At 63.7% G+C, this 56,671-nt stretch carries 52 protein-coding genes (2 of these 52 running past the window's edge); 40 read left to right on the top strand and 12 right to left on the bottom strand.

Annotated elements, in window-relative coordinates; translation table 11 throughout:
• From nuoF to DXH78_RS18710, 15 genes are all read left to right on the top strand, one after another.
• Positions 1-1,241, top strand: partial view of an NADH-quinone oxidoreductase subunit NuoF gene (gene nuoF / locus DXH78_RS18780; RefSeq protein WP_115518794.1) — the 3' portion only. The gene continues 61 nt to the left of window position 1, outside the view; the window shows 1,241 of its 1,302 coding nt (coding positions 62-1,302); its start codon lies beyond the left edge, outside the window; it ends in the stop codon at positions 1,239-1,241.
• A gap of 4 nt (positions 1,242-1,245) precedes the next feature.
• Positions 1,246-1,596, top strand: a complete 351-nt coding sequence (locus DXH78_RS18775) for a pentapeptide repeat-containing protein (RefSeq protein WP_115518793.1) — start codon at positions 1,246-1,248, stop codon at positions 1,594-1,596.
• Positions 1,593-2,114, top strand: a complete 522-nt coding sequence (locus DXH78_RS18770; protein ID WP_115518792.1) for a DUF3291 domain-containing protein — start codon at positions 1,593-1,595, stop codon at positions 2,112-2,114. The genes DXH78_RS18775 and DXH78_RS18770 overlap by 4 nt, the downstream gene beginning before the upstream one ends.
• A 1-nt stretch (position 2,115) precedes the next feature.
• Positions 2,116-4,191, top strand: a complete 2,076-nt coding sequence (gene nuoG, locus DXH78_RS18765) for an NADH-quinone oxidoreductase subunit NuoG (protein ID WP_115518791.1) — start codon at positions 2,116-2,118, stop codon at positions 4,189-4,191.
• A 10-nt stretch (positions 4,192-4,201) separates the two neighbouring features.
• On the top strand, positions 4,202-5,233 hold the full coding sequence (gene nuoH, locus DXH78_RS18760) for an NADH-quinone oxidoreductase subunit NuoH (RefSeq protein WP_115518790.1): 1,032 nt from the start codon (positions 4,202-4,204) through the stop codon (positions 5,231-5,233).
• Between the two features lie 7 nt (positions 5,234-5,240).
• Complete coding sequence (gene nuoI, locus DXH78_RS18755; RefSeq protein WP_115518789.1) at positions 5,241-5,729, top strand: NADH-quinone oxidoreductase subunit NuoI; 489 nt, start codon at positions 5,241-5,243, stop codon at positions 5,727-5,729.
• 5 nt (positions 5,730-5,734) lie between these two features.
• A complete protein-coding gene (locus DXH78_RS18750; RefSeq protein ID WP_115518788.1) occupies positions 5,735-6,385 on the top strand; it encodes an NADH-quinone oxidoreductase subunit J in 651 nt (216 codons plus the stop codon).
• Positions 6,382-6,690 (top strand): NADH-quinone oxidoreductase subunit NuoK, encoded by a 309-nt coding sequence (gene nuoK / locus DXH78_RS18745; protein ID WP_115518787.1) that lies wholly within the window; start codon positions 6,382-6,384, stop codon positions 6,688-6,690. Before DXH78_RS18750 ends, nuoK begins: the two co-directional genes overlap by 4 nt.
• Before the next feature lie 8 nt (positions 6,691-6,698).
• Positions 6,699-8,795, top strand: a complete 2,097-nt coding sequence (gene nuoL / locus DXH78_RS18740) for an NADH-quinone oxidoreductase subunit L (protein ID WP_115518786.1) — start codon at positions 6,699-6,701, stop codon at positions 8,793-8,795.
• A gap of 1 nt (position 8,796) precedes the next feature.
• On the top strand, positions 8,797-10,356 hold the full coding sequence (locus tag DXH78_RS18735) for an NADH-quinone oxidoreductase subunit M (protein ID WP_115518785.1): 1,560 nt from the start codon (positions 8,797-8,799) through the stop codon (positions 10,354-10,356).
• Positions 10,353-11,792: an NADH-quinone oxidoreductase subunit NuoN gene (gene nuoN, locus DXH78_RS18730; RefSeq protein WP_115518784.1), complete on the top strand. Its 1,440-nt coding sequence runs from the start codon at positions 10,353-10,355 to the stop codon at positions 11,790-11,792. Before DXH78_RS18735 ends, nuoN begins: the two co-directional genes overlap by 4 nt.
• Positions 11,793-11,853: 61 nt before the next feature.
• Positions 11,854-12,609: a biotin--[acetyl-CoA-carboxylase] ligase gene (locus tag DXH78_RS18725; protein WP_115518783.1), complete on the top strand. Its 756-nt coding sequence runs from the start codon at positions 11,854-11,856 to the stop codon at positions 12,607-12,609.
• The gene (locus DXH78_RS18720; RefSeq protein ID WP_115518782.1) at positions 12,606-14,288 is read left to right on the top strand and encodes a ribonuclease J; all 1,683 of its coding nucleotides are present in this window, start codon (positions 12,606-12,608) and stop codon (positions 14,286-14,288) included. Before DXH78_RS18725 ends, DXH78_RS18720 begins: the two co-directional genes overlap by 4 nt.
• A 39-nt stretch (positions 14,289-14,327) precedes the next feature.
• Positions 14,328-14,732 (top strand): methylmalonyl-CoA epimerase, encoded by a 405-nt coding sequence (mce, locus tag DXH78_RS18715; RefSeq protein ID WP_115518781.1) that lies wholly within the window; start codon positions 14,328-14,330, stop codon positions 14,730-14,732.
• A gap of 29 nt (positions 14,733-14,761) precedes the next feature.
• Positions 14,762-15,034, top strand: coding sequence for a DUF1467 family protein (locus DXH78_RS18710; protein ID WP_115518780.1), 273 nt, complete (start codon positions 14,762-14,764; stop codon positions 15,032-15,034).
• A gap of 237 nt (positions 15,035-15,271) precedes the next feature.
• On the opposite strand, the gene copD is transcribed toward DXH78_RS18710, so the two are convergent.
• The 6 genes from copD to DXH78_RS18680 are packed head-to-tail and all read right to left on the bottom strand — an operon-like array spanning position 15,272 to position 20,436.
• The gene (gene copD / locus DXH78_RS18705) at positions 15,272-16,537 is read right to left on the bottom strand and encodes a copper homeostasis membrane protein CopD (RefSeq protein WP_115518779.1); all 1,266 of its coding nucleotides are present in this window, start codon (positions 16,535-16,537) and stop codon (positions 15,272-15,274) included.
• Positions 16,538-16,551: 14 nt separating this feature from the next.
• Entirely contained in the window at positions 16,552-16,923 is a 372-nt protein-coding gene (copC, locus tag DXH78_RS18700; protein ID WP_115518778.1) for a copper homeostasis periplasmic binding protein CopC, read from the bottom strand.
• A 2-nt stretch (positions 16,924-16,925) separates the two neighbouring features.
• Positions 16,926-17,468: a YcnI family copper-binding membrane protein gene (locus tag DXH78_RS18695; RefSeq protein ID WP_115518777.1), complete on the bottom strand. Its 543-nt coding sequence runs from the start codon at positions 17,466-17,468 to the stop codon at positions 16,926-16,928.
• A 14-nt stretch (positions 17,469-17,482) separates the two neighbouring features.
• A complete protein-coding gene (locus tag DXH78_RS18690; RefSeq protein WP_115518776.1) occupies positions 17,483-17,938 on the bottom strand; it encodes a copper uptake system-associated protein in 456 nt (151 codons plus the stop codon).
• A gap of 8 nt (positions 17,939-17,946) precedes the next feature.
• On the bottom strand, positions 17,947-19,998 hold the full coding sequence (locus DXH78_RS18685; RefSeq protein WP_115518775.1) for a TonB-dependent receptor family protein: 2,052 nt from the start codon (positions 19,996-19,998) through the stop codon (positions 17,947-17,949).
• 54 nt (positions 19,999-20,052) lie between these two features.
• Complete coding sequence (locus DXH78_RS18680) at positions 20,053-20,436, bottom strand: DUF2946 family protein (RefSeq protein ID WP_115518774.1); 384 nt, start codon at positions 20,434-20,436, stop codon at positions 20,053-20,055.
• A 215-nt stretch (positions 20,437-20,651) separates the two neighbouring features.
• Here DXH78_RS18680 and DXH78_RS18675 point away from each other — a divergent pair, with 215 nt between their 5' ends.
• The 4 genes from DXH78_RS18675 (at position 20,652) to DXH78_RS18660 (ending at position 25,936) form a co-directional block, all read left to right on the top strand.
• Complete coding sequence (locus DXH78_RS18675; protein WP_115518773.1) at positions 20,652-22,244, top strand: asparagine synthetase B family protein; 1,593 nt, start codon at positions 20,652-20,654, stop codon at positions 22,242-22,244.
• Positions 22,245-22,422: 178 nt separating this feature from the next.
• Positions 22,423-23,745 carry a proline--tRNA ligase gene (gene proS, locus DXH78_RS18670; RefSeq protein ID WP_115518772.1) on the top strand — a complete coding sequence of 441 codons (1,323 nt, stop codon included), beginning with the start codon at positions 22,423-22,425 and terminating at the stop codon, positions 23,743-23,745.
• 195 nt (positions 23,746-23,940) lie between these two features.
• The gene (locus tag DXH78_RS18665) at positions 23,941-25,209 is read left to right on the top strand and encodes a lipoprotein-releasing ABC transporter permease subunit (protein ID WP_115518771.1); all 1,269 of its coding nucleotides are present in this window, start codon (positions 23,941-23,943) and stop codon (positions 25,207-25,209) included.
• Positions 25,202-25,936 (top strand): ABC transporter ATP-binding protein, encoded by a 735-nt coding sequence (locus tag DXH78_RS18660; RefSeq protein WP_115518770.1) that lies wholly within the window; start codon positions 25,202-25,204, stop codon positions 25,934-25,936. The genes DXH78_RS18665 and DXH78_RS18660 overlap by 8 nt, the downstream gene beginning before the upstream one ends.
• Positions 25,937-25,995: 59 nt before the next feature.
• Here the strand turns inward: DXH78_RS18660 and DXH78_RS18655 are convergent, their stop codons facing one another.
• From DXH78_RS18655 to DXH78_RS19970, 4 genes are all read right to left on the bottom strand, one after another.
• Entirely contained in the window at positions 25,996-26,160 is a 165-nt protein-coding gene (locus tag DXH78_RS18655) for a Flp family type IVb pilin (RefSeq protein ID WP_115518769.1), read from the bottom strand.
• A 208-nt stretch (positions 26,161-26,368) separates the two neighbouring features.
• Positions 26,369-26,530: a hypothetical protein gene (locus DXH78_RS19975; protein WP_168192887.1), complete on the bottom strand. Its 162-nt coding sequence runs from the start codon at positions 26,528-26,530 to the stop codon at positions 26,369-26,371.
• A complete protein-coding gene (locus tag DXH78_RS18650; RefSeq protein WP_115518768.1) occupies positions 26,527-26,724 on the bottom strand; it encodes a hypothetical protein in 198 nt (65 codons plus the stop codon). The genes DXH78_RS19975 and DXH78_RS18650 overlap by 4 nt, the downstream gene beginning before the upstream one ends.
• 77 nt (positions 26,725-26,801) lie before the next feature.
• Complete coding sequence (locus DXH78_RS19970; protein WP_168192886.1) at positions 26,802-26,939, bottom strand: hypothetical protein; 138 nt, start codon at positions 26,937-26,939, stop codon at positions 26,802-26,804.
• A gap of 755 nt (positions 26,940-27,694) precedes the next feature.
• On the opposite strand from DXH78_RS19970, the gene dnaE reads away from it, so the two are divergent.
• Entirely contained in the window at positions 27,695-31,171 is a 3,477-nt protein-coding gene (gene dnaE, locus DXH78_RS18645; RefSeq protein ID WP_115518767.1) for a DNA polymerase III subunit alpha, read from the top strand.
• A gap of 106 nt (positions 31,172-31,277) precedes the next feature.
• On the top strand, positions 31,278-33,110 hold the full coding sequence (gene nhaA, locus DXH78_RS18640; protein WP_115518766.1) for a Na+/H+ antiporter NhaA: 1,833 nt from the start codon (positions 31,278-31,280) through the stop codon (positions 33,108-33,110).
• Here the strand turns inward: nhaA and zigA are convergent.
• Entirely contained in the window at positions 33,107-34,309 is a 1,203-nt protein-coding gene (gene zigA / locus DXH78_RS18635; protein ID WP_115518765.1) for a zinc metallochaperone GTPase ZigA, read from the bottom strand. The genes nhaA and zigA overlap by 4 nt on opposite strands.
• Before the next feature lie 33 nt (positions 34,310-34,342).
• Entirely contained in the window at positions 34,343-34,618 is a 276-nt protein-coding gene (locus tag DXH78_RS18630) for a hypothetical protein (protein ID WP_115518764.1), read from the bottom strand.
• A 698-nt stretch (positions 34,619-35,316) separates the two neighbouring features.
• On the opposite strand from DXH78_RS18630, the gene DXH78_RS18625 reads away from it, so the two are divergent.
• The 19 genes from DXH78_RS18625 to DXH78_RS18535 form a co-directional block, all read left to right on the top strand.
• On the top strand, positions 35,317-36,321 hold the full coding sequence (locus tag DXH78_RS18625; protein WP_115518763.1) for a 30S ribosomal protein S2: 1,005 nt from the start codon (positions 35,317-35,319) through the stop codon (positions 36,319-36,321).
• Positions 36,322-36,432: 111 nt separating this feature from the next.
• Positions 36,433-37,362 carry a translation elongation factor Ts gene (gene tsf / locus DXH78_RS18620; protein WP_115518762.1) on the top strand — a complete coding sequence of 310 codons (930 nt, stop codon included), beginning with the start codon at positions 36,433-36,435 and terminating at the stop codon, positions 37,360-37,362.
• A 59-nt stretch (positions 37,363-37,421) separates the two neighbouring features.
• On the top strand, positions 37,422-38,135 hold the full coding sequence (gene pyrH, locus DXH78_RS18615; RefSeq protein ID WP_115518761.1) for a UMP kinase: 714 nt from the start codon (positions 37,422-37,424) through the stop codon (positions 38,133-38,135).
• A gap of 108 nt (positions 38,136-38,243) precedes the next feature.
• The gene (gene frr, locus DXH78_RS18610) at positions 38,244-38,801 is read left to right on the top strand and encodes a ribosome recycling factor (RefSeq protein WP_115518760.1); all 558 of its coding nucleotides are present in this window, start codon (positions 38,244-38,246) and stop codon (positions 38,799-38,801) included.
• Between the two features lie 12 nt (positions 38,802-38,813).
• Positions 38,814-39,566 carry an isoprenyl transferase gene (locus tag DXH78_RS18605; RefSeq protein ID WP_115518759.1) on the top strand — a complete coding sequence of 251 codons (753 nt, stop codon included), beginning with the start codon at positions 38,814-38,816 and terminating at the stop codon, positions 39,564-39,566.
• A complete protein-coding gene (locus DXH78_RS18600; protein ID WP_115518758.1) occupies positions 39,566-40,429 on the top strand; it encodes a phosphatidate cytidylyltransferase in 864 nt (287 codons plus the stop codon). The genes DXH78_RS18605 and DXH78_RS18600 overlap by 1 nt, the downstream gene beginning before the upstream one ends.
• 5 nt (positions 40,430-40,434) lie before the next feature.
• Entirely contained in the window at positions 40,435-41,679 is a 1,245-nt protein-coding gene (gene dxr / locus DXH78_RS18595; protein WP_115518757.1) for a 1-deoxy-D-xylulose-5-phosphate reductoisomerase, read from the top strand.
• 50 nt (positions 41,680-41,729) lie between these two features.
• Positions 41,730-42,875: an RIP metalloprotease RseP gene (gene rseP, locus DXH78_RS18590; RefSeq protein ID WP_115518756.1), complete on the top strand. Its 1,146-nt coding sequence runs from the start codon at positions 41,730-41,732 to the stop codon at positions 42,873-42,875.
• A 168-nt stretch (positions 42,876-43,043) separates the two neighbouring features.
• The gene (gene bamA, locus DXH78_RS18585) at positions 43,044-45,539 is read left to right on the top strand and encodes an outer membrane protein assembly factor BamA (protein ID WP_115518755.1); all 2,496 of its coding nucleotides are present in this window, start codon (positions 43,044-43,046) and stop codon (positions 45,537-45,539) included.
• A 52-nt stretch (positions 45,540-45,591) separates the two neighbouring features.
• A complete protein-coding gene (lpxD, locus tag DXH78_RS18580) occupies positions 45,592-46,644 on the top strand; it encodes a UDP-3-O-(3-hydroxymyristoyl)glucosamine N-acyltransferase (protein WP_115518754.1) in 1,053 nt (350 codons plus the stop codon).
• Between the two features lie 10 nt (positions 46,645-46,654).
• On the top strand, positions 46,655-47,113 hold the full coding sequence (fabZ, locus tag DXH78_RS18575; protein WP_430727509.1) for a 3-hydroxyacyl-ACP dehydratase FabZ: 459 nt from the start codon (positions 46,655-46,657) through the stop codon (positions 47,111-47,113).
• 21 nt (positions 47,114-47,134) lie between these two features.
• Complete coding sequence (gene lpxA, locus DXH78_RS18570; protein WP_115518753.1) at positions 47,135-47,950, top strand: acyl-ACP--UDP-N-acetylglucosamine O-acyltransferase; 816 nt, start codon at positions 47,135-47,137, stop codon at positions 47,948-47,950.
• The gene (locus DXH78_RS18565) at positions 47,947-48,816 is read left to right on the top strand and encodes an LpxI family protein (RefSeq protein WP_115518752.1); all 870 of its coding nucleotides are present in this window, start codon (positions 47,947-47,949) and stop codon (positions 48,814-48,816) included. The genes lpxA and DXH78_RS18565 overlap by 4 nt, the downstream gene beginning before the upstream one ends.
• The gene (lpxB, locus tag DXH78_RS18560) at positions 48,813-49,976 is read left to right on the top strand and encodes a lipid-A-disaccharide synthase (RefSeq protein WP_115518751.1); all 1,164 of its coding nucleotides are present in this window, start codon (positions 48,813-48,815) and stop codon (positions 49,974-49,976) included. Before DXH78_RS18565 ends, lpxB begins: the two co-directional genes overlap by 4 nt.
• Before the next feature lie 108 nt (positions 49,977-50,084).
• Positions 50,085-51,122, top strand: a complete 1,038-nt coding sequence (locus DXH78_RS18555; protein WP_245416944.1) for a beta-ketoacyl-ACP synthase III — start codon at positions 50,085-50,087, stop codon at positions 51,120-51,122.
• 75 nt (positions 51,123-51,197) lie between these two features.
• The gene (locus DXH78_RS18550; protein WP_115518749.1) at positions 51,198-52,220 is read left to right on the top strand and encodes a Gfo/Idh/MocA family protein; all 1,023 of its coding nucleotides are present in this window, start codon (positions 51,198-51,200) and stop codon (positions 52,218-52,220) included.
• Between the two features lie 89 nt (positions 52,221-52,309).
• Entirely contained in the window at positions 52,310-53,380 is a 1,071-nt protein-coding gene (locus tag DXH78_RS18545) for an HlyD family secretion protein (protein ID WP_115518748.1), read from the top strand.
• Entirely contained in the window at positions 53,377-56,088 is a 2,712-nt protein-coding gene (rbbA, locus tag DXH78_RS18540) for a ribosome-associated ATPase/putative transporter RbbA (RefSeq protein WP_115518747.1), read from the top strand. The genes DXH78_RS18545 and rbbA overlap by 4 nt, the downstream gene beginning before the upstream one ends.
• A 2-nt stretch (positions 56,089-56,090) precedes the next feature.
• Positions 56,091-56,671, top strand: partial view of an ABC transporter permease gene (locus DXH78_RS18535; RefSeq protein ID WP_115518746.1) — the 5' portion only. 541 nt of this gene lie beyond the right edge of the window; 581 of the gene's 1,122 nt are visible here — the first part of the coding sequence; it begins with the start codon at positions 56,091-56,093; the stop codon falls past the right edge of the window.

Raw genomic sequence — 56,671 nt, 5'->3', positions numbered from 1 at the left:
AGGGCGCGCGCGCGCGTGGCTCTTGGGACGGCACCAAGGCGATCATCGAGAAGGGCCGCGACGGCATCATCAATGAGATGAAGGCGTCCGGACTGCGCGGACGCGGCGGCGCCGGCTTCCCGACCGGGCTGAAGTGGTCTTTCATGCCAAAGGAGATCGGCGAGCGTCCGCACTATCTCGTCGTCAATGCCGACGAGTCCGAGCCCGGCACGTGCAAGGACCGCGAGATCATGCGGCACGATCCGCATCTGCTGGTCGAAGGCTGCCTGATCGCCGGCTTCGCCATGGGCGCCCATGCCGGCTACATCTATGTGCGCGGCGAGTTCATCCGCGAGCGCGAGCATCTGCAGGCTGCGATCGATCAGGCCTACGAGGCCAAGCTGATCGGCAAGAACAACATTCACGGCTGGGACTTCGACCTCTACGTCGCCCACGGCGCCGGCGCTTACATCTGCGGTGAAGAAACCGCGCTGCTCGAAAGCCTCGAAGGCAAGAAGGGCCAGCCGCGTCTTAAGCCGCCGTTCCCGGCCAATGTCGGCCTCTACGGCTGCCCGACCACGGTGAATAACGTGGAGTCGATCGCGGTTGCGCCGGATATCCTGCGCCGCGGCGCGGCGTGGTTCTCCTCGATCGGCAACCCGAACAATGTCGGCACCAAGCTGTTCTGCATTTCCGGTCACGTGAACAAGCCCTGCAACGTCGAAGAGGCGATGGGCATTCCGTTTCGGGAACTGATTGAGAAGCATTGCGGCGGCATTCGCGGTGGCTGGGACAATCTCAAGGCGGTGATCCCCGGCGGCTCGTCGGTGCGCATGGTGCCGGCCGCGCAGATCATCGACACGCCGATGGAATTCGACTCGTTGTCGAAGCTGCGCTCGGGCCTCGGCACCGCTGCTGTGATCGTGATGGATAAGTCGACCGACCTCATCAAGGCGATTGCGCGCATCTCGTATTTCTACAAGCACGAGAGCTGCGGCCAGTGCACGCCGTGCCGCGAGGGCACCGGCTGGATGTGGCGCGTGATGACGCGCATGGCCGAAGGCCGCGCGCAGAAGCGCGAGATCGACATGCTGCTCGAAGTGTCAAAGCAGATTGAAGGCCACACCATTTGCGCGCTCGGCGATGCCGCGGCTTGGCCAATCCAGGGCCTGATCGCGCATTTCCGTCATGAGATCGAAGAGCGGATCGACCAGTATTCGGCCAATCCGCATTCTGAACCTGTCATGGTCGCGGCGGAGTAGGGCGATGAGGATCGACGGTCAGAAATTGCGTCTCGCGGCTACGAAAAGCGACATCTCGGGTTCGCTGTTCGACGACGTCAATTTGTCCGGCGCGACCTACGAGAACGTCAACATGTCCGGCAGCCGTTTTCACAACATCAATCTCGCCGGCTGCAGGTTCGAAGATGCCTGCATGTCCGGATGGACCATATCTGACGTGAATCTGTCCGGCCTGCGCATCGACAATGTGAATCTTGTGGGCGCTTCGATCGCCAATAGCCGCATGGCTGGCATGACCATTGATGGCATCGAGGTGACGGAATTGCTGTCGTGCTGGCACGAACACCATCCGGCCGCTGAGGTGAAGACGGCATGAGCAGCGCCTGCCACCTCGCCCAGTTCAACATCGCGCGGATCAAGTATCCGCTCGACGATCCGCGCATGGCGGAGTTCGTCGGCAATGTTGCGCGGGTGAACGCGCTGGCGGACAAATTGCCGGGTTTTGTTTGGCGGCTGCAGGACGAGAGCGGGCACGCGATGGACATGCGCGTCTATGACGATGCGGCCGTTCTGCCGAATCTGTCGGTGTGGGAAGACGCCGAGGCGCTGGAACGCTTCGTGTTCAAGACCGTGCATGCGCGCTTTTTCGACAAGCGCGCAACATGGTTCGAACAGCCGGAGCCGACTTTGGTGATGTGGCATATCGCTGCCGGTCATCGCCCGACTCTGAACGAGGGCGTCGAGCGGCTCGATTATCTCAAGGCGCATGGCCCGAGCGACCATGCTTTCGGCTGGGATCATCTCCCGGCCGCGCAACACTGGAAAATGGCGCGCATTGGCGCGACGACGTACCCGAGCGAGCACGCGGCAAGATATTCGGCAAGGCTGAACTAAAATGACCAAAGTCGTTATCGACGGACAGGAAATCGACGTCCCGCCGGAATACACGCTGCTCCAGGCGTGCGAAGCGGCGGGTGCGGAAATTCCGCGTTTCTGCTTCCACGAACGGCTGTCGATCGCCGGCAATTGCCGCATGTGCCTCATCGAGGTGAAGGGCGGTCCGCCGAAGCCGGTCGCCTCCTGCGCCCAGAACGTCCGCGACCTGCGTCCCGGCCCCAATGGTGAGCCGCCGCAGATGTTCACCAAGTCGCCGATGGTGAAGAAGGCGCGCGAAGGCGTGATGGAGTTTCTGCTGATCAACCATCCGCTCGATTGCCCGATCTGCGATCAGGGCGGCGAGTGCGATCTGCAGGATCAGGCGATGGCCTACGGTGTCGATCACACGCGCTATCACGAGAATAAGCGCGCCGTGGAAGACAAGTATATCGGCGCGCTGGTCAAGACCTCGATGAACCGCTGCATCCAGTGCACGCGCTGCATCCGCTTCTCTGCGGAAGTCGCGGGCGTGTCGGAACTGGGCGCCATCGGCCGCGGCGAAGATATGGAGATCACGACTTATCTCGAAGCCGCGATGACCTCCGAGCTGCAGTCGAATGTCGTCGATCTGTGCCCGGTTGGCGCACTGACCTCGAAGCCTTACGCCTTTGCCGCGCGGCCGTGGGAATTGTCGAAGACGCCGTCGGTTGACGTCATGGACGCGCTTGGCTCGGCCATCCGCGTCGATGCGCGCGGCCGCGAAGTGATGCGCATCCTGCCGCGTACCAATGACGACATCAACGAAGAGTGGATTTCCGACAAGACGCGCCATGTCGTCGATGGCCTGCGCACGCAGCGCCTCGATCAGCCATACGTGCGCGAGAACGGTCGCCTGCGTCCGGCGACCTGGAAGGAAGCCTTCGCGACCATCGCGGCCAAGATGCGCGGCGCCTCGCCGTCGCGTGTCGGCGCGCTCGCCGGCCAATTGGCTGCGGTCGAAGACATGTTTGCGCTCAAGGGTATGATGACGACGCTCGGCGTCAAGAATATTGACGCGCGTTACCCGGGTTCGCCGCTGCATCCCAAGCACGGCCGCGGCAGCTACATCTTCAACTCGACGATTGCCGGCATCGAGCAGGCCGACGCGATCATGCTGATCGGCACCAACCCGCGTAAGGAAGCGCCGGTGCTGAACGCGCGCATCCGCAAGCGCTGGCGTCAGGGCAATCTGCTGGTCGGCCTTGTCGGCGAGCAGGCCGACCTGACCTATACCTACAACTATCTCGGCGCCGGGCCGGACAGCCTGGCTCAGTTTGTTGATCATGCGCCGGCCAAGGCGCAGAAACCGATGTTCATTGTCGGCCAGGGCGCGCTGAACCGCGCCGATGGCGCGGCGATCCTCGCGCAACTGGCGAAGGCGGCCAAGTCGCTCGGCGTCATCAAGGACGGCTGGAACGGCTTCAACATCCTGCACACCGAAGCAAGCCTCGTCGGCGCGCTCGATATCGGCTTCGTGCCGGGCGAGGGCGGCCTCGACACCGGTGCGATGCTGAAGGCCAATGCGCTCGACGTCCTGTTCCTGCTTGGCGTGGACGAAGTCGATGTCCCTGCCGGCGCCTTCGTCGTCTATGTCGGCACTCACGGCGATCGTGGCGCGCACCGCGCCGACGTCATCCTGCCCGGCGCGGCCTACACCGAAAAGTCGGCGACCTACGTCAACACGGAAGGCCGCGTGCAGCTGGCGACCCGCGCCGCGTTCCCGCCGGGCGATGCCCGTGAGGACTGGGCGATCCTGCGCGCGCTGTCGGAAGCGCTCGGCGCCAAGCTGCCTTATGACTCGCTGCCGGGGTTGCGCCAGGCGCTGTATGCCGCGCATCCGCATCTGGCCCGTATCGACCAGATCGCACCGGGCGCCGCGGCCGACGTTGAAAAGCTCTCGTCGCTCGGCGGCACGGTGGAGAAGTCCGCGTTGGTGTCGCCGGTTTCGGACTTCTATTTCACCAATCCGATCGCGCGCGCATCAGCCGTGATGGCCGAGTGCTCGGCGCTTGCCAAGGCGGCGGCGCAAAAGCTGACGCTGACGGCGGCGGAATAGGGGAGCGAAGATGGATTTCTTCTGGACCACGCTCTGGCCGCTGATCATCATCCTGGCGCAGTCGCTGCTGCTGCTGGTGCTGCTGCTCGTCGGCATCGCCTACATCCTGCTGGCCGACCGCAAGATCTGGGCGGCGGTGCAGATGCGCCGTGGCCCGAACGTCGTCGGCCCGTGGGGGCTGCTGCAGTCCTTCGCCGATCTTCTGAAGTTCATTGTCAAGGAGCCGGTGATTCCGGCCGGCTCGAACAAGGGCGTGTTCCTCTTGGCGCCGCTGGTCACCTGCGTGCTGGCGCTGGCCGGCTGGGCGGTGATCCCGGTCAATCTTGGTTGGGCGATCGCCGACATCAATGTCGGCGTGCTGTACATCTTCGCGATTTCCTCGCTTGGCGTGTACGGCATCATCATGGCCGGCTGGGCGTCGAACTCGAAATATCCGTTTCTCGCCGCGCTGCGCTCGGCGGCGCAGATGGTGTCCTACGAAGTCTCGATCGGTTTCGTCATCATCACCGTGCTGCTGTGCGCCGGCTCCCTCAACCTGACCAAGATCGTGGAAGCGCAGAACGGTCCTTACGGCCTGCTGTCGTGGTATTGGCTGCCGCTGTTCCCGATGTTCGTCATCTTCTTCATATCGGCGCTGGCGGAAACCAACCGTCCGCCGTTCGATCTCGTCGAAGCGGAATCCGAACTGGTCGCCGGCTTCATGGTCGAATACGGCTCATCGCCCTACATGATGTTCATGCTCGGCGAATACGTGGCCATCGCCACGATGTGCGCCATGGGCACCATCCTGTTCCTTGGCGGCTGGCTGCCGCCGGTGCCATACGCGCCGTTCACCTGGGTACCGGGCGTCATCTGGTTCGTGCTCAAGGCGCTGTTCCTGTTCTTCGGCTTTGCCATGGCGAAGGCGATCGTGCCGCGCTACCGCTACGACCAGTTGATGCGTCTGGGCTGGAAAGTGTTTCTGCCGCTGTCGCTGGCGATGGTCGTGATCGTCGCCGGCTTCCTGCAGTACGGCCATTTGGCCAAAGCTGCGATCAAGTGAGGGCGCGATGAGACTCGTCGGCGCAGCCAAAGCACTGTTTCTCTGGGAATTCGTCGTCGGCACCGTGCTGGCGATGCGCTACTTTTTTGCGCCCAAGGCGACGCTGAATTATCCTTTCGAGAAGGGACCCATTTCGCCGCGCTTCCGAGGCGAGCATGCGCTGCGCCGCTATCCGAACGGCGAGGAGCGCTGCATTGCCTGCAAGCTGTGCGAGGCGATTTGCCCCGCGCAGGCCATCACCATCGAGGCCGGCCCGCGCCGCAACGACGGCACCCGCCGCACCACGCGTTACGACATCGATATGGTGAAGTGCATCTATTGCGGCCTGTGCCAGGAGGCCTGCCCGGTGGATGCCATTGTCGAAGGTCCGAACTTCGAGTTCGCCACCGAGACCCGAGAAGAGCTGTACTACGACAAGGCGCGCCTGCTCGCCAACGGCGACCGCTGGGAACGCGAGATCGCCAAGAACATCGCGCTCGACGCGCCTTATAGGTAAGCCCGATGACCGCCGCCGCCGTCTTCTTTTATCTCTTTGCCTGCGTTCTGGTCGCGAGCGCCTTCATGGTGATCGCGTCGAAGAACCCGGTGCATTCGGTGCTCTATCTCATTCTGGCCTTCGTCAATGCGTCGGGCCTGTTCGTGATGATGGGTGCCGAATTTCTGGCGATGATCCTGGTCGTCGTCTATGTCGGCGCGGTCGCGGTGCTATTCCTGTTCGTCGTCATGATGCTCGACGTCGATTTCGCCGAGCTCAAGCAAGGTGTGCTGCAGTATCTGCCGGTTGGCATGGTGATCGGCGGCATCTTCCTTGCCGAGATTCTGCTGGTGGTCGGCACCTGGGCGATTGCGCCTGCGACCAAAGGTGCGATCACCGCGCCGATTCCGACCAACGTGACGAACACCGAGGCGATCGGCCTCGTGCTCTACACGAAGTATGTCTACTTCTTCCAGATTTCGGGGCTGATCCTGCTGGTCGCCATGATCGGCGCCATCGTGCTGACCCTGCGCCACAAGGAGCGCGTCAAGCGCCAGTCCATCGCCGATCAGGTCGCGCGCACGCCGGCCATGGCGATGAAGGTCGTCAAGGTCAAAACCGGGCAGGGGCTGGGCTCCAACGAAATCTCGAGCAAGGATGCGGGGAGCGCGGCATGACCATTGGGCTAGGTCACTATCTGTCGGTTGCCGCGATCCTGTTTACGCTCGGCATCTTCGGCATCTTCTTGAACCGCAAGAACGTCATCATCATCCTGATGTCGATCGAACTGATCCTGTTGTCGGTCAACATCAACCTTGTGGCGTTTTCGACGCATCTGGGCGACATCACCGGGCAGATTTTCGCGTTGCTGGTGCTCACTGTCGCCGCGGCCGAAGCCGCCATCGGCCTTGCCATTCTCGTCGTCTTCTTCCGCAACCGCGGCACCATCGCGGTTGAGGACATCAATATGATGAAGGGCTGAGCCTCCTCATGTATCAGGCTATTGTCTTTCTTCCGCTGCTCGGGGCCATTCTCGCCGGCCTGATCGCGCTTCTTGGCGCGCGCGCCCGTTTCCCCGGCGAAGCACCGCCGCCCGGTGATGAAGAGGGCGTGTCGTCGTCGACCCATCACGCGCATGCGCACGACCACGGGCACGGCGCCCACGGTCACGGCGATCATGGTCACGACGATCATGGTCATGGCCCGGTCGAACCGGCCGCGGCCGGCTCGCGCACGGCCGAACTGATCACCACGACGCTGCTGATGGTCTCTGCGATCCTGTCCTGGATCGCGCTGGTCCAGGTCGGATTCAACGGCCCGGACGTCCGCATTCCGATCATGGACTGGGTGGTGTCCGGCAATCTGCGCATCGAATGGGCGCTGCGCATCGACACGCTCACCGCTGTGATGCTGGTCGTCGTCAACACGGTGTCGGCGCTCGTGCATCTCTACTCGATCGGCTACATGCACGAAGAGCCTTACCGCCCGCGCTTCTTCGGCTACCTGTCGCTATTCACCTTCGCCATGCTGATGCTGGTGACCGCCGACAACCTGGTGCAGATGTTCTTCGGCTGGGAAGGCGTGGGTCTCGCCAGCTACCTGCTGATCGGCTTCTGGTATTACAAGCCTGAAGCCAATGCAGCGGCCATCAAGGCCTTTGTCGTCAATCGCGTCGGCGATTTCGGCTTCGCGCTCGGCATCTTCGCGCTGTTCGCTCTGACCGGGGCGGTCGACTTCGACACCATCTTTGCCCAGGCGCCGACGCTGACCGGCAAGATGATCAACTTCTTCGGCTGGCAGGCCGATGCGATGACCTTGATCTGCCTGTTCCTGTTCATGGGCGCGATGGGCAAGTCGGCGCAGTTCCTGCTGCACACCTGGCTACCGGATGCCATGGAAGGCCCGACGCCGGTTTCCGCGCTCATTCACGCTGCGACCATGGTGACCGCCGGTGTGTTCATGGTGGCGCGCCTGTCGCCTTTGTTCGAACTGGCGCCGAACGCGCAGACGTTTGTCACGTTCATCGGCGCCACCACGGCCATCTTTGCCGCCACGATCGGACTCGTTCAGAACGACATCAAGCGCATCGTCGCCTATTCGACCTGTTCGCAGCTCGGTTACATGTTCGTTGCGATGGGCTCAGGCGCCTATTCGATCGGCATGTTCCACCTGTTCACGCATGCCTTCTTCAAGGCGCTGCTGTTCTTGGGTGCCGGCTCGGTCATCCACGCGATGCACCATGAGCAGGATATCCGCAACATGGGCGGGCTCAAGGATCGCATCCCGTTCACCTATGTCGTGATGCTGATCGGCACGCTGGCGCTGACAGGCTTCCCGTTGACGGCCGGCTACTTCTCCAAGGACGCCATCATCGAATCCGCCTTCGTCGCCAAGAACCCGATGGCGCTCTATGCCTTCGTCTGCACCGTCACCGCGGCGCTCCTGACCTCGTTCTACTCATGGCGTCTGGTATTCAAGACCTTCCACGGCAAGCCGCATGACGTGAAGCACTGGAAGGAAGCGCACGAGAGCCCGATGGTGATGTTGATCCCGCTCGCCGTGCTGGCGGCGGGTTCGTTCCTCGCCGGCCTGCCGTTCAAGGAAATTTTCGCCGGCCACGGCGTCGAGCATTTCTTCCGTGAATCGCTCAAGTTCGGGCCGAACAATCACATCCTTGAGGAAATCCATCACATCCCGATGCACATCGCGCTGTTGCCGACGGTGATGATGGTCATCGGCTTCGCGATTGCCTGGCAGTTCTATATCCGCCGTCCGGATATCCCGGTCGAACTCGCGCGGCAGCACGAGGCGCTCTACAAGTTCCTGCTCAACAAGTGGTACTTCGACGAGCTGTACGATTTCATCTTCGTCCGTCCGGCCAAATGGCTAGGTCGCTCGCTGTGGAAGAAGGGTGATGGCTGGCTCATCGACGGCTTTGGCCCCGATGGCGTCTCGGCCCGCGTGCTTGACGTGACGCGCAACGTGGTGCGGCTGCAGAGCGGCTACCTTTACCACTACGCTTTCGCCATGCTGATCGGCGCGGCGCTGTTCATCACCTGGTTCATGTTCTCGGCGGGAGTGCACTGAGATGGCTTGGCCTGTGCTCTCCGTCGTCACCTTCTTGCCGATCCTCGGCGCGCTGCTCGTGCTGATCATGGCGCGCGGCAACGGACCGATTGCCAAGGGCACCGCGCGCTGGATCGCGCTGTGGACCACGTCGATCACCTTCGCAGTGTCGCTGGTGCTGGTGCGCCGCTTCGATCCGTCGTCGCCGGAGTTCCAGTTCACCGAGAAGCACGACTGGCTCGGGGTCGCTTCCTATCACATGGGCGTCGACGGCATTTCGCTGCCGTTTATCATCCTGACCACGGCGCTGATGCCGATCTGTATTCTCGCGAGCTGGACCTCGGTGCAGCGCCGGGTGAAGGAATACATGATCGCCTTCCTGGTTCTGGAGGCGCTGATGATCGGCACCTTCGCCGCGCTCGATCTGGTGCTGTTCTATTTGTTCTTCGAAGGCGGCCTGATCCCGATGTTCCTGATTATCGGCATCTGGGGCGGTCCGCGTCGCGTCTATGCCAGCTTCAAGTTCTTCCTCTACACTTTCGCCGGCTCGGTGCTGATGCTGCTCGCCATCATGGCGATGTACTGGCAGGCGGGCACGACCGATATCCCGACGCTGCTCCGCCACGGCTTCCCGGCGGGGATGCAATACTGGGCCTGGCTGGCGTTCTTTGCCTCTTTTGCGGTGAAAATGCCGATGTGGCCGGTCCACACCTGGCTGCCGGACGCTCACGTCGAGGCCCCAACCGCAGGCTCTGTCATTCTGGCGGCGATCCTCCTGAAGATGGGCGGCTACGGCTTCCTGCGCTTCTCGCTGCCGATGTTTCCGATCGCGAGCGACTACTTCGCGCCGCTGGTCTGGACCATGTCGGTCATCGCCATCGTCTACACCTCGCTGGTGGCGCTGATGCAGGAGGATATCAAGAAGCTGATCGCTTACTCCTCCGTCGCGCATATGGGCTACGTCACCATGGGCATCTTCGCCGCGACCCATCAGGGCGTGTCCGGCGCGGTGTTCCAGATGATCTCGCACGGCATCGTCTCCGGCGCTCTGTTCCTCTGCGTCGGCGTTATCTACGACCGCATGCACACCCGCGAGATCGCGTTCTACGGTGGTCTTGCGCACCGCATGCCGGTGTTCGCTTTCGTCTTCATGCTGTTCACCATGGCCAATGTCGGCCTGCCGGGCACCTCCGGTTTCGTCGGTGAATTCCTGACGCTGATCGGCACCTTCAAGGTCAACATTCCGGTCGCGACCTTCGCCACCATCGGCGTCATTCTGTCGGCGGCCTATGCGCTGTGGCTGTACCGGAAGATTGCCTTCGGCACGCTCAAGCCGGCGGTCGAGGGCATCCGCGACATGGGCCTGCGCGAAGCGTTGATTTTTGCGCCGCTGGTCGTACTGACCATCCTGTTCGGCGTTGCGCCGAAGCCTGTGCTCGACATGTCGTCGGCCTCGATCGCGCATTTGCTCGACGGCTACGGCAAGGCAGTGAAGACGGCCAAAGAAGAGGGCAGCAAGGCGGCGGCCGCGGCCGATGCGCGCCTTGAGGCCAGCGTTACCCCGGTGAGCGCCACGCGATGAATACCTTGACCTCGATAAACGCGCTGCAGCCGATCTTCCCGGAGATCGTGCTGGCGATCGGCGCCATGGCGCTGCTGATGCTGTCGGTGTTCGTCGGCGAGCGCTCGGCGCGCTTCGTCAATACCCTGTGTATCCTGCTGCTGATCGGCATCGGCGCGCTGATCGTCTGGCTGCCGGCCGGCCGCGTCACCTTGTTCGACGGCAGCTTCGTCGTCGACGACTTCGCGCGCTTCCTCAAGCTGCTGACGCTGGCCGGCTCCGCCGGCACGCTGATCCTGTCGCTGGACTATCTCACCAAAGAGAACCTGCAGAAGGCCGAATACGGCGTGCTGGTGCTGCTCGCCACGCTCGGCATGTTGGTGCTCATTTCGGCCAACGACCTGATCGCGCTTTATCTCGGCCTCGAGCTGATGAGCCTGCCGCTTTACGTCATCGCTTCGTCGAACCGCGACAACGCCAAATCGACCGAAGCGGGCCTCAAATATTTTGTGCTCGGTGCGCTGTCGTCCGGCATGCTGCTGTACGGCGCGTCGCTGATCTACGGCTTCACCGGCACCGTGAACTTCGCCGGTATCGCCAAAGCGGCGCAGGGCGGTGCGGGCACCGGGCTGATCTTCGGCATCGTGTTCCTGTTCGCCGGCTTCTGCTTCAAGATCTCGGCCGTGCCGTTCCACATGTGGACGCCGGACGTCTATGAGGGCGCGCCGACGCCGGTCACGGCGTTCTTCGCCGCAGCGCCAAAGGTTGCCGGCATCGCCATCTTCGTCCGCGCCACCATCGTTGCGTTTCCGGGTGTCACCCATTCCTGGCAGCAGATTGTCGTCTTCGTCGCCATCGCCTCGATGGCGCTCGGCGCTTTCGCTGCGATCGGCCAGAAGAACATCAAACGCCTGATGGCCTATTCGTCGATCGGCCATATGGGTTTTGCACTGGTCGGTCTTGCCGCCGGCACCGCCGAAGGCGTGCAGGGCGTGCTGATCTACATGACGATCTATGTCGGCATGACGCTCGGCACCTTCGCCTGCATCCTGTCGATGCGCCGCGACGGAGTGATGGTCGAGAATATCAGCGACCTGTCGGGCCTGTCGCGCACCAAGCCGACAATGGCTTTCATGCTGGCGATGCTGCTGTTTTCGCTCGCCGGCGTCCCGCCGCTCGCCGGCTTCTTCGGCAAGTTCTATGTCTTCCTTGCCGCCGTGAATGCCGGGCTGTTCACGCTCGCCGTGCTTGGGGTGCTGTCGAGCGTGGTGGGCGCATTCTACTATCTCGCCATCGTCAAGGTGATGTATTTCGACCAGCCGGCGCCGGCGTTCCAGCGCATACCGGTTCTGGTCGGGCTGATGCTCGCCGTGTTCGGTACGCTGAACATTGTCTTCTTCCTGTATCCCGCGCCGCTCATCGGCGCAGCAACGGCGGCGGCCAAATCGCTATTCTAGTGCGCGTATGACGCGCAGCGCGTGATCCTGAAATCGGATAAGACCACGCGCCGCTAACGAGATGAACCGCGAAGCCACGGACCTGGCGGGGGTCCGGCACATAGCTTTTGACAGTCTCGGCTCGACCAATGCCGAAGCGCTGGTGCGTGCGCGTACCGGCGAGCGCGGCCCGTTGTGGATCACCGCCGCGCAGCAGGAAATCGGTCGCGGCCGCCGCGGCAAGGAATGGGCCTCGCCAGTCGGCAATCTCTATTCGTCATTGCTGCTGACCGATCCCGCACCGCAGGCCATTGCCGCGCAACTGTCTTTCGTCGCCGCGCTGGCGCTGCATGACGCCGTTGCCGACCGCGCGCCGCACCTTGGACCATTGCTCACGGTGAAATGGCCCAATGACGTTCTGCTCGGTGGCGCCAAGATCGCGGGTATCCTGATCGAGGCCGAGAGCGGGCCGCCCTTCGCCGCCGTTATCGGCATGGGCGTCAACTGCGCCAGTCATCCGGCGGACACACCTTATCCGGCGACCGATCTGCGGACGGCGGGTGCGAATGTCATGCCGGAAATGCTGTTGCGCGCGCTGGCCGCGGCGATGCAGGCGCGGCTGGCGCAATGGGACCGCGGGCAAGGCTTTGCCGCGATCCGCAGCGCCTGGCTCAAGCGTGCCGCAGGTCTCGGGCAGGACATCAGGGTGCGCTTGCCGGAGCGGGAGTTCTCGGGAGTTTTCGACGGGCTGGACGAACAGGGCCGGCTTCTGGTGCGGAGCGAGGATGGCACCACCGCCGTCACCGCCGGTGAAGTATTTGGATTTGGACAAGCATGAACAACAACAGCAGCAATCGCACCGACCTCGTTTACGCGCCGCTTGGCGGCGTCGGTGAAATCGGCATGAACCTGTCGGTCTATGGCCTCGGCAATGACCACAAACGGACGTGGCTGGCGGTCGATCTTGGCGTCTCCTTTGCGCAGGAAGAACACTTGCCGGGTGTCGATCTGATCCTGCCGGATATCGGTTTCCTTGTCTCGGAGCGCAAGAATCTCGCCGGCATCGTTATCACCCACGCCCACGAGGACCACTTCGGCGCGCTGCTCGATCTGTGGCCGAAGCTGAAGGTGCCGGTCTATGCCACGCCGTTCACCGCGGCGCTGCTTGAATCGAAGCGCGCCGGCGAGGCGGGCGTGCCGGAAATTCCGGTGACCATCGTCCGTCCCGGCGATCGCTTCAATGTCGGCACCTTCGACATCGAGATGGTGGCGATGGCGCATTCGATCCCGGAGGCGACTGCGCTCATTATCCGCACGCCGGCCGGCACGGTGCTGCACACCGGTGACTGGAAGATCGACAAGACGCCGATGCTGGGGCCCGGTACTGACGAGGCCAGACTGCGGGCGCTTGGCGAGGAAGGTTGCCTTGCCGTGGTCGGCGATTCGACCAACGCGGTCCGTGACGGCATCTCGCCGTCGGAATCCGACGTCGAAAAAACCATCGCCGGTCTGATCAAAAATGCCAAGGGGCGGGTCGCCGTCACCACCTTTGCGTCCAACGTCGAGCGGCTTCGCAGTGTGGCGCTGGCGGCGGATGCAGCCGGTCGCGAGGTGGTCGTCGTCGGCCGTGCTATGGACCGTGTCGTCGCCATCTCGCGTGAACTCGGCCTGCTCGACGGTGTGAAGGCTTTCCGCTCGGTCGATGCCTATGGCTATCTGCCGCCGGACAAGGTGGTGGCGTTGTGCACCGGCAGCCAGGGCGAACCGCGCGCGGCGCTGGCGCGCATCGCCGAGGACCAGCACCCGGATGTCACCTTGTCGCGCGGCGACACCGTGATTTTTTCGGCGCGTACCATTCCCGGCAACGAGAAAGAGGTCGGCCGCATTATCAACGGTCTGATTGATCAGGGCATCGAGGTCATCACTGACCGCACCCATATGGTCCACGTTTCCGGCCATCCGCGCCGCGGTGAAGTCGAGCAGTTGCTCACTTGGGTGAAGCCGAAGATCCTCATTCCCGTCCATGGCGAGGCGCTGCATCTGTCCGAGCACGCCAAGCTCGGCCGCGCGCTGGGCATTCCCGAGGTCGTGCAGTGCCGCAACGGCGATCTGGTGCGGCTGGTCGAAGGCAAGGCCGCCATCATCGACGAGGTGCCGGCAGGCCGCACTTATAAAGATGGTTATCTGCTGGTGCAGGCGGATGCCCGCACCATCGCGGATCGCAAGCGGCTGGCTTTCGGCGGGGCCATTTCTGTCGCGCTGGCGCTGACCGAGCGCGGCGAGCTTGCCGCCGACCCGGAATTCGACATGATCGGCATTCCGGAGCGCGATGCCGGCGGCGAACTGATGCACGACATCGTGTTGGATGCGATCGAGACGACCTACGAAACCCTGCCGCGCAAGCGCCGCGGCGATCCGGACGCGTTGGCGGAGGCCGTTCGGCGCGCCGTGCGCTCAACGGTGTCGCAGCGCTGGGGCAAGAAGCCCATGTGCCATGTCCATGTGCTCGTCGTATGATGAATTCTGCCGGCCCCAAGTGAGAGGTAGGGAAGTGCCATGATCGGTCGTCTCAATCACGTTGCCATCGCCGTGCGCGATATCGCCAAGGCTTCCGCGGTCTATCGCGACACGCTCGGCGCCGACGTCACGGACAAGGTGGCGCAGCCGGACCACGGCGTCTTCACCGTGTTCATCAATCTGCCGAACACCAAGATCGAGCTGCTCGAGCCGATGAGCGAGGGATCGCCGATCGCCAAATTTCTCGACAAGAATCCGGACGGCGGCATTCATCACGTCTGTTACGAGGTCGATGACATCATCGCCGCCCGCGACAAGCTGAAGATTCAGGGCGCGCGCGTGCTCGGCGACGGCGAGCCAAAGATCGGCGCGCATGGCAAGCCGGTGCTGTTCCTGCATCCGAAGGATTTCTGCGGAACGCTGGTCGAGCTCGAGCAGGCCTGAAATTTGAAGTACCCGCGCAAGGAGCGGCCATGACCGTTACCACCATCATCGCGATCTACGTCCTCGTCTGGTGGGTGACGTTCTTCGCCGTTCTGCCCTTCGGCGTGCGCAGCCAGCACGAAAGCGGCGATTTCATCGAAGGCACCGATCCCGGCGCACCCGCCATTCATCGCGTCTGGATCAAGGTGCTCTATACGACCGTGATCTCGGCGGCGATTTTCGCGGCGATGTACTTTGCGTATGTCTACGACCTGCTGCCGCTCGAATTCCTCAAGCGAATCTCGCAGCCGCCGGTGTCGTGAGGGGCGTGCTCGGCGCCATTCGCGCCGGGCAAAAAAAAGAGCAGGGCTCCGTGCCCTGCTCGTCGTTGTATCTGTCTCTCAACCCCGAGCCTTATGCGGCTTTTTGATCGGGGCGGCTGCGCTTTCCGCGCCGGAGACTTTCCTCCCAAGACTTGGACCGTTTGTCGGAACGCCGGTCTTGCTGCCGGATATCCTGCCTCGCGGTAACAAGAATGCTAGTCGAAGGAATCAGGGGTGTCACCAGCAATCGTTGCTGCACTGCGCCAATACGACCGGAGCGTCGAGAACGACCGCCCTGCCGCCGCGCTCGATGCTGAGCCGCGCTATCCACTCGCCTCCGGATTGTATACGCAAGCTTCCCACCACCCAGGTTCCGTCAGGGCCTGCGGCCGCATCGCGGGTCACGGTCTCAAGCGCCTTGTTCTTGGGTTCGAGGGTTAAACGGACACGATCAGCGGCGTAGGACCGGTAATCTTCGTGCCAGAGCTGGACGGTTGCCGTGGAGACGCCGGCCCGTCCGGGGTTGATGGTCAGATCGGCCATTACCTGCGCGGTGTGGATATGGACGAAAGCTGCCTCACGATTAACCGCTGCTGAAGACGTATGCACATGTGCGGCCGGCGGCAGGGTGCCGAGTAGCCCCACAAGCAGCAGAACCCCGAGGCCGAGCCCCGTCTCCGCCAGCGCCGTGCCGGCCAACGCGCGCAACGCGCCCGGCCGCGGCAGCGCCGGTGTCAGCCGGAACCGGTTAAAGGCGGCCAGGGCCAGCATGGCGACAAACAGGCCGATCTTCAGCGCCAGCGCCCGGGCATAGGTGGTGGCTAATGGATCGGTCGGCCAGCCGACCAGAATGGCGGTATTGACGATGCCACTGGCGAGGAGCGCTGCCACGGCGATCAGCGCGACTGTGCCGAAGCGCCGGGTGACCTCCGCCGCGAGCGCGCCCTGGGCCGGCCCGGTTCGGCTCCGCCACAGCAGCCACGCCAGCGCCGGCAGGGCCCCGAGCCAAGCGCCGGCCGCAGCGAGATGAATAACGTCGGATGTCAGGTGGATTGCACCGGTCATCCCGGTCCCGGCCCCGGCATGGCCCATGATGGCGACGCTTGCGATCAGCGCCGTGGTTGCCGCCAAGGCCGTCCAGCCGTTTCCTTTCCACAGCAGCAACGCCGCCGCGATCAGGACCAGCGCCAGCCGCAGACAGCCGATCCGGCCGAAGCGTGTGTCCAGCGCGACTGTCGTGATTCCACCGTCGCCAAACACCTCGGGAAGGGGGACATCGAGAATGGTGGCGGCGATGAGAGCTAGCCACAGCGCGCCGGACACCGCCGCCACCGCGAGCGCGGCCAGGGCCAGCCCGCGGAAGCCTTGTTCGGCGCCCGCGCCGCCGGCCGGCCCGCTCCGCGCCCCCGCGCGCGCGGTCAGCAGCGCGAGCACGAGGGTGCCCATGGCCACCGTGCAGGCGGCGAAATGAGCGGCGCGGACGATGACCAGCGGTTCGAGCACCCGCGGGGCTCCGCTTACGGGCTCACGGTGAAGCTGAAAGTGCCCTGCGTTCGATGGGTATCGACCGAGAGAATCTTCCACGTCACCGAATAAACGCCGGGCGTCAGCGGCTTGACCTTGATCTTGAGGTTCGCGGCATTGTCCGCCGCGACCTCGGCCTTGCCGATCTGCATCGCCGTGCCTTTGGCGTCCTGCACCACGATCGAGGAGAACTTTGGCTCGACCGCTTCGGTGAACCACAGCGACACTTCCTTCGGCGCCGCGACAGTCGCGCCGACCGCCGGTTTCGCGTGATCGAGATGGCCATGCGCCAGCGCCGAGATTGGCGCCAGCGCCAATGCGCCGGCGATCAGAAGACCCTGGTGTTTCGTGAACACACGTCTCATGGTCAGTGCGCCTTCGTTGCGGCCGGCAGCAATTTCAGCGCCGGCGCCGGTTCGCCATGCCCGCTGCCGGTCTTGGGCGTCGATGGCGTTTCAATCCAGCGATGCTCGCCCTTTTCGCAGGTCTGAACCACCGGGAAATAGATGGTCGTGTTCGGCGCCAGTTCGCCGGCGATGAAGGCCTGCATTGTGAACTCGTCGTAATAGGCGTCCGGAATATTGCCGCCCGACCAGATGACTTCCTTAGGCCCTTGAGTCAGCTTGGCACCGTGCAGGTAGCTGTAGGGCTTGGCATAGTCGCCACGTTTCACCTCGAGCGTCCAGCCGGGCTTCACCATCGGCTTGACTGAAATGATGCCTTCGGGAATCTGCACCGAAACCTTTACGGTGGCGGCGCCGTCGCAGCCATGCGGGACGCTGAGCACCGCTTTGTAGAACGATCCGACCGGGGCTTCCTTCTTTTCCAGCGTGATGTGGGCGAGCGCCGGGCTGGCGCCGACGGCAGCGAACAGCGCGGTGGCGAGGGCGATGGTTGATTTGCGTTTCATGGCCGTTGTCCTTGTCAGTGCTTCTGATGAGGTTGAGGGTGGGAATGATCGTCCATCGAGACGAGACCCTCGAAGCGCGAGAACATCGCAACGCGCTCCGGTGGTGTTTGACGTCCGGCATCTTTGACGATGGCGACGAGCTGTTTGGCCGAAACCTCTGCGATGCCGGCGTGGATCAGTGCGTTCGGATCGAGCAGCTGATCGCCGGCACAGAGAATGATCGTCCAGGTGCCGCTCTTGAGCCGAAGCAGTGCGCGGCCGCCCATGTCGCCTTGCGTCCAACTGGCGACCGCGTGATCGCCAACGACGGCGACCGGCTCGACGGCAAGCCGCTGCTCCGGTTTGTCGAAGGCGGCCATCAAAGCGTGCCGGATGGCGCTCGCCTGGGGCGGATCGCGCCATTCGGCGTATGCGCCCGCCGCGGTCAGGACGACGGCCGCGGCAATCGTGAAGAGGCGCAAGAGTTTCATGCGGCCTCCTATAGTTTCAGGCGGAGGCCGGCATAGACGGCGCGGCCGTAACCCGGATTGAACAGGGCTGAGTTGGCCGTCGCGGTTCCGGCCGTCATCGTCGTCGAGATGTATCGCTTGTCGAACAGGTTGCGGCCTTCGACATAGCCGGACCAGCCCGTGCCGCGGTCATAGCCGACCTTGAAATTCAGCAAGGCGTAAGGATCGATCGTTAGCGTGTTGGCATTGTCGGCGTAGAAGGACTGCGGCATCCACTCGATATTGGGACCGGCATAGAACCCGTTCGGATTCTTGTAGAGAACCTCGGCCTTGAGCATATGCGGCGGCACGCCGGGCAGGCGGTTGTTGCCCCAGGTGGCGTCGCCGTCGAACCGGAAGTCGCTATAGGTGTAAGAGACGTTGAGCCAGACGCGGTCGTCCTGTGCGTGGATCGACTTCAGGAATGCGAAGCCAAAGCCCGCCTCGATGCCTTGATACACAGTGCGATCGGCATTGGTGACGGTGCAGAGCGCCCACGGTGCGGTCGTGAGGCACTGCAATTCGTTCTTGAGCCGCGCGTGGTAGACCGACAAATCCCAGGTGACATCCGGCCGGCGTCCGCGCGTGCCGATTTCGTAGGTAGTTGCGGTTTGCGCGTCGACATTGGTGCTGGCCGGCGCGGCAAAAGTATTGGTGTCGAAGGTCGGCACCTCGGCGCTGCGCGCGATGTTGCCGTAGACCTGCCAGCCCGGATCGACGTCCCACAGCAGGCCGACTTTCGGGCTGAAGATGTCGTAGGTGCGGCGGCCGGACTGGTCGCCGTCGGACAGGAACTTGTCCTGCCGGTCGCGTACGGCATGCAGGAACTGTCCGCCCAGCACAAAGGCGACGTTTTTCAGGAAGTAGAACGAGTTTTCCGCGTAGATGGAATAGTTCTGCGACTTGTCCAGCGTCGAGAACAGCAGCGCACCCTTGGTCGCGTTGGCGACATTCGTGTATTCTTGGTAGTCCATCGTGCCAACGAGCGCATTGACGCCCATGACGAGATGGTTGCGATAGCCGCCGATGTTGCGCTCGTCGGTGGCGCGGGCGAAGCCGCCGTAATCGGCCACGGTGAAGTCGAGATAGCGATAGATCGGATGATCGACATGTCGCTGGTGGGTGTAGATGCCGAGGTCGATGGTGGTCGCGTCAAGGCGCAGCGTCGTCTTGTTGGCGATGCGGATCGAGTCGATATTGCGTTGCTGGTCCTGCGCTACGAAGTCGGGATCGGCGGTGCGCGGCGCATTCAACGCGGTTGACTTGGTGAGTTCGCCCGGCAGGCGCTGGCGCCATGAATTGGCGTTCACATAGAAGCGCGTTTCGGCATTGGGCGAGAACCGATAGCCGAAGTTCGAGTTGAGGCGCTCGATATGGCCGTTGCTGTGGTCGCGATAGCCGTCTTCGCGCTGTGCCGAGGCGTTGATGAAGTAGTCGTGCTGGCCATAGACGCCGGCCGTACTGGCCGCGCCTTTCACATAACCGAAGCTGCCGGCATCGAAGCGCGCGTCGAATTTCGCGGCGTCGCGACCGGTCGGCATCACGAAATTGATGGCGCCGCCGAGGGCATTGGCGCCGTAGCGCAGCGCATTGGCGCCTTTGTAGACCTCGACATAGCGGTAGGCGGTCGGGTCGATCTCGAACACGTCGAACAGGCCGTCGGACGAATTGATCGGAATGCCGTCGATCGACAGGTTGATGCCGCGATTGCCGTAATTGCGTGTCAGGCCCGAGCCGCGGATCGACAGCCGGTTGTCGATGTTCGACTTCGGCTGCGCGATAACGCCGGGCACCCAGCCAACGACGTCTTTGACCGTATTCGCCGGGCCGTCCTTGAAGGCGGAGTCGGGCACGATCTCGACGCCGCCGGGCGTCTGTTCGATGTCGCGCTGCGCTCGTTCGATGGTTGGCGTCACCAGCGACGGGTTGGTGTCGCCTTGGACGACGACCTGAGGCAGTTGAACGGTCGATTGAGCATTTGCAGGCGATATCAGCGCGATCGCATAGAGCGATGCGCAGCCGAGCCAACGGCTGGTGGGCATAATTCCGGTCCTTTCCACAAACGATGAGCGCGCGACAAAACCGTCGCGTTACGTTCAGACGTTGTGGATCGGAGGACCGCGGGCGAGGCTGGGGGAGGCGTCGACGCTCGTGGTATGCGCCGCGTCGGACGGCTGCAGAACGCGCAGCAAACGGCCGGGCTCGAGAATGCCGGCGAGCACGCTGTCGATGCCGTTCGACGAAAACGGCGTCGCGCTGCACAGGCTGCAGTGGTCGCAGGCCTTGCTCGGCTTGGCGGGCTGTCCGTCGGGGGCTTGAGCAGTCTGGTCGGCGGTTTGCGCGACGTTATGGCAGATGGCGGAGAGGGGATCGAACGAGCCGGCGGCGGGGACGGGAGCCAGGGCGGCCCACAGAATCGTATTCAGCGCGATGACGTACATCGCGAGAACCGATACCCACTGACGCCAACCCAGACGCATTCCAATACCCCTTGACGATTCACCTACCATTAACTTTTGGCCGGTGCCAGCCCCTCAGGTGTTGCCGGTTCTGCGGAGCGCTGGGAGGTCATCGCCGAAATCGCATGGGTCCGTATTTAAGCAGCGGTTAACCGCGCGGTCGCTATCGTAAACGCATCCTGAACGGCGCCCCGATTCATGTGGGCGCGCAGGGCGATAGCGCGGAGTCATGACCGATGTGCGGGTTTGCGGTTGCGATCGGTTGGCCTGACGCCGAACTCACCGTCGCGCGTCTGATCGACGGCATTCTGCATCGCGGCGATATCACCGATCCGCTATTCACGCCGTTTCCGGATGTCGCGATGTGTACGCGGCGTTTGCGCATCGTCGATGCCGAACACGGCACCCAGCCGCAAGTCTCGTTCTTCGGCCGGCTCGCAGTGTCTTACAACGGCGAGATCTACAATCATGTCGAGTTGCGTCGCGAGCTTGAAGAGCTCGGCGTCGGCTTCCGCACCCATTCCGACACCGAAGTGCTGGCCAATGCCCTGCAGGTCTGGGGCCATCGTGCGCTCGAGCGGCTCAACGGCATGTACGCCTTCGTCGCCATTGATCTGGTCAGCGGGGAGTTTCTGGCCGCGCGCGACCCGTTCGGCGTCAAGCCGCTCTATGTCATGCAGCAGGGCGCGAGATTTCTATTCTGCTCGGAAATGAAGCCGCTGCTCGACGTCGTGCCGGTGGGCGATGTGATGCTGCTGCCGCCGGGCTATGCCATGTCGAAGAAGACCGTGGCGCGCTATCGCTCGCCGATTTATCCGCGCGTCGATCGGCCGGTGGAAAGTTCGGCCCGCGTGCTCGATGACATTCTGCGCGGCGCCGTCGAACGCCGTCTGCCGCCGGATCTGCCGGTCGCGACGTGGTTCTCGGGCGGCATCGATTCAACGCTGGTGGCGCATTACGCGCGGCAGCTCCGCCCCGAAGCGCCGGGCTATTTCGTCGGCGGACCGGACGCGCCGGATTATCGCTTCGCCGAAGCCTATGCCGCTAAGACTGGTTACGATCTGCGGGTCGTGCCCTTCGATACGCAGAGCCCTGAGGCATTCGCTTCGATCGACGATGTCATCACCGCCACTGAATCCTTCGAGCCCAATCTGATCCGCGGCGCGCTGGCTTCGCTCGAAGCCAGCAAGGCCATGCAGCGCGACGGTTTCCGCGTTGGGCTGTGCGGGGAGGGTGCCGACGAATTGTTCTGCGGTTACGCCCCCCTTGAAATCGCCTTTCATGAAAGCCCGGCCGATGGTGCGCAGTGTCGCGATGAGTGCCTGTCGCTGATGCATCGCGTCAGCCTGCAGCGCGTCGATCGCTGCTCGATGCGGCAATCGCTGGAAATGCGCGAGCCGTTCCTCGATCCGGCTGTCGTCAACTATGCGCTCGGGCTCGCTCCGGAGGCCCTGGTCCGCGCCGTCGACGGGCTGCCGACCGGCAAGATGCCGCTGCGCGATCTCTACGACCTGTACCCGGACGAATTGCCGGCCGTCATCCGCGACCGCGCCAAGGTCGCCTTCGGCGAGGGCGCCGGCCTCAACCCCGGCCGGGACGGCTGGATGAGCCGGTTCGAGGACGTCTATTCCGACAACGACCTGCGCGATGGTCAGCAAGAGTTCGCGGCTTTCAGCGTGCAGTCGAAGGAGGAGCTCTATTACCTGCGGCGGCTCGCCACGGTGATCGACGTGTCCCGTGTACCGCATTTGACCGACCGGGCCTGGATCTCCTTCCCCGTCGTGCAACACCTCGAAAAGCTCAAGGCCTACGCGCATTTCAGCCTTTAATACGCCTCATGGCGAGGAGGGCCGTAGGCCCGTCTCGAACCATGGGGCGGCCTCGTCCTTCGAGACCCGCGCCACAAAGCGTGCTCTCAGGATGGGGCCGAGTGGGGCCCTTGTCTTTTTGGGTCCGATCCGCTTTCACTAACCCCCTGTTTCACCCACGAAAAGCCGGCCTGACCCCATGCGCCTGTCCCGCTACTTTCTGCCCACGCTCCGCGAACCGCCCCGCGAGGCCGAGATTGTCTCGCACCGTCTGATGCTGCGCGCCGGCATGATGCGCCAGGAGGCGGCCGGCATTTATGCCTTCCTGCCGCTGGGGCTGCGGGTGCTGCGCAAGATCGAGCAGATCGTGCGCGAGGAGCAGAATCGCTCCGGCGCCATCGAACTGCTGATGCCGACCATCCAGTCGGCCGAACTGTGGCGCGAGAGCGGTCGCTATGACGCCTATGGCAAGGAGATGCTGCGCATCCAGGACCGTCACGAGCGCGAGATGCTCTACGGTCCGACCAACGAGGAAATGATCACGGAGATCTTCCGCGCCTCGGTGCGCTCTTACAAGGATCTGCCGCTCAACCTCTATCACATCCAGTGGAAGTTCCGCGACGAAGTGCGCCCGCGCTTCGGCCTGATGCGCGGCCGCGAATTCTTGATGAAGGATGCTTACTCGTTCGACGTCGACGAGGCTGGCGCGCGGCATTCCTACAACAAGATGTTCGTCGCCTATTTGCGCACCTTCAAGCGTCTTGGCCTGACGTCCATCCCGATGCGCGCCGACACCGGGCCGATCGGCGGCGACTTGTCACACGAATTCATCGTGCTGGCGGACACCGGCGAGTCCCAGGTGTTCTGCCACAAGGACTATCTCGGCATGGCCGTGCCGGACGAGAAGGTGAATTTCGACGACATCGCCGGTCTGCAGAAGACGGTCGATCAGTGGACTTCGCTCTATGCGGCGACGGAAGACATGCACGAGCCGGACAAATACGCCGCCGTTCCCGCCGATGCCCAGGTATCGGCGCGTGGTATCGAGGTCGGTCACATCTTTTACTTCGGCACCAAGTATTCCCTGCCGATGAAGGCGGTGGTCGCCACCGCCGATGGCAAGGAAGTGCCGGTGCATATGGGTTCCTACGGTATCGGCCCGTCGCGGCTCGCTGCGGCGATCATCGAGGCCTCGCATGACGAGGCCGGCATCGTCTGGCCGGAGCCGGTGGCGCCGTTCAAGGTCGCGCTTCTGAACCTCAAGCAGGGCGATGCCGCGACCGACGGTGCCTGCGACCAGCTTTACGCCGAACTCACCGCCAAGGGCGTCGATGTCCTCTACAACGACATCGACGAGCGCGCTGGCGCCAAGTTTGCCAATGCCGACCTGATCGGCCTGCCGTGGCAGGTCATGGTCGGCCCGCGCGGGCTCGCGGAAGGCAAGGTCGAGATCAAGAACCGCAAGACCGGCGAGAAGGAGCAGATGTCGCCGGCGGCGGCGGTGGATCTGCTGGGGCGGTGACCAGCGTCCGGGACGCGAGCCGGCCGGCAAATCCGGAACCCAGATGCGCATGAGGACCTTGCCGAATGCCGGGTTCGCGCTACGGCCGCGCCCCGGAAAGACGGATGAGAATAAACCTGTGGTCCGGCTCGGCTTTTCCGCCCACGAAACCGCCCGAATCGTGTGAAAACCCAACCCGGATGGGGTTCTTCACCAATGTCTGAGCCAAGCGGCACGCGACCGTTCTCGCGGTACGAATGGATGCTGTCGCTGCGCTATCTGCGCGCGCGTCGCAAAGAGGGATTCATCTCGGTCATTGCCGGGTTCTCCTTCCTCGGCATCATGCTGGGCGTGGCTACCCTGATCATCGTCATGGCAGTGATGAACGGCTTTCGCGCCGAACTGCTCGACAAGATCCTCGGCCTCAACGGCCATCTTCTGGTGCAGCCGCTGGAAAAGCCGCTGACCGACTGGGACGAGGTCGCCGCGCGCATCTCGCAGGCGCAGGGCGTGAGGCTCGCCGCGCCGATCGTCGAGGGGCAGGCGCTGGCGTCCTCGCCGTTCAATGCCGGCGGCGTGCTGATCCGCGGCATCCGCCTCAAGGACATGGAAGGCCTGCCGTCCATCGTCAACAACATCAAGCAGGGCTCGCTCGGCGGTTTTGACGACGGACAGGGCGTTGCCATCGGCCGGCGTCTGGCCGACCAGCTTTCGCTGCGCGCTGGCGACAACATCACGCTGGTGTCGCCGAAGGGCGCGGTGACGCCCATGGGTACGACGCCGCGCATCAAGGTCTACAAGATCGCCGCGGTGTTCGAGATTGGCATGTCGGAATACGACAGTGCCATGGTGTTCATGCCGCTGAAGGAGGCGCAGGCCTATTTCAACCGCGCCGGCGATGTCACCGCTATCGAGGTCTATACCGACAATCCCGACCGGGTCGATGTCTACCGCAAGGCGGTGCAGGACGCTGCCAAGCGGCCGATCTTCATCATCGACTGGCGCCAGCGCAACGCCACCTTCTTCAACGCGCTACAGGTCGAGCGCAACGTCATGTTCCTCATCCTGACCTTGATCGTGCTGGTGGCAGCGCTCAACATTGTCTCCGGCCTCATCATGCTGGTGAAGGACAAGGGCCAGGACATCGCCATTCTGCGCACCATGGGGGCGACGCAAGGGGCGATCATGCGCGTGTTCCTGATCACCGGCGCGGCGATCGGCGTGGTCGGCACCATTGTCGGCTTCCTGCTCGGCGTGGTGGTGTGCCTGAACATCGAAAGCATCCGCCGCTTCCTGTCATGGCTGACCAATACCGAACTGTTCTCGCCGGAGCTGTATTTCCTCTCGCATCTGCCGGCGCGTATGGACACCGGCGAGACCGTGGCTGTTGTGCTGATGGCGCTGGTCCTGTCGCTGCTCGCGACGCTGTACCCCTCCTGGCGCGCGGCGCGTCTCGATCCGGTGGAGGCGCTGCGTTATGAGTGAGATCATCGTCGAGACCGAGACCGTGGTCGAAGAGGGTGTGGCGCAGGACGTGCCGATCCTGTTCATGCACCAGGTCGAGCGCCATTACAGCCAGGGCGAAGCCACGCTGGATATCCTGCGCGGGGCCGAACTGGCGCTATGGCCGGGGCAGTCGGTCGCGCTGGTGGCGCCCTCCGGTGCCGGCAAATCGACGCTGCTGCATCTTGCCGGGCTGCTCGAACATCCCGATCACGGCGATGTCTATATCGGCGGCAAGGCGACCGCGAACCTGCCGGACGCCGAGCGCACGCGCATTCGCCGCGTCGAGATCGGCTTCGTCTATCAGTCGCACCATCTGCTGCCTGAATTCACGGCGCTGGAGAATGTGGTGCTGCCGCAGCTCATCCGCGGTCTCGGACGCGCCGAGGCGAAGAAGCGGGCGGCCGAACTGCTCGGTTATCTGGGCCTCAAGGCGCGCCTCAACCACCGCCCCGCCGAGTTGTCCGGCGGCGAACAGCAGCGCGTCGCGATTGCCCGCGCTGTGGCCAATGCGCCGCGCATCCTTCTCGCCGACGAGCCGACCGGCAATCTGGACGTCAAGACCGCGGAGCATGTGTTCGCGGCGTTCAATCAACTGGTCAGTGCGTCGGGGCTCGCCACCATCATTGCCACGCACAATATGGATATCGCCGCTCGCATGGACCGCCGCGTGACCATTCGCGACGGCCTTGTGGTGGAACTGGATTGAGGCGGCAACAAAAAACCACCCCCGTCAGGGAGTGGTTTGCGTCGGGCTCTGAGTGCCGTTTACTTGAGCTGATTAGAGATCGACGTAAAACTTGTATTCAGCTGGGTGCCGATCGTGTTGACCATCGCGATGATCGCCACCGCAATGCCAGCGGCGATCAGGCCGTATTCGATCGCCGTGGCGCCACTCTCGTCTTCAAAGAAGGCGCTGAGCTTTCTCACCATACGCATCACTCCACTCCAGACAGTGCCAAACCCCGCCCTGTTCAACGGGTGCGTGTAGCCTAAAGGTGGGTTGTAAACGCGACGTAAATTGACGCGAGTAAATCAAGAATACAATCAGGGCGAGTTCCGTCTCGATGCGAGGTGAGCGCTTGTTTTATCGCCAATAAATTTGCGTCGGAAGGCTGACTGGGCCGTCAGCAGGGCTCTTTCAGTCCGCTTTATCGGTCGTCTCGCCGATATCGGTGATGGCTTTGACAGCCAAAGCGGCCTTTTCCTGCATTTCCTCGTCGTGCCGCGCTTTCAAAATCTGGTGCTTGATGGCCAGAGTGGAGGGCATCTTGATGGTCCGACCGAACTTGCGCATTGTCATTGTCGATCTCCGCCCTTCGGGGAACCGCCGTCGGCATTCCAGCGGTCGAGGTCCGCGGCTTCGGGGTTGCTGGCCCTGACAACGTTGTCGACGTTCTTGTCGAGCCACTTTTGGTTTTCGACCATCGTTTTGGCACTGCGCTCCTGGTCTTGGCGCTCCTGGTCTCGGCGTTCTTGATCCTGAAGTTTCGTCATTCGAGACTCCCTAAAAAAAATAGCCCGGCAGCGCGCCGGGCTTTTGCATCCATGCAGCGTCTATGACGCCGCGCGGATTACTTACTGTCGGCCGGCTTGGCCGGCGGATTGGTCTGGCCCGGCTTGTTGCTCTGATCAGGCTTCGCCGGATCGGCGGCTGCGGTCTGGTTCACGGCCGGCTTGGTATCGTCAGTATTCACGGGAATATTTGTCATATTATTTCTCCTGAAATACCTAAAAGTCATTTTTCAAGTACATAACTGATATGGGCGCTATTCTTGTAATTACTAGTCGCAGACCGCGTTATTATCGCCATTTACGTGAAAACGTCTGAGGGATAATTCCATTCGACGCGTGCTTTGGGTGACGCTTGACTCTAGAACAGAAAGTGAACTATGTTCTCTTTACGTTCTTAAGGAGGGTCACATGTTCAAGATCGTCGTTCAGGAAGCCGCCACGCTCGCCGCCCTGTCGCTGTTCGTCGGCATGGTTGCGATCTGGTCCCAGGTTATTGGGAATCTCTAAAGATCGGTGGCCTGCAGCGAACGAAGAGTTCGTGTGCCGGCTTGCGTTTCAAGTTCCGCGTTTGGCCAAAGCGTCCGATGCTGTCTGTTGCGTTTCACCTCTGTTGCGTACCAAGGCTGTCTGTAGCGTAGCCCGCGTCTAGTCATGTCCGGCCGGCGTTCCCCGACGCCCCCGCCGGCATGACGGGTACGGCGGGCGATAAAACGGGGTATCCGGCTTTCCAGTCCGCTTGGGGATCGAGCGGCGGGAACAAGCCGGGCCCGCCTGCAAAAGCCGGTTTCAGGCTTGGGGCCTGTGCATAGTCGGCAGAACCGGCTGCGATGCAGCGGCGAGGGTGGACGGAAGGGTTTGGCGTCCCCACTCTGGGGCGAACAGAATCGCTTCAGGCTTCCGGTCCGTCATAAGGCGGACGAGCCAGAGCACATCGCGCAAAGACCGACTGATCATGGCCGACCTCGATTTCGTGCATCTGCACGTCCATTCCGCCTATTCGCTGCTGGAGGGCGCGCTGCCCATCGGCAAGCTCGCGGAACTGGCCAAGGCCGACAAGCAGGCGGCGCTGGCGCTGACCGACACCGACAACATGTTCGGTGTGCTGGAATTTTCCGAAAAGATGGCGTCCTCCGGCATCCAGCCGATCGTCGGCTGCGCCCTCGCCATTGACTTTGGCGACACCGATAACGGCCCGCGCTCGGCGCTGGCGGCGAGCGATCGCCAGCGTATCGTGCTGCTGGCGGCGAGCGAAGACGGCTATCGCAGTCTGATGCGGCTGAATTCGCGCGCTTTCATGGAGTCGCCGCCGAACGAGCCGCCGCGCGCCAAGATCGAATGGCTGGAAGACGACCATGACGGCATTGCCACCGGCCTGAAGACCGGCATCATTGCGCTGACCGGCGGCCCGTCGGGACCGCTCGATCGCGTGATTGCCGCGGGGCAAAGCCAGGTCGCGGCGGCGCGGCTCGACCGGCTTGCGGCACTGTTCGGCGACCGCCTTTATATCGAATTGCAGCGCCACGGCATGGCGGTGGAGCGCGGCGTCGAGAAGGTGCTGATCGACTTCGCCTATGAGCGCGGCATTCCGCTGGTGGCGACCAACGAGCCGTTCTTTGCCTCTGCCGCCGACTACGAATCCCACGACGCGCTGATCTGCATCGCCGAAGGGCGCTACGTGTCCGACGGCGAGCGCCGCCAGCTCACGCCGGAGCATCGCTACAAGAGCCGCGCCGAAATGGTGGCGCAGTTTTCCGACCTGCCGGAGGCGATCGCCTCGACCGTCGAGATCGCGCAGCGCTGCGCCTTCCGGCCGAAGACGCGCAAGCCGATCCTGCCGCGCTTCTCGGTCGGCGAGAACGGCGCCACCGCCGACGAGGCGACGGAGCTGCGCCAGCAGGCCGAGGCGGGCCTGACCCGCCGCATCGAGACGGCCGGCATCGCCGAAGGCTTCACCGAGAAGGACTACCGGGACCGGCTCGACTTCGAGCTCAACGTCATCGAGAAGATGAAGTATCCCGGCTACTTCCTTATTGTGTCTGACTTTATCAAGTGGGCGAAGGATCACGGCATCCCGGTCGGCCCGGGCCGTGGTTCGGGCGCCGGCTCGCTGGTCGCCTATTCGCTGACCATCACCGATCTCGATCCGTTGCGCTTCGGTCTGCTGTTCGAGCGCTTCCTCAATCCCGAGCGCGTGTCGATGCCCGACTTCGACATCGACTTCTGCCAGGACCGCCGCGAGGAGGTGATCCGCTACGTGCAGGAGCGCTACGGCCGCGATCAGGTGGCGCAGATCATCACCTTCGGTACGCTGCAGGCGCGCGGCGTGCTGCGCGACGTCGGCCGGGTGCTGCAGATGCCCTACGGTCACGTCGACCGGTTGTGCAAAATGGTGCCGCAGAATCCGGCCGCGCCGATCAGCCTCGCCAAGGCGATCGAGGACGAGCCGAAGCTGCAGGCCGAGGCCGAAAGCGATCCGACCGTGGCGCGCGCCTTCGCCATCGCGCGGAAGCTGGAAGGCCTGACGCGCCACGCCTCGACCCACGCCGCCGGCATCGTCATCGGCGACCGGCCGCTGGCCGAATTGGTGCCGCTTTATCGCGATCCCAAATCCGACATGCCGGTCACCCAGTTCAACATGAAGTGGGTAGAGCAGGCGGGGCTGGTGAAGTTCGACTTCCTCGGCCTGAAAACGTTGACCGTTCTGAAAACCGCGGTCGATCTGCTCAAGCTGCGCGGCATCGACATCGATCTCGGCGCCATCCCGCTCGACGACAAGATCACCTACGACCTTCTGGCGCGCGCCGAAGCGGTTGGCGTGTTCCAATTGGAAAGTCAGGGCATGCGCCGGGCGCTGCTCGACATGAAGCCCGACCGTTTCGAGGATATCATCGCGTTGGTCGCGCTCTACCGGCCGGGCCCGATGGCCAATATCCCGACCTATTGCGCCCGCAAGCACGAGCTGGAGAAGCCCGACTACATTCACCCGAAACTGGAGCCGGTGCTGAAGGAGACCTTCGGCGTCATCGTCTACCAGGAGCAGGTGATGCAGGCTGCGCAGTTGCTCGCCGGCTACTCGCTCGGCGACGCCGATCTTCTGCGCCGCGCCATGGGCAAGAAGATCCGCTCCGAGATGCAGAAGCAGGGCTCGATCTTCGTCGAGGGCTGCGCCAAGAACGATATTCCGAAGGCGCAAGCCGAAGCGATCTTCGAACTGCTCGAGCGCTTCGCCGACTACGGCTTCAATAAATCGCACGCCGCGGCCTACGCGCTGGTCGCCTATCAGACCGCCTATATGAAGGCGAACTATCCCGTCGAGTTTCTCGCCGCGTCGATGACGCTCGACATGGGTAACACCGACAAGCTCTCGGAATTCCGTGCCGAGGCCGAACGCCTCGGCATCAAGGTCGAGCCGCCGTCGGTCAATCGCTCGGGCGTCGAGTTCGGCGTCGAGGGTAACACCATCATCTACGCGCTGGCGGCGCTCAAGGGCGTCGGCCGGCAGGCGGTGGAGTCCATCGTCGAGGCGCGCGGCGACAAGCCGTTCGCCGATCTCGCCGATTTCGCCGCGCGCATCAATCCGCGCGCCGTCAACAAGCGCGTGCTGGAAAGCCTGGTGCAGGCCGGCAGCTTTGATGAGTTCGACAAGCACCGCGCCCGTGTCTTCGCCGTGATCGACCAGATCATGGGCGAGGCGCAACGTCAGCACGAGACGGCGGTGAGCGGCGCCATGGAGTTTTCGTTCGGTGAAAGCAATGCGCGTCCGCCTCTGCGCATGCCGTCGGTCGAGCCATGGCTGCCGGCCGAGCGGCTCAAGCGCGAATACGAGGCGGTCGGTTTCTTCCTGTCCGGCCATCCGCTCGACGACTACGCCGCCGTGCTCAAGAAGATGCGCGTGCAAAGCTGGGCCGAGTTCTCCCGCGCCGTCAAAAACGGCCAGACCGCCGGCAAGGTCGCAGGCACCGTGGTGTCGCGGCAGGAACGCCGCACCAAGACCGGCAACAAGATGGGCATCTTCGGCCTGTCGGATGCTTCCGGCGCTTATGAGGCTGTGATCTTCTCCGAGGGGCTGGCCGAATATCGCGATCTGCTGGAGCCCGGCAAGGCGGTGTTGATGGTGTTGTCGGCGGAAGTGCAGGGCGACGATGTGCGCGCGCGCATCCAGACCGCCGAACCGCTCGATCAGGCCGCCGCCAATCTGCAAAAAGGTTTGCGCGTGTTCCTGCGCGAGGCGGCGCCGCTTGAGGGCGTCGCCAAGCGGCTCGAACCGGCACCGCCGCGCGCCAGCGGCGCGGGCGAGGTCAGCATGATCCTGCTGCTGGGGCAGGGCCGCGAGGTCGAGGTCAAGCTGGAAGGCCGCTACAAGGTGTCGCCGCAAATTGCCGGCGCCATCAAGGCGGTGCCCGGCGTGGTCCAGGTCGAAGCGCTGTAGCCGCGCCGCCTCTCTGGTCTGCCTCGGTCGCGCACGGTATCATCGCGTGACGTCGTGCGACCGCGATCCACTCAACGTTCAGACACTTGCAACAGAAGAGGGCCGGTTGTCCGTCGACCTTTCAAACCATTGGCTCGATCGCCCCGTCGATCCAGGAACCGACCACGTCCTTGGCCCGGTCAATGCGCCCATTACGCTTGTCGAATATGGCAGCTATGCCTGTCCTTACTGCCGCGCCGCCAATGATCGTATCGCCGAAGTGCGAGACCGCCTTGGCGATCGCCTGCTATACGTCTTCCGCCACAAGCCGCTGACCGGCAGCGACCTCGCCCGCCGCGCCGCCGAACTGGTCGAGCGCGCCAGCGACAGCGAGCATTTCTGGAAAGCGCATGTCACGCTGATGTCGCGCTCGGAAACGCTGACCGAGGACGACCTCGTCGCCGCCGCCCGCGAGCTCGACCTGCCGCTCGACGATGCCGGCGCCGAAGACATGGCCCAGCACGCTTTCGAGCGCGTCTCGGCCGACATCAGCAGCGCCAAGGCGAGCGGGGTGATGATCACGCCCACGTTCTTCATCAATGGCCGCCGCTACGACGGCGCCTGGGACGAATCCTCCTTCGGCGACGCGGTGCTCGGCACGCTCGGGCACCGCGTGCGCATTGCGGCGCTCGATTTCGCCGGCTGGGCGCCGTCGGCCGGCATTCTGCTGCTGCTGACGACCGTGCTGGCGGTAGCGCTGACCAACTCGCCCATGGGCGAAGCCTTCGAGCATTTCTGGCACCAGACGCTGGGCGTGACGTTCGGCAGCCGCGCATTCAACATGTCGCTGCTGCACTGGATCAATGACGGCCTGCTGACGATCTTCTTCCTCGTCGTCGGGCTGGAAATCAAACGCGAGTTCACGGTCGGTCATCTGTCGAGCCCGCGCCTGGCTGCGCTGCCGATTGCGGCGGCGATCGGCGGCATGGTGGTGCCGGCTGCCATCTACCTGTCGATCATTCCTGCCGGGCCGTGGCTGCACGGCTGGGGCACCGCGATGGCGACCGATACGGCCTTCGCGGTGGCGCTCATCGCCATGATGGGAAGCCGGGTGCCCGTCGAGCTGCGCATCTTTCTCACCGCGGCGGCCATTGTCGACGACATCGGTTCGATCATCGTCGTCGCGGTGTTCTACACCGGCGACCTTGAGATGAACTGGCTCGGCGCCGGTGTCGTCGTGCTTATCGCGCTGGCGATGCTGAACCGCTGGCGCTTCTACAACGTCACGCCTTATGCGCTGCTCGGCATCGTGCTGTGGGCCTGCGTTCATGCCGGCGGCCTGCATGCGACGCTCGCCGGCGTGCTGCTGGCGCTGTTCATTCCGACGCGGCCGCCGGCGAACCTGAAGGCGCTCACGGTCCAGGCCAGCACGATCATGGGGGCCGAGTACAAACGCGCGGGCGAGGCGCTGCACCATGGCCCGTCGGGAGCGGCGCTGCGCGCGCTCGATGCCATCCACGACCGTCTTGAATCGCCGGCCGACCGGTTGCTGCGCCATTCCGGTGCGCGCTCGAGCTATATCGTGCTGCCGCTGTTTGCCTTCGCCAATGCCGGCGTCGCTTTTTCTCTCGACGTTTTCAATGGCCACGGGTCGCTGATGGCGGCAATCGGCGCCGGCCTGCTGATTGGCAAGCCACTCGGTCTCGTCGGCGCCTCGGCGCTGGCGGTGGCGCTGCGCATTGCGGTCAAGCCCATTGAGTACTCATGGCGGCAGCTGGCCGGCGCCGGCGCGCTTGCCGGCATCGGTTTTACCATGTCGCTGTTCATCGCCGGCGAGGCCTTTCCGGTCGCGGGAGATTATGCGGCGGCCAAGATCGCCGTGTTCGCGGCCTCGGTGTTGTCGGCGATCATCGGCGTCGCCATCCTGTGGAACGCCAAGGCGCCGGAGGAGGCGGCTTAACCCGCCTGCCGTTGCCACACCGGAAACGGATCGGGCAGCTTGCGCCAGGCGCTGATATCCATGCCGGGCTTGCCGCGCACGAGGCAGGCATCGAGCCGGGCGCGAATGGCGTTCTCGTCCATGTTGGTGCCGATGAAGACGATCTCCTGCCGGCGGTCGCCGTAAAGCGTGCTCCAGTTGCGCGTGAGCATTTTCTGCCACGCCGGATCGCGCGGCCAGCGCGCCTCCGGCACCGCGGCCCACCAGAAGCCGAGTGCGCCGGTGCGCACGATGGAGCCGGCCTGGCTGAGTTCGCCCAGCCATTCCGGCCGTGTCGCCAGCCAGAAATGGCCCTTGGCGCGGATCACGCCCGGCCATGGCTCGTTGAGGAACTGCTGGAATTTTGCCGGGTCGAAGGGCCGGCGCGCGCGATAGACGAAGTTCTTGACGTCGTATTCCTCCGTCTCCGGCGTGTGATCGGCGAAGCCGTACAGCTCCTTGGCCCAGACCGGATGCTGCTCGGCCTTCTCGAAATCGAAGCGGCCCGTATCGAGCACGCGATCGAACGGCACGTCGGCGAAATTCGCTTCGATGAGGTCGGCATCGGGATTGAGTGAGCGGATGATCTGCCGCGCCGCCTGCAACTGCGCTTCGGTGGCGTCGGCGATCTTGTTGAGCACGACGACATCGGCGAACTCAATCTGATCCACCAGCAGGTCGACCAGCGTGCGCTTGTCGTCCTCACCGAGTGACTCGCCGCGGTCGCGCAGGAAGTCGCGTGAGGAATAATCCTTCAGCAGGTTGGCGGCGTCGACCACCGTCACCATGGTATCGAGGCGCGCGACGTCGGACAGGCTGTCGCCGTTCTCGTCGCGGAACGAGAAGGTGGCGGCCACCGGCAAAGGCTCGGCAATGCCGGTCGACTCGATCAGCAGATAATCGAAGCGGCCTTCTTCCGACAGCTTGCGCACTTCCTTGAGCAGATCCTCGCGCAAGGTGCAGCAGATGCAGCCATTGGTCATTTCGACCAGCGTCTCATTCGTCCTCGACAGATTCGCACCGCCATCCCTGATCAGGTCGGCGTCGATGTTCACCTCGCTCATGTCGTTCACAATCACAGCGACCTTCAGGCCTTGCCGGTTGTTGAGAACGTGATTCATCAGTGTCGTCTTGCCGGCGCCGAGAAAGCCCGAAAGTACGGTGACGGGGAGTTTGTTCATGATGGTCCATTGTCGAAGATCGAGCGCGTGGGCTCATTGCAGGGAGTCGTTCGTCGGTGCGCCGGCGGTAAGACAGGCGGCGAACATCGCGACGATGCGGCCGGCATGGGCCGGGCCATAGGCGGCCACGAGACGCGGCACCGCCTCGCTGATGAGCGTGGCGGCCAGTGTGTCGTCGGTGATGCCGAGGTTCTGGGCCTTGTCGATCGCCTTGCGCACTAGGCCTTGCGCTTCGTCGAAGCGGGCGGGCAGGCGGTCCGGGTCGAAAAATTCCGGCGCGGCGAGCATCTGGTCGCGGAGTTTGTGCATGAGGGTCGTCCTGACGATAGCAATGTTATAACATAACATTATTGAGTCAAGATCGAGGCAACACGGCTCTTGACATATATTCCTAAGGTGATTATTCCTATTATTGTCCTGTTCCGGCCGGAGGCGCTGTCATGAGGCGTCGTTTCAGTGGGAAAAGGATGCGGTGCCCGCGGGCTTGAGGAAACGCACCTCAGGCGCTCGGGCGGCGACGGGGCTCCGCCCGGAGGCACAAGGACCTCCCGCAAGGAGCTTGCTGATGGCGTGTGCTACCCGCGAGAGCGGATCAGCCGCCGAAAGCGCGGCCCGGGCGCCGTAATGACACCGCGATGGAGCGCCGTGGGGCGCATGTGTCCTCCGATCGAGGGCACAGCGCACCGCAAGGTGCGAAATCAAATGGGCGCCTCGCGGCGCTCCATCCCTCCGGCTTGTCCGGAGGACGGAAGAGGGACGACCGGCGCCCCCGCGCCGTCAACAACAGGGGCAATGACGCGCGTCTTTTCAGGACCTTAGGCCCGCCCGCCGCCTTGCTTCCCGCGAACCCTGCCTATATAAGCCCGGCACATCACTCACGCGGAGAGTTGGCTCAGCGCCCCGACAATGGGCGATCGAGCCGTCCGGTGGCCCGGATTTCCCTTTGAAAATCAAAGGCTAATCAAGGGCTCACACACCCTCCGCGGCGGATCAACCGGAGAATATCTATGGCTCTTCCTGACTTCTCGATGCGTCAGCTTCTCGAGGCTGGCGTCCATTTCGGCCATCAGGCCCACCGTTGGAACCCGAAGATGGGGCAATACATCTTCGGCACCCGCAGCAACATTCATATCGTCGATCTCGCCCAGACCGTGCCGATGCTGCATACGGCGCTGAAGGCGGTGTCGGACACCGTCGCCAAGGGCGGCCGCATCCTGTTCGTCGGCACCAAGCGCCAGGCGCAGGACGCCATCGCGGACGCCGCCAAGCGCTGCGCCCAGTACTACGTCAATTCGCGTTGGCTCGGCGGCACGCTGACCAACTGGAAGACGATCTCGGGTTCGATCTCGCGTCTGCGCAAGCTCGACGAGATCCTCAACTCGGCCGATGCCGGCGGTTACACCAAGAAAGAGCGCCTGACGATGCAGCGCGAGCGCGACAAGCTCGACCGCTCGCTCGGCGGCATCAAGGACATGGGCGGCGTGCCCGACCTGATCTTCGTGATCGACACCAACAAGGAAGACATCGCGATCAAGGAAGCGCGCCGGCTCAACATTCCGGTCGCCGCCATCGTCGACACCAATTGCGATCCGAACGGCATCACCTATGTCGTGCCGGGCAACGATGACGCCAGCCGCGCCGTGTCGCTGTATTGCGACCTGATCGCCAAGGCGGCCATCGACGGCATCGCGCGCGCCCAGGGCGAACGCGGCGTCGATATCGGCGCTTCGGAAAAGCCGATTGCAGAACCGATCCCGACCGCGCCGGCCACCGCCGACCTCGGCTTCGAACAGCTCCCGGGTCCGCGCGGCGTCGCCGACGACCTCAAGAAGCTGCCCGGCGTGTCGGGCGCGATCGAAAAGCAGCTCAACGACCTCGGCATTTTCCACTATTCGCAGATCGCCGAACTGTCACCGACTGCTGCGCATAATGTCGGCGAAGAAGTCGGCCTGCCGGGTCGCGTCGATGGCTGGATCGCCAAGGCGAAGACCATGCTCGCGGACGCCGAGTAACAATACGATTGGCCGGCACCCATATAACGGTGCCGGCACTTCGCTCCGAATGAAGACGCCAGCGGCCAAAGTCCCGGACTTTGCCGGGTTGGCGCATAGAGGATTTTACCGATGGCAAATATTACCGCACAAATGGTCAAGGAGCTGCGCGAGTCGACCGGCGCCGGCATGATGGATTGCAAGGCCGCGCTGAACGAAACCGCCGGCGACATGGCGCAGGCGCAGGACTGGTTGCGCAAGAAGGGCCTCTCGAAGGCCGCCAAGAAGGCCGGCCGCGTCGCCGCCGAAGGCCTGATCGGACTCACCGTGAAAGGCCCGAAGGCCGTCGTTGTCGAGGTCAACTCGGAGACGGACTTTGTCGCGCGCAATGACCTGTTCCAGGGCCTCGTGAAAATGAGCGCGGATGTCGCCTTCGACGTCGGCCCGGATGTCGAGAAGATCAAGGCGCAGAAGGTCGGCGCGATCACCATCGCCGATGCCTTCAATGACACCATCGCCAAGATCGGCGAGAACATGACGCTGCGCCGCGCCGCTTCGCTCGAAGTGAGCAAGGGCGCGATCGGTTCCTACGTTCACACCTCGGTGTCCGAAGGCCTCGGCAAGATCGGCGTCATCGTCGGTCTTGAATCGCCCGGCAACGCCGACGAGCTCGTTGCGCTCGGCCGTCAGCTGGCGATGCATGTCGCTTCGTCGAACCCGATCGCGCTCGACGCCTCGGGCGTGCCGGCCGATGTGATCAAGCGCGAGAAGGACGTGCTCGCCGACAAGTTCCGGCAGCAGGGCAAGCCTGAAAACATGATCGAGAAGATCGTCGAGAACGGGCTGAAGACCTTCTACAAGGAGCAGACCTTCCTCGAGCAGCCGTTCATCTTCGACGACTCCGGCAAGAAGAGCGTCGCGCAGGCGGTGAAGGAAGCCGAAGGCAAGGTCGGTGGCCCGATCAAGATCACCGGCTTTGTGCGCTACGCGCTTGGCGAGGGCATCGAGAAACAGGAATCGGACTTTGCCGCCGAAGTGGCGGCGGCCGTGAAGCCTAACTGAACGAACAAAGCGGCGGTGCATCAGTCACCGCCGCTCTTGCAATGAGGGGACCGCGGCTGATGGCTGATCCCATTTACAAGCGCGTCATCGTCAAGCTGTCCGGCGAGGCACTGTCCGCCGACAAGGGCTTCGGTATCGATCAGGGCGTTGTCGAGCGCATTGCGGCCGATCTTGCCGCGACCGCGAAAATGGGTGTCGAGCTTGGCGTCGTGGTCGGCGGCGGCAATATTTTCCGCGGCGTCGAAGTGTCGAACCGCGGCGTGCCGCGCCCCGTTGGCGACACCATGGGCATGCTGGCGACCGTGATGAACTGCCTGGTGCTGGAAGCCGCCGTCGAGCGCGCCGGCGTCGAGGCCCGCACCCTGTCGGCGCTCACCATGACGACGGTGTGCGAAACCTATAACCGCAAGCGCGCGATGAAGAATCTGGCCAAGGGCCGGGTCGTGCTGCTGGCGGCGGGGACCGGCAATCCGTTCTTCACGACCGATACCACCGCGGTGCTGCGCGCCGCGGAACTCGACTGCCAGGCGGTGCTGAAAGCCACCAATGTCGACGGCGTCTATACCGCCGATCCCAAGAAGGACCCGTCCGCCAAGCGCTACGAGCGCGTCAGCCACCAGGAGGCCCTCGAAAAGGACCTCAAGGTGATGGATGGCGCCGCCTTCGCGCTTGCCCGCGAGAACCGCTTGCCTATCATCGTTTTCTCGATGGCGGGGAAGGGGGCGGTCGAGGCCGTACTGCGCGGCGAGGGGCGTTCGACGCTGGTTGGCTAGTCGAATCCGCCTGAAAGTTCTAAGCGGCCTGATGGCCGGAGCACGCGGTGCGACGCTGCGTGCTCAAACGACCGAACGGCGGTCACCTAAAGAAGCAGGGGAAGCGTCATGGCCAGTGCCACTCATGACATGAACGAAATCAAGCGCCGCATGGCGGGTGCCGCCGCTGCGCTCAAGACCGAGCTGTCGGGCCTGCGCACGGGCCGCGCCTCGACGCATCTGCTCGACCCGGTGATGGTCGATGCCTACGGCCAGAGCATGTCGCTCAACCAGTGCGCCAGCGTCACGGTGCCGGAGCCGCGGCTGATCGCGGTCAACGTCTGGGACAAGTCGCTGGTCAAGGCGGTGGAGAAAGCGATCGTCGATTCCAATCTTGGCCTGTCGCCGGCCACCGAAGGCCAGACCATCCGCCTGCGCATTCCCGAACTCAACCAGGATCGCCGCAAGGAGCTCGTCAAGCTCGCGCATAAATACGCCGAGACCGCGCGCGTCGCCGTCCGCCACGTGCGCCGCGATGCGCTCGACATCCTCAAGAAGCTCGAGAAGGATCACGGCAAGGACGAGATCGAGCGCTTCACCACCGACATTCAGAAGGCCACCGACGCCGGCATCGCAGAGGTCGATCAGCTTCTCGCCGCGAAGGAAAAGGAGATCCTCACGGTCTGAGGTCGAGCCAGAATGTCCGACGCCGAGTATCAGCAAAGCGCGGCTTCTACGGAAGTGCCGCACCACGTCGCCATCATCATGGATGGCAACGGACGCTGGGCGTCGGCGCGGGGCATGCCGCGGGTCGAGGGCCACCGCCGCGGCGTCGAGGCCGTGCGGCGCACGATCCGCGCCGCCGGTGATCTGGGCATCAAGATCATCACGATTTTCTCCTTCAGCGCCGAGAACTGGTCGCGGCCGGCCAGCGAAGTCGGCGAACTGATGGGGCTGCTGCGCCGCTTCATCCGCAACGATCTGGCCCAGTTGCACGAGAGCGGCGTGCGCGTGCGCATCATCGGCGAGCGCGAGGGCCTTGAGCCCGACATTGCGCGGCTGCTGACCGAAGCCGAAGAGCTGACCCGCAACAACACGAATCTGACCCTGGTCGTCGCCTTCAATTACGGCGCGCGGCAGGAAATCGTCCGCGCCGCCAGGCGCGCCGCGCAACTGGTTGCCGATGGCAAACTCAAGCCGGACGACATCACGCTGGACAGCTTCGCGGGTTTCCTCGACGCACCGGATCTTCCCGATCCCGATCTGATCATTCGCACCAGCGGCGAACAGCGCCTGTCGAATTTCCTGCTGTGGCAGTCGGCCTATAGCGAACTCGTCTTCGTGCCCACATACTGGCCCGACTTTGACCGCGCGGCGCTGGAAGCCGCGATCGACAGCTTCCGCCAGCGAGAACGCCGTTTCGGCGGCCTCGTCGCCAGGACGGCATCGTGATGTCGGTGCCGCCGGCCGAAGCGGGCGTCAATTCCGGAGACGGAAAGCCGGCAACGAGCAATCTGGTGCTGCGCGTCATCTCGGCCGCGGTGATGGCGCCGGTTGCCATCGGCGCGGCGTGGTGGGGTGGCTGGATCTTCGCGGTGTTCTGGGTGCTCGCGGCGCTCGCGGTGCTGTGGGAATGGATCGGCCTTGTTGCCGGACGCGATCACCGGATGCTGGTGCTGTCATGCGGCGGTGCCATCGTGCTCGCTGCGATACTGGCGTGGACCGACCATCCGGTGGCGGCGCTGCTGTTGATGGCGCTGGGGGCGCTCGCGGCGTCGATTTTCGTGACGCGCGCGCAGCGGCTGTGGATTGTCGGCGGCATTGGCTATGCGGGTTCGATGATGCTGGCGCCGATGATCTTGCGCGGCGAGGACGTCATGGGCTTCATCGCCATCGTCCTTTTGTTTGCCGTCGTCTGGACCACCGACGTGCTCGCATACTTCACCGGCCGCGCCATCGGCGGACCGAAGCTGATGCCTGCGGTGAGCCCGAAGAAGACCTGGTCAGGGGCCATCGGCGGTACGATCGGCGCCGTTGCCGCGGCTGTGGCGGTCGCCACCTTGTTCGGCGGTTTCAACACCGCCGCCATTGCCGGTCTGGCCGTTGTGCTGTCGGTCGTGTCGCAGGCGGGCGATCTTCTGGAGTCGCACATCAAGCGCCACTTCAACGCCAAGGACGCCAGCCAGTTGATCCCGGGCCATGGCGGCGCGATGGATCGCCTCGACGGTTTCTGGGCGGCTGCGATTGTCGCGGTCGCGATCGGCATTGTCCGCGGCGGTCTCGACGAGCCGGCCCGCGGCCTCTTGATCTGGTGAGCGCCATGAGCGCCATCAGTGCGGGAGGGCTCGCAGCGACCCGGCTTTCGGCATCGCAGCCGCAAGCGAAAGCGCGCAGCGTCAGCATTCTTGGCGCCACCGGCTCCATCGGCTCGAGCACGGTCGATCTCATCAAGCGTTCGCCCGATCGCTTTCGCGTCGAGGCCGTGACCGCCAACAGCAATGCCGCGGCGCTGGCGATGGTTGCGCGCGAGCTCGGCGCTCGCGTGGCCGTGCTGGCAGATGAAAGCGGTTATGCCGAACTCAAAGCGGCACTCGCTGGCAGCGGCATTGAAACCGCCGCAGGCGAGGCGGGTTTGATCGAAGCCGCGCAGCGCCCCGCGGATTGGGTGATGGCCGCGATTGCCGGCGCAGTCGGCCTCAAACCGACGCTGGCCGCCATTGAGCGTGGTGCAACGGTCGCGCTCGCCAACAAGGAATGCCTTGTTTGCGCCGGCTCCCTGTTCATGCGCCGCGCCAAGGCCTCGGGCGCCGCGGTCCTGCCGGTGGACAGCGAACACAACGCGGTGTTTCAGGCGCTCGGCGCCGGTCGCCGCGAAGACGTGTCGCGCGTGATCCTTACCGCGTCGGGCGGTCCGTTCCGTACCTGGACGCTGGATGCGATCAAGGCGGCGACGCCGGAACAGGCGCTCAAGCATCCGAACTGGTCGATGGGGCCGAAGGTCACGATCGACTCCGCGACGTTGATGAACAAGGGCCTCGAACTGATCGAGGCGCATCATCTGTTCGGTCTCGCGCCCGACGAGATCGAGGTGCTGGTGCATCCGCAATCCGTGGTCCATGGCCTTGTCGAGTTTCGCGACGGCTCGGTGGTGGCCCAGCTCGGGCCGGCTGACATGCGGGTGCCGATTGCCCATTGTCTGGCTTACCCTGAGCGTCTCGACGGCCCGGTTCCACGGCTGGATCTGGCCGCTTTGCGCGAATTAACGTTCGAGAATCCGGATCTCACGCGTTTTCCGGCACTCGGACTGGCGCGGCAGGCCATGATCGCGGGCGGGGCGGCGCCGACCGTCCTGAACGCCGCCGACGAGGTGGCGGTGGCCGAATTCATGGCCGGGCGCCTGAGCTTCGCCGGCATCGCCGCGTTGGTCGAGGCGACGCTCGAGGCTGCAGGCAAGCGTGGGCTTCTGGCCGAGCCGCTATCGGTGGAGGCCGCGCTCGCCGTTGACCATACCGCCAGAGGACTGGCCCGCGAGCTCTTGCTCAATAATGCCGTAAAGGCATTCTAGTCACCTTTCGGTCATAGTGTGGCCTTTCGCGGCCCGGACGAGGATTTCAGATGAGCGTTTTCGAGCAATTGGGCGCCTTCGGTGGCGGGGCGGCCGGTTACATCGTTCCTTTCCTGTTCGTCCTCACCATCGTCGTGTTCTTCCATGAACTGGGCCACTTCCTGGTGGCGCGCTGGTGCGGCGTGAAGGTCACCGCCTTTTCGATCGGCTTCGGGCCGGAGATCGTCGGCTTCAACGACCGCTACGGCACGCGCTGGAAGCTGTCGGCTATTCCGCTTGGCGGGTACGTGAAATTCCTTGGCGACGAAAACGCCGCCAGCGTTCCCGACCACGAGGCGGCCAATGCCATGAGCGAGGAGGAGCGCAAGGTCTCCTTCGTGCACAAGCCGGTCAGTTCGCGTGCCGCCGTCGTAGCGGCAGGCCCCATTGCCAATTTCATCCTCGCCATCCTGATCTTCGCCGGCGTCTTCATGATCGCGGGCAAGCAGACCACGACCGCGCGCGTCGATGCCATCCAGGACGGCAGCGCCGCTCAGGCGGCCGGCTTCAAGTCGGGCGACCTCGTGCTGTCGATCAACGGCAGCAAGATCGCCAGCTTCGCCGACATGCAACGCGTGGTCAGCATCAGCGCCGGCGAGAAACTCACGGTCGAGGTCGATCGCGGCGGCGAGAAGGTACTGCTCACGGCCGTACCGCAGATGCGGGAGGTGAAGGACAATTTCGGCAACCTCCACCGCCTCGGCGTGCTCGGCATCAGCCGGTCAATGGCGCCTGGGGATATCCGGACCGAGACCATGGGACCTTTGGCCGCGCTGTCGGCGGGGGCCCAGGAGACCTGGTTCGTGGTCGACCGGACCCTGTCCTATATCGGCGGTATCTTCGCCGGCCGGGAGAGCGCCGACCAGCTCGGCGGCCCCATCCGCATTGCCCAGGTGTCCGGGCAGGTGGCTACGGCCGGGTTTGTGGCCCTTTTGCACCTGACGGCTGTGCTGTCGGTGTCCATTGGCCTACTCAACTTGTTCCCGATCCCACTGCTCGATGGCGGTCATCTTTTGTTCTACGCCGTGGAGGCCATCCGCGGCCGTCCGCTGTCGGAGCGTGCCCAGGAGGTGGGGTTCAGAATCGGGCTGGCGATCGTCCTGATGTTGATGATTTTTGCAACCTTTAATGACATCCTGCACCTTGCCACGTCATAATCGTTGCCAACCGGCAACGTGATGAGGGGAAAGGGAAAGTCCGCCTGGCGGTTTCGTTTGCAGCGCGCACAAAACGCTGTACAACGCTTTCCGACGACGGGCCAAAAAGAGTCGGTCGGGGCCAGACGCGGTGTCGGCCGCAGGGACTAAAAAAAGGGCGCGTTGCGCATGGGACTTAGTGTGCGGGTTATTCGGGGACTGACCCTCTCTCTGGTCTTCCTCGGTGGTATCGTTGTTGGTACCGCCGGCGTTACCATTTCTTCCTCCACGCCTGCGATGGCGCAGTCGGCTAACTCGATCGTCGTGCAGGGCAACCGCCGCGTCGAAGCCGAGACCATCCGTTCCTATTTCCGCAGCGGTTCGGGCCGTCTGGGGCCTGTCGAGATCGACGAGGGCCTCAAGGCGCTTTACGCCACCGGTCTGTTCGAGGACGTCCGCACCAGCAATACCGGCGGTCGTCTGGTCGTGACCGTGGTTGAGAACCCGGTCATCAACCAGGTCGCGTTCGAGGGCAACAAGAAGGCCAAGGACGACCAGCTCAAGCTCGAAGTGCAGTCGAAGGCGCGCGGCACATTGTCGAAGCCGACCGTGCAATCCGACGTGCAGCGCATCATCGAAATCTATCAGCGCAGCGGCCGTTTCGACGTCACTGTCACGCCGAAGATCATCGAGTTGCCGAACAATCGCGTGAACCTGGTCTTCGAGATCAAGGAAGGCGACAAGACCGGCGTCAAGGATATCCGCTTCGTCGGCAACAAGGCCTTTTCACGCAGCCGCCTCAAGGACGTCATCAAGACCGCGGAAAGCAACTTCCTCAGCTTCCTGCAGACCACCGACATCTACGATCCGGATCGCGTCGAAGCCGACCGCGACCTGCTGCGCCGTTTCTATCTCAAGTACGGCTACGCGGACGTTCGTATTATCTCGGCTGTCGGCGAATACGATCCGTCGAAGAAGGGCTTCATCATCACCTTCACCATCGACGAGGGGCCGCAATACCGCGTCGGCACCGTTGATGTGATCTCCAACGTTCGCGCTATCGACACCGGCGATCTGCGAGGCAAGGTCAAGCTGTCTCCCGGCAGCGTCTACAACGCCGATCTCGTCGAGAAGAGCGTCGAAGCCATGGCGATCGAAGCGGCCAAGCGCGGCTATGCCTTCGCCAACGTGCGTCCGCGCGGCGAGCGCAAGGTCGACACACGCACCATCAACCTTGCCTTCGTCGTGGAAGAGGGCACGCGCGCCTATATCGAGCGCATCAACATCCGCGGCAATAACCGCACCCGCGATTACGTGATCCGCCGCGAGTTCGATATTTCGGAAGGCGACGCCTATAACCGCGCGCTGATCGACCGCGCCGAGCGTCGCTTGAAAAACCTCAATTACTTCAAGACCGTGAAGATCACCAACGAACCAGGGTCAGCGCCCGATCGCGTTGTGGTCAATGTCAACGTCGAAGAGCAATCGACTGGCGAGTTCTCCATTGCGGGCGGCTATTCGACCGCCGACGGTTTCATTGCCGAGGCCAGCGTCGCTGACCGCAACCTGATGGGCCGCGGCCAGTATGCCAAGGCCGCCGTGACCTACGGCCAGCGCACGCGTGGCGTCGACCTGAACTTCGTCGAGCCCTATCTGCTCGGTTATCGCATGGCTGGTGGCGTCGACTTGTTTTGGCGCAAGAACACCGCATCGAATTCGGTTTCCTACTCGATGGAGACCTACGGCACGAACCTTCGTCTCGGCTTTGCGCTAACTGAGGAACTGTCGTTCTCGCCGCGCTATTCGATCTATCGTCAGAAGATCACGCTGCCGGACCAGTATAATAACTGTATATCGACGGCTTCGCCGATGTTTACGCCAACGCCGTCTGGCTACAACGCCCATCAGCCGGGCGCTGTGAAGCCTCTCGACGAGTGTTATGCGGACGGCGAAGCCTCGCTCGCGGTCCGTAAGGAACTGGCCAACGGTCCAGTTACCGTGTCGATGCTCGGTTACACCACCGCCTACAACACACTCGACAACAACAAGAATCCGACCAGCGGTCTATACGCTGAACTCAAGCAGGATCTTGCTGGCGTCGGCGGCGACGTGAACTTCATCCGTACTACGGCGGAAGCGCGTACCTACTATGAAGTGGTGCCGGATGTGGTTGGTGTGCTGAAGTTGCAGGGCGGTAATATCGCCGGCTGGGGCAGCAAGGATCTGCGCATGCTGGATCACTTCCAGATGGGTCCGAACATCGTTCGTGGTTTTGCCAGCAACGGCATCGGACCGCGCGATATTACGCCTGGCTCCAACAATGACTCGCTCGGTGGCACCAAGTTTTGGGGCGCAAGCCTTGAGGTCCAGACGCCGCTTTACTTCCTGCCGAAGGAAATCGGCATTAAGCTCGCGGCCTTCGCCGATGCAGGTAATGTCTGGGGCTATGAGGGCCCGACGTCGTGGTCTGTCACCGGTGAAACGCTACAGGTTGGTCTCGACAGTGCCACCAACATCCGTTCGTCGGTGGGTGTCGGCTTGATCTGGGATTCGCCGCTGGGGCCGCTGCGCTTCGACTTCGCCTATCCGCTAAAGAAATACTGCTCGATCTCCACAGGGGTTGGCGCAACCGAAGTATGCGACCGTACGCAGATGTTCCGGTTCGGCGGCGGCACCAAGTTCTGATCGCCGCCCGCCGGCGGCGGTCATCCGGCGTCACGGCAAGTGCAAGGTCGGGATGAGCGAGCCGTTATTCCTGCGTGAGACAGGCGGTCTGACGTTTGACGAAATCGTCAAGCTGACCGGTGCCTCCATGGCTGAGGGGGGCGCCGGCGGCCGTCGCGTCGTCAATGTCGCGCCGCTCGATCGCGCGTCGCCTTACGACATAACGTTTTTCGATAATAAGAACTTCGCGGCCGCAGCGGCCGCGACCCACGCGGCGGTCTGCCTGACCCGGGCTGAACTCGTTGGCATGCTGCCGGCGCGGACGGTGGCGCTGGTTGTACGTGAACCGTTCAAGGCCTTTGTCCAAGTCTCGCGCGCGCTGTTTCCCGAGTCTCTGCGTCCGCTGTCCATGGCTCCCGCCGGGGCGACCAAAGGGGCTCACATCGACGAGACGGCACGGCTGGAAAGTGGTGCGACCGCCGAACCGGGCGCCTTCATCGGTGCCGGCGCCGAGATTGGCAGCGGCACGGTGATCGGTGCCAATGCGGTGATCGGGCCCGGAGTGCGCATCGGCCGTGATTGCTCGATCGGCCCCACCACGGTCGTCACGAATGCCCTGATCGGTGATCGCGTCATCATCCATCCGGGCTGCAAGATCGGCCAGGACGGGTTCGGCTATGTCATGGGCGGAGCCGGACACCTCAAGGTGCCGCAGGTGGGGCGCGTCATCATCCAGGACGACGTTGAGATCGGGGCCGGTACCACCGTGGATCGAGGCGCCATCCGCGACACCGTGATCGGCGAGGGTACCAAGATCGACAACCTGGTGCAGGTCGGCCACAATGTGTCGATCGGCCGGCATTGCATTTTGGTCGCTTATACGGGTATTTCGGGCAGTGCCACGTTGGAAGACTTCGTTGCCATGGGCGCCCGGGCGGGGGCCGTTCCCAATGTGACGATCGGCGAGGGTTCGCAAATTGCGGCGTCGTCCAACGTCGCCACGGATGTGCCGCCGGGATCGCGGTGGGGCGGGTCACCAGCCAAACCAATGAGGCAGTGGCTGCGGGAAATCAAAGCGGTCGAGCGGATGGTGCGTCAAAAGGACGGCGCCGCGGCCGATGAATGAGTGTGTCGCTATGGATGAAATGGTCACGACGCTGGAGACTGCCGACATCGCGAAAGTGATGGAGCTGTTGCCGCATCGCTATCCGTTCCTGCTCGTCGACCGTGTCGTCAACATTCGTGGCGACGAGTACGGCTGCGGCGTCAAGAACGTTACGATCAATGAGCCGCAGTTTCAGGGCCATTTCCCCGGCAACCCGATTTTCCCCGGCGTTCTAATGATCGAAGGCATGGCGCAGACCGCCGGCGTTCTCTGCATCGCCGCGACCTCGTCGCGCCAGCCGAAGTCGGTATTCTTCCTCACCATCGACAATGCCAAATTCCGCAAGCCGGTGCGACCTGGCGATACGCTCGAATATCACATGACACGCACCGCGCGGCGCAAGGACATGTGGTGGTATCGCGGCATCGCCAAGGTTGGCGACACCGTGGTCGCCGAAGCCGATCTCGGCGCCATGATTTCCAACCGCTAGGGCTGAGCTGAAGGGCCCGGTATGAACGACCCTGTCATCGACCCGACCGCGCACATTGCGTCGGGCGCGGTCATCGGCCCCGACGTTTCGATCGGGCCGTATTGCATCGTCGGCCCCCATGTGAAGCTGGAAGCCGGTGTGCGGCTGGTGTCTCATGTCAACGTGACCGGCTACACCACCATCGGTGCGCGCACGGTCGTTTATCCGTTTGCCTCGCTCGGCACGCCGCCGCAGTCGCTCGGCTACAAGGGCGAGCCGACGCGGCTCGAGATTGGCGCGGACAACGACATCCGCGAACACGTCACCATGAACACCGGCACCGCCGCGGACCGTGGCGTCACCACGGTAGGCAACAACTGCTTCTTCATGGTCGGCAGCCACGTGGCTCATGACTGCGTCGTCGGCAACAAGGTCGTTTTCGCCAACAACGTTCTGCTCGGTGGTCATTCGCAGATCGGCGATAATGTCGTGTTCGGTGGCGGCGTCGCGGTGCGCCAGTTTGTGCGGATCGGCGAGGGTGCGATGATCGTCGGGTTGTCTGGCGTGCGCGCCGACGTGATCCCTTTCGGCATGGCGCACGGGCCGCTGGCTGATCTTGTCGGCCTCAATGTCGTCGGCATGCGCCGGCGCGGCCTGAGCAAAGCCGAGGTGCATCGCGTCCGTTCGGCCTATCAGGATCTTTTCTTCGGCGACGGCGCGTTCAAGGCACGTCTCGACAAGGTGGCCGCCACATATGCCGATGATGCGCTCGTCGTGCGCATCATCGAATTCATTCGCGCCGGCAAGCGGCCATTGACCATGGCGACGATGCGCAACGGGACGGATGACGACCAATGAGCGACGCCGTGGCCACGCCGTCGCAAGGACCGCTGGCCATGATCTGCGGCGGCGGCGCTCTGCCTCTGGCCATCGCTGATTATGTCGCGGCGCGGGGCCGCAAGGTCGTGCTGTTCCCGCTCATCGGCGCCGCGGACGGCCTGCCGGTCGAGAACTATCCCCATCACTGGATCTATATCGGCCAGATCGGCAAGTTCATGCGGCTGGCGCGGGCTGAGGGCGCCAGCGATGTCGTCTTCATCGGTGCGCTGGTGCGGCCGCGAATTCTTCAGACCCGGCCCGATCTCAAGGCGCTGATGATCATGCCCCGCGTGCTCAAGGCGTTTCGCGGCGGCGACGATCATCTGTTGACGGGCATGGCGCGGCTACTCGAGGACGAGGGCTTTCACCTGCGCGGCGCGCACGAGGTGGCGCCGGAAATTCTCGCCCCCGCGGGCGTGCTCGGTAGTGTGCAGCCAAGCGAGGCCGACCGTGCCGATATCGAACTCGGCCTGGATTATCTCGACGCCGCGAGCCCGTTCGATATCGGGCAGGCTGTTGCGATCGCCAACCGTCACGTGCTCGCCGTCGAGGCGGCCGAAGGCACCGATCAGATGCTGGCCCGCGTTGCCGAACTGCGCGCCAATGGCCGCGTGCGGTCCGCCAAAGGGCGCGGCGTCATGGTGAAGGCGCCGAAGCGCCACCAGGATCGCCGCTTCGATCTGCCGTCGATCGGTCCGCGAACGGTCGAGGGCGTGGCGCAGGCGGGTCTCGCCGGTATCGCCGTTGTCGCCGGAGCGACCGTCGTTGCCGAAGCGGACAAGCTCCTCGCCGCCGCCGATCGCGCGGGGATTTTCATCGTCAGCGTGCCGGAACGGCGGTCATGAGTGGCACAGCATCCGGGCCCGGCCCGCATATTTATCTGGTCGCGGGCGAGGAGTCGGGCGACCGGCTCGGCGCGGCGCTGATCCGCGCCTTGCGCCGCGAGCGCGCAGGCATTCGTTTCTCCGCGGTCGGTGGCAGCCAGATGACGGCGGAGGGCGTGCCCAGTCTGTTTCCGCTCGGCGAGCTGGCGATCATCGGTTTTGCCGCTATCGTCAAAAGCCTGCCGGCCATTCTCAAGCGTATTAACGAGACCGCGGCGGCTGTGGTTGCGGCCAAACCTGATCTGCTGGTCATCATCGACAGCCCTGAATTCACCCATCGCGTAGCGCGTAAGGTGCGCGCCGCCGCACCCAATATCCCGATCGTCGATTATGTCTGCCCATCGGTCTGGGCGTGGCGGCCGGGCCGCGCCAAGGCGATGCTCGGTTATGTCGACCGCGTGCTGGCGTTGCTGCCATTCGAGCCCGAGGCCATGGCCCGGCTTGGCGGACCGGCGACCGTTTTTGTCGGCCATCCGCTGGCCGAACAGGTCGGCAAGCTTCGCCCCGAAAATGGACCGGCCACGCGCCTTGAAGGTCCGCCGCTGGTCCTGGCCATGCCCGGCAGCCGCTCCGGCGAGGTTCGGCGCATGGCCGAGGTTTTCGGCACCGCATTGGGGCAACTGGCGGCCTCGGCCGGGCCATTCGAGGTCGTCGTACCAACCGTTGAGCGGCTCGAGGCGACCGTGCGGGACGCCGTGGCGCGCTGGCCGGTGCCGGCACGGGTGGTGAGCAATGCGGACGAGAAATACGCCGCTTTCCGGCGCGCTCGGGCCGCGCTCGCCAAATCCGGAACTTCAACCCTCGAACTGGCACTGGCCGGCGTGCCGATGGTCACCGCCTACAAGGTTGCCAAGCTGGAGGAATGGGTTGCGCGGCTCCTGATCAAGGTTCCCTCCGCCATCCTGGCCAACCTCGTGCTCGGCCGGAACGTGGTACCGGAGTTTCTGCAACAGGACTGCACCCCCGAAAACCTGACGCGCGCGCTGGCGCCGCTTATGACCGATACGCCGGAGCGCCGCCGTCAAATCGAGGCTTTCGGCGAGCTCGACACCATCATGAAAATTGGGCAGGGCTCGCCAAGCGAGAGGGCGGCGGCCGCTGTTTTGACCACATTACGGTGAATTTAACCGTCGGCGGGCCGAAACGGTGGCGCCGGCTTTCCGGAACGCGTATTTTGACAGTCCCGGCCCGGGAACCCGATTCCTGAGGCCCCGAGCGGAAACAACCCCGTGCCAGTGCCATCCCGTGCCTCGATTACCGCCGTCCATGGCTATGTGCCGCCGGACCTGCTGACCAACGCGGATCTCGCGCGTATGGTCGATACAACCGACTCCTGGATTACCGAGCGCACCGGCATCAAGGAGCGCCACATCCTTAAGGGCGAGGGGCTCGGCACCTCGCATATGGGCGCCGAGGCTGTGCGCGGCCTGCTGAAGAAGACCAACACGCGACCGGAAGAAATCGATCTGCTGATTTGCGCGACGACGACGCCGGACATGCAGTTTCCGTCGACCGCGAACCTGATCTGCGACATGGTCGGCATCAACAATATCGGCTCGTTCGACGTGCAGGCAGCCTGCTCGGGTTTTCTCTATTCGCTGACCATTGCCTCGCAGTTCATTGCCACCGGCACCGCGAAGAAGGTCATCGTGGTCGGCGCCGACAAGATGTCGTCGATCATCGACTATCAAGACCGCGCCACTTGCGTGATCTTCGGCGATGGCGCTGGCGCCGTACTGCTCGAGCCCAACAATCAGGGCTACGGCATCATGGATGCGCTGATCCGCTCGGACGGGTCGGGCGCCATCCATTTGCATCAGAAAGCCGGCGGCTCGCGTATGCCGGCCTCCGCCGACACGATCGCCAAGCGTCTGCACTACGTGCATCAGGAAGGCGCGGCAGTGTACAAATTCGCCATCGCCAAAATGGCGGAAGTGTCCGGCGAGATCATGACGCGCAACAATCTGCGCGGCGATCAGATCGACTGGCTGGTGCCGCATCAGGCCAACAAGCGCATCATCGAGTCGACCGCCGAGCGGATGGGCCTGTCGATGGACAAGGTGATGGTGACCATCCACAAATACGGCAACACCACCAACGCAACGATCCCGCTGTGTCTGTGGGACTACGAACCGCAGCTGAAAGCCGGCAACAAGATGGTGTTCGCAGCCTTCGGCGGCGGCTTCACCTGGGCCGGCGTTTATGTGCAATGGGCCTATGACGGCGCCAAGGCCGCAAAGCTCAATGGCAATGCCGGGCACGCCTGAGTTCTAGATCTATAAAAACGATCTGCAACGCCAGCGGTGAGCAACGCCGCGGCGGACCTTTCGGGGAGGCGGCTCATGGCGAAGCATCGCGTTGGCATTGTCGGGTTGGGCATGGCGCTCAAGCCTCATCTCAAGAGCCTTGAGGAGCTGTCCGGGCGTGTTGATATCGCCGCCTGCTTCACGCCGTCCATTGAGCGCCGCAAGGCCTTCGCCGCCGCCAACAGCCATCCGGTCGTCGACAGTCTCGATGCGATCCTGAGCGATACCTCGATCGACGTCGTCTTCGTGCTGACGCCGCCTATGTCGCATCTCGATCTTGTCGAGCAATGCGCGGCGGCCGGCAAGCATGTGCTGCTGGAAAAGCCGATCGATTTCACCAGCGCGCGCGGCGAGAAGCAGGTCGCGGCGATGGACAAGTCCGGCCGGACATTCGCCGTGATGCTGCAGCACCGTTTCCGCGATGCCTCGCGCAAGCTGCGCGCCGCGGTGCAAAGCGGCGAACTCGGCGATCTGGTCTCGGCTTCGGCGTCAATCCGCTGGTGGCGCACGCCCGAATATTTCGCGCAAGCAGGTCGCGGCATGAAAGTGCGCGATGGCGGCGGCGTGCTGATCACGCAGGCAATTCACACGCTCGATCTATTCCAGAGTCTGACCGGGCCGATTGCGCGCGTCACCGCCTTCGCCAAGACTTCGCCGCTGCGCAAAATCGACACCGAAGACATTGCCGCCGGCGCTGTCGAATTCAGAAACGGCGCTATCGGCACCATCGACGCCACCACCGTGTCCTATCCGGGCTTTCCGGAGAAGCTGGAACTGGCCTGCACCAACGCCACCGCGGTGCTCAACGCCGAGACGCTCGATATCTATTTCAAGGACGGTCGCCACGTGCATCACGAAGGCGCGGCGTCCAAGAGCGGCGGCGCCGATCCGATGGCGTTCCCGAACGACGCCCACAAGGGCCTGATCGTCGATTTCCTCGATGCCATCGACAATAAACGCGAGCCGGAATCGAGTGGCCGGGAATCGCTCAAGGTCATGCGGCTGATCGAAGCGATGCTGGCATCGGCGGAGCAGGGACAGCCTGTCTCAATCGGCTAGGATGCGCAGTCACGTCGTTGCGTTAAGTCAACTTCCTCGTTGCCGCGCCGGTCTACATTAATATGCTAGGCAAGCGAGGCGTTACGGACATGGACAAGACCAGAAACCGGTTTCTGTGGGCCGTGATTGCGGTCGTGGCCTTTGGCGGTGGCTACGCTGCGTGGCACTGGCTCAGCGCGTCGCCGCTGCCGCCGGGCATCGCCAGCGCCAATGGCCGCATTGAAGCCACCGAGATCGACATTGCGGCGAAGACTCCGGGCCGGCTCAAGGAGGTCATGGTCGACGAGGGCGACTTTGTCACCGCGGGGCAGGTCCTCGCCAGGATGGACACTGAAGTGCTCGAGGCCCAGCTGCGCGAGGCACAGGCGCACGTGCGGCGCGCCACCATCGCGATCGACACTGCACGGAGCCAGGTGGTGCAGCGCCGGGCCGAGAAGCAGGCCGCCGTCGCCGTGATTGCTCAGCGCAATGCCGAGCTCGATGCCGCGCAGAAGCGTTTCGTGCGCTCGGAACAACTCGCCAAGTCCGGCAGCGGCTCCATTGAGAATCTCGACAATGACCGGGCCCGCTACGAAGGTGCCAAGGCAGCGGTCAGCGCGGCGGAAGCGCAGGCGGCCGCGGTCGATTCCGCAATAGGTGCGGCGCAGGCGCAGGTGATCGATGCCGAAGCCGCGGTCGATGCCACCAAGGCAACCGTCGATCGCATCAAGGCCGATATAGCCGACGGCACTTTGGTGGCGCCGCGCGACGGCAGGGTCCAGTATCGCGTCGCCCAGCCGGGCGAAGTGCTTGGGGCCGGCGGCAAGGTCCTCAACGTGGTCGATCTAAGCGACGTCTACATGACGTTCTTTCTGTCGACCGACGCCGCCGGCCGTGTCGCGATCGGCAGCGAGGTTCATCTCGTCATCGACGCCATTCCGCAGTACGTCGTGCCGGCGCGCGCGACCTTCGTCGCTGATGTCGCGCAGTTCACGCCGAAGACGGTCGAGACGGCCGAAGAGCGGCAGAAGCTGATGTTCCGCATCAAGGCAAGGATCGCGCCGGACCTGCTGCGGAAATACGTCCGTCAGGTCAAGACTGGCCTGCCGGGAACGGCCTATGTGCGGCTGGACGCCGGTGCGAAATGGCCGCCCCAGCTTGAGGCTAGGCTACCGCAATGAACGGGGAAGCCGCCGCCGCGCCGGTTGCCCGGCTACGCGACGTGGCGCTGCGATACGGTGCCGTGCAGGCGCTTGATGACATCACGCTGGATCTGCCGTCAGGCCGCATGGTCGGCCTGATCGGCCCCGACGGCGTCGGCAAATCCAGTCTGCTGGCCCTGGTTGCCGGGGCCCGGCGCGTGCAAAGTGGCAGCGTCGAGGTGCTCGGCGGTGACATGGCGAAGGCCAGCCATCGCGGCGAGGTCTGTCCGCGCATTGCCTACATGCCGCAGGGGCTCGGCAAGAACCTCTACGCCATGCTGTCGGTGCGGGAGAACATCGACTTCTTTGCGAGATTGTTCGGGCAGGGCGAGGCCGAACGGGAGCGCCGGATTGCCACGCTGGCCGAAAGCACGGGTCTGGCGCCATTTCTCGATCGGCCCGCAGGCAAGCTGTCCGGCGGGATGAAGCAGAAGCTCGGCCTGTGCTGCGCGCTGGTTCATGACCCGGACCTGCTGATCCTCGACGAGCCGACAACGGGCATCGATCCCTTGTCGCGGCGCCAGTTCTGGGAATTGATCGGGCGCATTCGCGCCGGCCGTCCTTCGATGAGCGTCATCGTTGCCACGGCCTATATGGAGGAGGCCGCGGCCTTCGACTGGCTGATTGCCATGAATGCGGGCCGCGTCATGGCGGCCGGAACTGTCGATAATCTTTTGCAGCGGACCCGAGCGCCGAACTTGGAAGCGGCCTTCATTGCGTTGCTACCGGAAGAACAGCGGCGCGACCATCGCGCGGTCGTGCTCAAGCCACTGCCGGCGGATCACGCCAACATCGCTATCGAAGCCCGAGACCTGACCATGCGCTTCGGCGATTTCGTTGCGGTCGATCATGTCAGCTTCCGCATTCGCCGTGGTGAAATATTCGGCTTCCTCGGCTCCAACGGCTGCGGCAAGACCACGACGATGAAGATGATGACCGGGCTGTTGCCGCCGAGCGAAGGCGAAGCCCGGCTGTTCGGACTGCCTGTCGATCCGAGAGACATGGAGACGCGCCGGCGCGTCGGATACATGTCGCAAGGGTTCTCCCTCTACGGTGAATTGACGGTGCGGCAGAACCTCGAGCTGCATGCGCGCCTGTTCCAGATGCCTGCCGATCAGATTCCAGAACGCGTAGCAGGGGTTACCGAGCGGTTTGGGCTTGACGGCCTCATGGACATGCTGCCCGCACAACTGCCGCTCGGCCAGCGTCAGCGCTTGTCGCTGGCGGTTGCTATGATTCACAGGCCGTCGCTGCTCATCCTCGACGAACCCACTTCCGGTGTCGATCCGGTCGCGCGCGACGCCTTCTGGCAGACGCTGATCGACCTGTCGCGCAATGACGGGGTCACCATCTTCATCTCGACCCATTTTATGAACGAGGCGGAACGCTGCGACCGCATTTCGCTGATGCATGCCGGCAAAGTGCTGGCCAGCGACACGCCTGCGGCGCTGGTGGCCGAGCGCGGCGTCCGAAACGTGGAAGAAGCCTTCATCGCCTATTTGGAGGACACCGGCAAAGAGGCTCGGCCGGATATCGAGCGGCTATCCACACAGGCGGCGGCAGTGCGGCCGGCGACGCGTTTCTTCGATGCGGGCCGCGTTATGAGTTACGCCCAGCGTGAGACGCTCGAACTGCTGCGCGACCCCATCCGCGCCACGCTGGCGCTGGTCGGCAGCATGATCCTGATGTTCGTAATGGCCTACGGCATCACCATGGACGTCGAGAACCTCACTTTCGCAGTGCTCGACCGCGACCAGACCATGAGCAGCCAAAACTACGTCCTCAACATCGAGGGCTCGCGTTATTTCACCGAGCGACCGCGAATCACCGACTACAACGATCTCGATCGACGCATGCGCGCCGGCGAGATCACATTGGCCATAGAGCTGCCGCCGAATTTCGGCCGCGATGTCGCCCGCGGCAATCGCGTGCAGATCGGCGCCTGGATCGATGGCAGCATGCCGATGCGGGCGGAAACGATCGAAGGCTATGTGCAGGCCATGCACCAGCAGTGGCTCGGCGCGGCCGGCGGCATCGCCGCGCCGGTCAATATCGCCATCCGCTACCGCTACAACCCCGACGTCAAGAGTATCGTCGCCATGGTGCCGGCGGTGATCCCAATGCTGCTGATGCTCATTCCGTCCATGCTGACCGCGCTCAGCGTCGTGCGCGAGAAGGAGCTCGGCTCGATCATCAACTTCTACGTCACGCCGACCACGCGGCTGGAATTTCTCATCGGCAAGCAGCTGCCTTACGTTGTGCTGGCGATGCTGAATTTCCTGCTGCTGACATTGCTGGCTGTCACCCTGTTCGGCGTGCCGCTGAAGGGCAGTTTTGCGGCGCTGTGCGCCGGCGCGCTGCTCTACGTGATCTCGGCGACCGCCATGGGGTTGCTGATGTCCTCTTTCATGAAGAGCCAGGTCGCTGCCGTGTTCGGCACCGCTATCGTCACCTTGATTCCGGCGACACAGTATTCCGGCTTCATCGAACCGGTGTCGGCACTCGAGGGCTTCGGCGCCATCGTCGGCGCCGTCTATCCGACTACGCATTTCCTGACCATCTCGCGCGGCGCCTTTGCCAAAGCGCTTGGCTTTGGCGACCTGCAATCCTCCTTCTTGCCGTTGGTGCTGGCGGTGCCGGTGCTGATCGGCCTGTGCGCCATGCTGCTGAAGAAACAGGAGAACTGACGATGCGGCTGGCGAACATCGTCAACCTCGGCATCAAGGAACTGCGCAGCCTCGGCCGCGACCGCGTCATGCTGGCGCTCATCGTCTACGCCTTCACTGGAGCAATCTACACGGCCGCCACCGCCATGCCCGAAACGCTCAACAAGGCTTCGATCGCCATCGTTGACGAGGACCGCTCGGCGTTGTCGACACGTCTCGTGGCTGCGTTCTATCCGCCGCATTTCAACCCGCCGACGCTCATTACGGCTGCGGAGATGGACGCCCGGATGGACAACGGCTCAATTACCTTCGCGCTCGGCATCCCACCCAATTTCCAGCGCGACGTGCTGGCCGGCCGCACGCCCGACATTCAGCTCAACGTCGACGCGACGCGTGTCAGCCAGGCCTTTACGGGCGCGGGCTACATCCAGACCATCGTCGCCACCGAGGTTGCCGCATTCCTTCAGCATTACCGGGCGGCGACCGTGCTACCGGTCGATCTCGCGCTGCGCATTCGCTACAACCCGGCTCTGAACAAGTCCTGGTTCGGCGCGGTCATCGAGGTCATAAATCAGGTCACCCTTCTGTCCATTGTCCTGACTGG

The sequence above is a fragment of the Undibacter mobilis genome, from assembly GCF_003367195.1.
GTDB lineage: Bacteria > Pseudomonadota > Alphaproteobacteria > Rhizobiales > Xanthobacteraceae > Pseudolabrys > Pseudolabrys mobilis.
The sequence above is the reverse complement of the archived record's forward strand: the minus strand, read 5'-3'. Positions and strand labels throughout refer to the sequence as shown.

Excerpts from the sequence above, each read along its gene's own strand:
- DXH78_RS18775 (WP_115518793.1), top strand. The coding sequence starts at position 1,246 with ATGAGGATCGACGGTCAGAAATTGCGTCTCGCGGCTACGAAAAGCGAC.
- DXH78_RS18770 (WP_115518792.1), top strand. The coding sequence starts at position 1,593 with ATGAGCAGCGCCTGCCACCTCGCCCAGTTCAACATCGCGCGGATCAAG.
- nuoG (WP_115518791.1), top strand. The coding sequence starts at position 2,116 with ATGACCAAAGTCGTTATCGACGGACAGGAAATCGACGTCCCGCCGGAA.
- nuoH (WP_115518790.1), top strand. The coding sequence starts at position 4,202 with ATGGATTTCTTCTGGACCACGCTCTGGCCGCTGATCATCATCCTGGCG.
- nuoI (WP_115518789.1), top strand. The coding sequence starts at position 5,241 with ATGAGACTCGTCGGCGCAGCCAAAGCACTGTTTCTCTGGGAATTCGTC.
- DXH78_RS18750 (WP_115518788.1), top strand. The coding sequence starts at position 5,735 with ATGACCGCCGCCGCCGTCTTCTTTTATCTCTTTGCCTGCGTTCTGGTC.
- nuoK (WP_115518787.1), top strand. The coding sequence starts at position 6,382 with ATGACCATTGGGCTAGGTCACTATCTGTCGGTTGCCGCGATCCTGTTT.
- nuoL (WP_115518786.1), top strand. The coding sequence starts at position 6,699 with ATGTATCAGGCTATTGTCTTTCTTCCGCTGCTCGGGGCCATTCTCGCC.
- DXH78_RS18735 (WP_115518785.1), top strand. The coding sequence starts at position 8,797 with ATGGCTTGGCCTGTGCTCTCCGTCGTCACCTTCTTGCCGATCCTCGGC.
- nuoN (WP_115518784.1), top strand. The coding sequence starts at position 10,353 with ATGAATACCTTGACCTCGATAAACGCGCTGCAGCCGATCTTCCCGGAG.
- DXH78_RS18725 (WP_115518783.1), top strand. The coding sequence starts at position 11,854 with ATGAACCGCGAAGCCACGGACCTGGCGGGGGTCCGGCACATAGCTTTT.
- DXH78_RS18720 (WP_115518782.1), top strand. The coding sequence starts at position 12,606 with ATGAACAACAACAGCAGCAATCGCACCGACCTCGTTTACGCGCCGCTT.
- mce (WP_115518781.1), top strand. The coding sequence starts at position 14,328 with ATGATCGGTCGTCTCAATCACGTTGCCATCGCCGTGCGCGATATCGCC.
- DXH78_RS18710 (WP_115518780.1), top strand. The coding sequence starts at position 14,762 with ATGACCGTTACCACCATCATCGCGATCTACGTCCTCGTCTGGTGGGTG.
- copC (WP_115518778.1), bottom strand. The coding sequence starts at position 16,923 with ATGAGACGTGTGTTCACGAAACACCAGGGTCTTCTGATCGCCGGCGCA.
- DXH78_RS18695 (WP_115518777.1), bottom strand. The coding sequence starts at position 17,468 with ATGAAACGCAAATCAACCATCGCCCTCGCCACCGCGCTGTTCGCTGCC.
- DXH78_RS18690 (WP_115518776.1), bottom strand. The coding sequence starts at position 17,938 with ATGAAACTCTTGCGCCTCTTCACGATTGCCGCGGCCGTCGTCCTGACC.
- DXH78_RS18685 (WP_115518775.1), bottom strand. The coding sequence starts at position 19,998 with ATGCCCACCAGCCGTTGGCTCGGCTGCGCATCGCTCTATGCGATCGCG.
- DXH78_RS18680 (WP_115518774.1), bottom strand. The coding sequence starts at position 20,436 with ATGCGTCTGGGTTGGCGTCAGTGGGTATCGGTTCTCGCGATGTACGTC.
- DXH78_RS18675 (WP_115518773.1), top strand. The coding sequence starts at position 20,652 with ATGTGCGGGTTTGCGGTTGCGATCGGTTGGCCTGACGCCGAACTCACC.
- proS (WP_115518772.1), top strand. The coding sequence starts at position 22,423 with ATGCGCCTGTCCCGCTACTTTCTGCCCACGCTCCGCGAACCGCCCCGC.
- DXH78_RS18665 (WP_115518771.1), top strand. The coding sequence starts at position 23,941 with ATGTCTGAGCCAAGCGGCACGCGACCGTTCTCGCGGTACGAATGGATG.
- DXH78_RS18660 (WP_115518770.1), top strand. The coding sequence starts at position 25,202 with ATGAGTGAGATCATCGTCGAGACCGAGACCGTGGTCGAAGAGGGTGTG.
- DXH78_RS18655 (WP_115518769.1), bottom strand. The coding sequence starts at position 26,160 with ATGGTGAGAAAGCTCAGCGCCTTCTTTGAAGACGAGAGTGGCGCCACG.
- DXH78_RS19975 (WP_168192887.1), bottom strand. The coding sequence starts at position 26,530 with ATGACAATGCGCAAGTTCGGTCGGACCATCAAGATGCCCTCCACTCTG.
- DXH78_RS18650 (WP_115518768.1), bottom strand. The coding sequence starts at position 26,724 with ATGACGAAACTTCAGGATCAAGAACGCCGAGACCAGGAGCGCCAAGAC.
- DXH78_RS19970 (WP_168192886.1), bottom strand. The coding sequence starts at position 26,939 with ATGACAAATATTCCCGTGAATACTGACGATACCAAGCCGGCCGTGAAC.
- dnaE (WP_115518767.1), top strand. The coding sequence starts at position 27,695 with ATGGCCGACCTCGATTTCGTGCATCTGCACGTCCATTCCGCCTATTCG.
- zigA (WP_115518765.1), bottom strand. The coding sequence starts at position 34,309 with ATGAACAAACTCCCCGTCACCGTACTTTCGGGCTTTCTCGGCGCCGGC.
- DXH78_RS18630 (WP_115518764.1), bottom strand. The coding sequence starts at position 34,618 with ATGCACAAACTCCGCGACCAGATGCTCGCCGCGCCGGAATTTTTCGAC.
- DXH78_RS18625 (WP_115518763.1), top strand. The coding sequence starts at position 35,317 with ATGGCTCTTCCTGACTTCTCGATGCGTCAGCTTCTCGAGGCTGGCGTC.
- tsf (WP_115518762.1), top strand. The coding sequence starts at position 36,433 with ATGGCAAATATTACCGCACAAATGGTCAAGGAGCTGCGCGAGTCGACC.
- pyrH (WP_115518761.1), top strand. The coding sequence starts at position 37,422 with ATGGCTGATCCCATTTACAAGCGCGTCATCGTCAAGCTGTCCGGCGAG.
- frr (WP_115518760.1), top strand. The coding sequence starts at position 38,244 with ATGGCCAGTGCCACTCATGACATGAACGAAATCAAGCGCCGCATGGCG.
- DXH78_RS18605 (WP_115518759.1), top strand. The coding sequence starts at position 38,814 with ATGTCCGACGCCGAGTATCAGCAAAGCGCGGCTTCTACGGAAGTGCCG.
- DXH78_RS18600 (WP_115518758.1), top strand. The coding sequence starts at position 39,566 with ATGTCGGTGCCGCCGGCCGAAGCGGGCGTCAATTCCGGAGACGGAAAG.
- dxr (WP_115518757.1), top strand. The coding sequence starts at position 40,435 with ATGAGCGCCATCAGTGCGGGAGGGCTCGCAGCGACCCGGCTTTCGGCA.
- rseP (WP_115518756.1), top strand. The coding sequence starts at position 41,730 with ATGAGCGTTTTCGAGCAATTGGGCGCCTTCGGTGGCGGGGCGGCCGGT.
- bamA (WP_115518755.1), top strand. The coding sequence starts at position 43,044 with ATGGGACTTAGTGTGCGGGTTATTCGGGGACTGACCCTCTCTCTGGTC.
- lpxD (WP_115518754.1), top strand. The coding sequence starts at position 45,592 with ATGAGCGAGCCGTTATTCCTGCGTGAGACAGGCGGTCTGACGTTTGAC.
- fabZ (WP_430727509.1), top strand. The coding sequence starts at position 46,655 with ATGGATGAAATGGTCACGACGCTGGAGACTGCCGACATCGCGAAAGTG.
- lpxA (WP_115518753.1), top strand. The coding sequence starts at position 47,135 with ATGAACGACCCTGTCATCGACCCGACCGCGCACATTGCGTCGGGCGCG.
- DXH78_RS18565 (WP_115518752.1), top strand. The coding sequence starts at position 47,947 with ATGAGCGACGCCGTGGCCACGCCGTCGCAAGGACCGCTGGCCATGATC.
- lpxB (WP_115518751.1), top strand. The coding sequence starts at position 48,813 with ATGAGTGGCACAGCATCCGGGCCCGGCCCGCATATTTATCTGGTCGCG.
- DXH78_RS18550 (WP_115518749.1), top strand. The coding sequence starts at position 51,198 with ATGGCGAAGCATCGCGTTGGCATTGTCGGGTTGGGCATGGCGCTCAAG.
- DXH78_RS18545 (WP_115518748.1), top strand. The coding sequence starts at position 52,310 with ATGGACAAGACCAGAAACCGGTTTCTGTGGGCCGTGATTGCGGTCGTG.
- rbbA (WP_115518747.1), top strand. The coding sequence starts at position 53,377 with ATGAACGGGGAAGCCGCCGCCGCGCCGGTTGCCCGGCTACGCGACGTG.